The organism is Mammaliicoccus vitulinus, from assembly GCF_029024305.1.
Classification (GTDB): domain Bacteria; phylum Bacillota; class Bacilli; order Staphylococcales; family Staphylococcaceae; genus Mammaliicoccus; species Mammaliicoccus vitulinus.
Genome location: NZ_CP118974.1, coordinates 749728 through 807398, shown reverse-complemented (window position 1 = coordinate 807398; position 57671 = coordinate 749728). Strand labels below are relative to the sequence as shown.

Genomic DNA, 57671 nt, shown 5'->3' with positions numbered 1-57671 from the left:
GATTCCTAAATATTTCCCCTTTTTCACTTCAACATTTGTATTTTGTCCGTTGACAATGATTTGCTCTACTTGATTATTTTTAAAAACTTTCTCATACGTTTCTTGCTTCTCGAATTTATTATTAACTGTGAACCAAAGTATTGTCCCAATTAAGCCAAATATTAAGAAGACGCTTAAACCTGTTAAAAATAACTTTTTCATTATTCAGCACGCCTCCTAATGACTTTTACACACCATTTTAAATATTTCAAAATTCCTTTATAGCATAGTTCTATTAATTTCAATCCGGTTATAAGCAACATTAATCCTAAACCTAAAAATGATATTGAAAATATAATATTCGTTATATCAATCCAATAGAACCCGTGCACAAAGATATTTATAATACTGACTATAGGTCCTAACATCATTAAAGCACCTACAACGACAACAATTAACAGTATAAAAGCAATGATTAAAAACGGTATGATAATAAAGAATATATTAAAAAAGCTTAAACCTAAAGTGGCCATAATCGCTTGAAAAACATTTTTAAAATTAGGCGATAATTCTGCATCTTGAATGGCACTTGTTGCATAAACTTTTTTAGCAATAACTTTAGGTTCACCTAATTCATGAATTAATTCTTTTTCATTGTGAGCTTCAAAAAATTTCGTTTCATATTCATACATTATTTTATCTCGTTCAACTTTAGGCAAACGAGATAATTCATCCTCAAGGTAATTAAGGAAGGTTATTTTATCCATGAAACATGCCCCTTCTATTATGATATTAACCTTACTTTCATTAATATATTACCATTCTTTTTACAAACAACATCATATTATCATCTGAAATATTTGATTTCAAGTTATATCAGTATGCTATACTAATTCCAATATACAAATAAGGGGGTATTTGGAATGGAAAGATTAATCAAACCAAGCAAACTTTCTAAAGGTGACACTGTAGCAATTGTTTCGCCTTCATCAGGTTATGCAGGTGAAGAAGAAGTGCTTTGGAGAACAGAAGTTGGTATTCAGCGATTAAAGGAAGTATTCGGCTTAAAGGTAAAAGTTATGCCTCATGCACTTAAAGGATCAGACTTCACATATAATCATCCAGAAAAACGTGTAGATGATTTACATCAAGCACTTGAAGATCCAGAAGTAAAAGCCATTATTTGTACTTTAGGCGGTGATGATTCTGTAAGGTTATGGCCATACATAGACTTAAATATTATAAGAAATAATCCTAAAATATTTAGTGGTTATTCTGATACTACTGCCCTTCACTTTATGTTTTATCAAGCTGGTATCTCAAGTTTCTATGGCCCGCTACTTTTAACTGATTTTGCTGAAAATGTTTCTATGGATGATTACACGGTTCAATCTATTAATCAAACTTGGTTCCAAAATGGGCCTGTTGGTAATGTGCCTGCTTCACCACAAATCCGAAAATACGGTTTAAAGTGGGACGAGAAAAATAAGCATATTAATCGAGAATCATTTGATAGCAACGGATATGAAATTTTAAATGGTAAAGGTAAAGCAACAGGACATTTAATTGGTGGCTGCATGGAGCTGTTTCATTCATTAAAAGCTACGGATGTATTCCCTGATAAAGATGTCTTCGAAGGTGCAATATTGTTCATCGAAACTGCTGAAGTACATGCATCACCATGGTTAATGGAAGACTATGTCCGAGCATTCGGTTCAATGGGTATCTTTGACAAAATAAATGGCGTAATTATCGGTCGTCCACAAGATGATGTTTATTATGAAGAATACAAAGAAGTTTGGGTTAAAATGTTAAAAGAATGGAACCAAGAAGATATGCCGGTCTTTTATAACGCAAGTTTCGGTCATAACGAACCAAAATGCATTATACCTTATGGCGCACAAGCAGAATTAGATGTTGATCATAAAACATTTAAAATAATTGATAACGCTGTTAATTAAATATTTCTTCAAGTTTAGTTCTTTGCGAATTATTTCAGAATTGTTATAATATTGAGTATATAAAAGGGGGATTTATGACTATGACTAAGTTAGTTACATATTATGAACAGGCGCAACCAATTAAAGAATACGTTAACGAAATGACAACAAATAAAGATCAATTATTAGATATATATCAATCTTTTCAATTACCTAAAAATGATGAACGTTTAGATAAAATTAAAGATAAAAATTACAAAGTACTTGTCATTACTGAAGATTGGTGCGGAGATGCAATGATGAATATACCAGTATTATTAAACATTGCTGACTATGCCAATATTGAAGTGAAAGTGTTTCACCGAGATGAAGATACAAACCTTATCGATCAGTACTTAACAAACGGTACAGCTCGATCAATACCTATTTTTGTTTTTTTAAATGAAAACCACGAACAAGAACACGTTTGGGGACCTAGAGCTATAAGTGTTCAAAAACATGTAGAAATATTACGTAAAGACTTACCTAGTAAAGATGATTCAACATACGCTGAAAAAGAAAAAGAAGTTCATCATCAAATACACGAAGCATACCAAAACAACACACAATTTTGGGACGATGTTTACGAATCAATCGTAAGTTCAATCGCATAAACTATTTGAGGCTGAGACATAAATGTCCAAAACTATAATGATTTTGTAAAGTGCATGCTTGCCTAGGGGTATGGCTCGAGCCTGTAGTCTCTCACTCATACTATTCCCCCGGGCGTCAGCACTTTACAAAATCAGCAATATAAAAACACCCAATCCGAAAATAATTCCAACGGATTGGGTGTTTTATTTTAAGTTAGGATTTATGTCCTAAACTCAAATATTATATTAGCTATATATGTATACTACCCTATTACTCATAGTAACATCTCTCACCATCCCCATGGATCGATGAGTTTATTTTACTTTATTTTTATAAAACTTAAAAATCTATGTTACTAAAGTTAACACGTAAAAATCTGCAAGTGAAAAGCGCTCGTCCGGGAATTAACGAGCGCTTTTCGGGGAAGGGTTATTAATTAAGGAAACATGTATTTTTATAAAGCCGGGAAACCTTATAAAAATAGCTTGAATCATTATATGATCCATTTCAACGTTACAATTACAGATAACTATCTAAACACGTTCTACACAAAGTCATTTACAATCATGAAAAACATATACGAAATAGTTTTGAGGAATTGAATGTATTGTGCTTCGTGATGTGTTATCTATGACTAAAGTATATCAGCACTGTAGGATTTTTTGTGTATTCCTTCTTAACTCAAATGTTTAATTTCTTAAGTGTATTTATAACCAGTTATTTTAACAGTTAGGAATGCCTAACTGTTAAAGACATTGTTGAATTCAACTTTGTATTATTGCTAGAACGGTGTTTTTCAACGAACTAGAAATACTATTTGCTCATACCCCTAGGCAAGCATGTACTTTACTAAATCAGCAATATAAAAATCACCCAATCCAAAAGTGTATCTCACGGATTGGGTGATTTATTTTGAGAAAGAGAATGATATCCCAGATTCTCTTTCATTATTCTTTCCTTTTATACAAACAAACTAATGAATAGTATGAAAATGATACCTGATACTGAAATAACTGTTTCTAATAGTGTCCATGATAAGAATGTTTCTTTCATTGTTAAGCCAAAATATTCTTTAAACATCCAGAAACCAGCATCGTTTACGTGAGATGCAATAACACTACCTGCACCTGTTGCTAAAACAACTAAAGCAAGGTTAACATCTGATGCTTCTAATAGAGGCATTACAATACCTACAGTTGAAATAGCAGCAACAGTTGCAGAACCAAGTGCCAATCTTAATACTGCTGCAACAATCCAAGCAAGTAATATTGGTGACATTGCTGTTCCCGTAAATAATTCTTCTACAGTTTTACCTACACCACCATCTATTAAGATTTGTTTGAAGGCACCGCCACCACCAATGATCAATAACATCATACCAATTGGATAAATAGCGTTTGTTAACGTGTCCATTACCTCTGTAATTTTATGTCCTCTTTTAACACCCATTGAATAGATGGCAAACAAGACTGAAATTAACATTGCCGTACCCGCTTCACCTAAGAAACTAATAAATCCTAAAATGCCTGATGGATTCTCTGGTGAACCTGTTAATAAATCTACAACAGTTGAAATAAGCATGATAAATACTGGTAATAAAGCTGTTAATGCTGAAATTGCAAAACCAGGTGTATCTTCTATTTTAAATGATTTTTGTTTTCCTAGAGAAGCTAAATCTCCTGATTTCGAAAATGCTTCTGGGATAACTTTCCTAGCGAATTTAGTAAAGATTGGACCAGCAATAATTGTAACGGGTATCGCTACAATAAACCCGAATAATAGTACTTGACCAATGTCTGCTCCATATTCTTTAGCAATCATTACCGGACCTGGATGTGGTGGTAAAAAGCCATGTGTGACTGATAATGCTGCTGTCATAGGAATACCTAAGAATAATGTAGATACTTTTGATTCTTTAGCTATTGTAAATACGATTGGAATTAATAAGACTAATCCTACTTCAAAGAATAAAGCGATACCGATAATAAATGATGCCGTGACAACTGCCCATTGAATACGCTTTTGACCAAATTTATCAATAAGTGTGTGAGCAATTCTCGTTGCACCACCACCATCTGCTAATAACTTACCTAACATCGCCCCTAAACCAAATATTAAAGCGATATGACCAAGCGTAGATCCCATACCTGTTTCAATTGTGGCAATAACTTTACTCAATGGCATTCCTAACATAATACCTGTTACGATTGCCGTAATAATTAACGATACAAAAGTGTTAAGTTTTAACCACATAATTAAACCTAATAATAATACAATCGCTACTGCTACTATTAATAATGGTGCAATTTCTGTAAACATATTAACATCTCCTTATGAATGTGTTGCTTGAAATTCTGAAATTAAATCGTATTCTTCAGTTAATTTACGACTTAAATTGATATAAATTGGTATAAGTGATTGATAAATATCAACATTTTCTTGATTTGGTTCGTGTTGATACGTTTTACCTACCATATCATTTAATACTTCAAAATCTTCTATTTCCCCTAATGCTTTTAACCCTAATACACAAGCACCTAAGCAAGAACTTTCATAACTTTCAGGTACTTCAACTGAAGTATCAAAAATATCTGCCATCATCTGTCTCCAGACTTCACTTTTAGCAAATCCCCCAGTCGCCTTAATTTGTTCTGGTGATTTATCCATCACTTCAACTAAAGCAAGGTATACTGTATATAAGTTAAGAAGAACGCCTTCTAATGCTGCACGAATCATATGTTCTTTTTTATGAGATAACGTTAAACCGAAATAACTACCTCTCGCATTTGCATTCCATAATGGTGCACGTTCCCCGGCTAGATAAGGATGGAATATTAAGCCGTTAGCACCAGGTTTAACTCTGCTCGCAATTTTAGTTAATACGTCATAAGAATCCACACCTAAACGTTTAGCCGTTTCTACTTCACTTGCTAACAACTCATCTCTTAACCATCTTAAGACAACTCCGCCGTTATTGACCGGTCCGCCGATACAATAATGATCTTCCGTTAATACGTAACAAAATATTCTACCTTTATCATCTGTCTTTGGTTTGTCGATAATTGTTCTAATCGCACCACTTGTACCGATTGTTACGGCAACTTCACCTTCTCGATAACTATTTACGCCTAGGTTGGAAAGGACACCATCAGAAGCACCTATAACGATTGGTGTATTTTCACTTATGCCCATAAAATCTGCATATTTTTTGTTAATATTTTTCATAATATGCGTAGTAGATACGAGATTAGGTAATTTAGATTCATCAATACCAAGTAAAGACATGACTTCTTTATCCCAACTTAATGATTCTAAATTCATCATACCTGTTGCAGAACCTATAGAATGATCCATCACGTACTCTTCAAATAACTGATAGAATACATAAGATTTAATATCAATCCATTTTTTAGTTTGGTTGTATATATCTTCATGCTCATGTTTTAACCAATAAATTTTTGATAGTGGTGACATCGGATGTATAGGTGTACCGGTTCTTTTATAAATTTCTATACCATTATGTTGCTCATTAATCATATCTGCATATTCTCTTGCTCTATTATCAGCCCATGTTATACATTCCGTTAAAGGTTGATTGTCTTTATCCATAGCGATTAAACTGTGCATTGCGCTACTAAAACTTAACAATTTAATATCTTTTGCCTCTGCACCCGTTTCTCTAATAACTTTTTTTACTGTAAATAGCACTGCATCAAAAATCTCTGCTGGATTCTCTTCAGCAACTCCAATTTCAGGTGTAGACATTGGATATTCTATACTATGTTTATTTAAAAAGTTTCCTGCTTCATCATATATAACAGCTTTAGTACTCGTCGTACCGATATCTATACCAATCATGTATTTCATTATAAAATCCTACTTTCTTTCTATATTTGTTTGTGAATTCCATAGCACATCTATTTGTTCATCTACATCATCAAAGTTTAAGTGGAAAGCTTCTTTCATCTTATTTCTATCTTTCGTTTCTATAGCTTCAATATAGACTTGATGATTATGAATAACTCTTTCGAAATCTTCTGGTTCATTCTGCATTCTTTGTCTCATCGATACTAGAATTAAACATTCCATCACTGGCGTTAAGTTGTACCATATTATTTCAATATATTGATGATTAATTGCTGTAATCATCGATTCATGAAATTGTAAATCTAATCTTGTAAATTCATCCGCATCTTTAAATTCAACTGCTACTGTCATCATTTTCAAGATTTTATTGAGTTGTTTAATAACTTCGATATTATTTTCTAGTTGCAGTCTTTCAAAGACGAATGACTCTAGCATCAATCTTATATCGTATATTTCTGTTTGATTTGTATTTGATAAACCAGTGACGATAGCTCCCATTCTCTCAAGAGAAATGAGTCCATCTTGTTGAAGTAATTTAAGTGCATCTCTAACTGGCGATCGACTGACTTCAAACTGTTGAGCAATTTTGTTTTCGCTTAATTTTTCACCTTCTGCTATTTCTTTACTTATAATAGCTAACCTCAGTTCACTCGCCACTTGCTCTCCTGTTGAACGATGTTTTAACCAGTCACTTGGATAATGATAATGATGCTTCATAAAATACCTCCAAACCTTCCGTATACTTGTATACAAGTTATTGTAAACGTTTTCTGAAGTTTTGTAAACGGTTTCTGTTAAATTTTTTATAAAAAAACACACTAACGCTTTGTTAGTGTGTCATGCTCATACTATTCTATAGATAATCTATTTAGAACTACTTCCCCTAATGCTTTACTTGCTGTTAATAAAGCATCTTCATTAACGATAAATTTAGGGCTATGGTTATAAAAAGCTTCATCAACACCATAGGGTTTGCAACCTATAAAGAAAAATGTTCCTGGAATTTTTTCCAAATAGCTCGCAAAGTCTTCAGAACTCGTAAGTTGCTCATGTTCTTTTAATGATTCAAAATAATCTCCTTGACTTGTTGCTAAAATATCAACTAAATAATCAGTTTGCTTATAGTGATTGATTAAAGGAATGCAATCTAATTCATAGTTAAACTCACATTTAATATTAAATGTTTCTTCTAATCCTTCTATTAACTGCACGATTTCATCATGTATTTGATGACCGATGCGACTTTCCATATATCTTACATCACCAGCTAATTCAACACTCTCTTGAATAACATTTAAAGATCCTAAACCATTAAACGAACTAATTGTAACGACACCCATATCAAACGGATTTAATCTTCTAGAAACGACAGTTTGTACATTCGTTACAAAAGTACTTGCAGCCATGATCGCATCATTCGCTAAATGTGGACTAGAACCATGTCCACCTTTACCTATTACTTTTAAATGGAATAATGAACGTCCTCCCATAGTAGGACCTTTTCTATATGAAATGACGTCTGGCGTGTAGTCTGGAAATAAGTGTATGCCATAAATTTCATCAACATCATTTAAGTATCCCGAATTTAACATATCAATTGCTCCGCCTGGTGCTAATTCTTCAGCGTGCTGATGTATAATCACTACTTTTCCTGGCAAATGATCCTTTAACTCTATTAAACTCTCGGCAAGCACCATTAAATAAGCAGTATGTGCATCGTGACCACATGCATGCATCCATCCATCATGCTTAGAGGAAAATGATAAACCGGTATCTTCACTAATATTTAAAGCATCGAAATCTGCTCTAAGCGCAATTGTTCTACCTGGTAGGCTTCCTTCTATTTCTACAATTAATCCATAATTACCACCAATACGTTTATGTATGACAACATCTTTGTCATTATAAAAAGATTCAATATATTGAGACGTTTTCGCTTCATTAAATGATGGCTCTGGATATTGATGTAAATATTTATAATGATTAATCATATCCTGTTCTTTTTGTTCTAATTTTTTAAATAATAAACTACGTAACATATATTCACCCCAATTTCATAAAAAGTAACTACTACACAACGTAGCAGTTACTTTTTATCTTGTTCGTTTTTAGTTTTGTCTGGATGCTCATCTACTTTATCTTCTTTTTCAAATTTAGCTAAAATTGCTGTAAGGAAAAATCCTAATCCTGCACCAATCATTAATGATTGAGGTGTACCTTCGAAAAAGAAACTCCCGATAATACACAGTATCCCAATTATAATATAATATTTAACAAATTTTTTACCCAAAAAATATCCCTCATTCATATATCTAATATGTTAAATTTAACATAGAAATGAGGGATAAACCATTATATATTCTTATTTCTTATAATGAAATGATTAATAGCTGTAAAAATAGCTATACAAGCAATTGAAATCCAAATTTGAGATGCCTTCATTGATAACAAACCTTGGTTTAAAATTTTCGGTAAGAAATCTAATGGGTTATATTGCATCATTTTCGCTAAATCTTCACCTATTTCTGGAATAAATATAAATGCATCAAATATAGTAGGCAAGAAAATAATACATAGTATCGTTGCCGTATAAACAATTGCTGACTTACCAGTCAATAAATTTAATATATTTAATAACGTCACATAAAATAGCATGATTAAAATGAATTCACCGAACATTTTTAGAAAATCAGAAGCACTTAAATTTCCTGCACCAATTATAGAAGTAGATAACAATATAAGGAGCGTTCCCAAAATAGTAAATATCACTACGATACCAATCGCAGATATCAACTTAGCATATAAATACTTTATTCTATTTGTTCTTGAATTTAAAAACAATTGAATCGTACCGTATTGCATGTCACGTACAATTGTTCTTATAGCGAACATAAGCATTACGAGCCCACCAAATACGAAGAACATTACCATAACAACTTCAGCAGTAAAAGGTCCATCCAATGTTTTAACTGAAAGAATGATACCTAGACCAGGAAGTATTGAAATTAAAAAACCTAAATATCCTAAAGGACTTCTAAATATTCTAGTTAAGTCATATTTCACAAGTTGTCCAATATTCATTATGCTTCAACTCCTTTATTGATATTAAAGTATTGATCTCTAAGCGTTGTTTTATTATTTTTAATAAACTTAGGATAAACTTGTTTTTCGTTAAGATGTTTTAGTACATTCTGATAATCTTGCAATGCCTCTACAGAAATGACGCCTTCTTGCTTATTGCTCGTTACGACTTTATAGTTCATTGTTAACACATTAAGTGCTTCATTATAGTCTTTATGATCAAATGTAAACTTCGTCACATCTGTTGACTCATCTTTCATATTGTAATCTTCAACAATAGAGCCATCTTTCATAAATACTGTTCTATCACATATGAGCTCGATATCTTCTAATTTATGACTCGATATTAAGACTTTAATATTTAATTCTTTACTCACGCGTTCCAAAGTTTTTAAGACGTCAATCGAACCGTCTGGATCCATACCATTCGTTGGTTCATCTAAGATTAAATACTGTGGTTTATTCATTAAAGCAACTGCTATAGATAACTTTTGTTTCATACCCATTGAATACTTTTTAACTTTTTTATGAATATACGGCTTAATGCCAAACGATTCTATTAGTTGATTAATATATTGATCATCTACTTGCGTACCTAAAACATTTCTAAAAAAGTTTAAATTATAATAACCCGTTTTATTCAAATATAGTTTAGGGTTTTCTATTAAATAGCCAACTTTAGCATTACTTTCTTTTTTAAAAGAACCATCATATTTTACGATATTCTCATTCATAATTTTCATTAATGTTGTTTTACCAACTCCATTTTTACCGATTAAACCAACAATTTGGCTTTCACCAAATTCAAAATCGATATTTTTTAATACGTGTTGTTTTCCGTAATGTTTCTGTATTTGATTTAATTCCATAATGCTTCACCTCTTTTTTAAATTGTAATCGTATTTTTTTGAGCTTTTCTAATTGCTATTACATAAGCCACTATAAACAAAATAATAGAGAAACTTAAATAAATCGCCATATCATGTTTTGCAAATACTGTTGTATGAATTGAGAACCAACTCAATACATAATCGATATATTGAACTAAATTTGGAATAATAGCACCTACTATAATCATCCAAAATATAAGTGGAATTCTCAGCAATCTTTTATATTCTCCAAATGGTAATATCAAACTAATCGTTAACAAATTACTTGCGATATTAAAAGACATACCATAAACATCATACGTTAGTTCTATTCCGCTTCCTTTAAATAATAAAGCGATTGCCGATAATAGTCCTAGCGCAATTTGTATTAATAAAATTAATATTAATGCCGTTAAATAATGTGTGTTGATCACCGTTGACTGTTTTACAGGTAAACTTAAAAATGTATACTCTGAATGATTCTTATTAATCCTTATAAAAAGATAATAAGATGAAACTAAGAAAACAATATGAAGGGTCAATACTAACATACTTAAAATAGCGATTTTAAAAAAGTTCTCCATTGGCAGTACAATTAACACCGATGACATTAAAATAATGACTAATAATGTATATAAGTATGGTTTTAATAAAATTAAGTTTCGATATAATATTGCTTTCATGATATACCTCCATAAATCGTGACATTGTCTTGCTTCGCTTTATGGATAGCTTTGTTGAACTGAATAATCCAAGTAATCACAGCAAACGTGAATAATATTGATGGTGTGAAATATAAAAATATTTTCCAACCTAAAACGTCTGAAAATGGATATGAACGATTCGAATAAACACCAAAATATAACATTGTAAACATGCCGTACATAGCTATTAATATCCATGCGCCTAATTGATTATTATTAATATGAGTAACCACTGGATATACAATGCTTAATGTAAACAGATTAGTAGCTACAATAAATATCGCAGCTTGTAAAAATATTGTATCGTGTTTAAATATTGCTATAATAATGATCATTATAAAGGAAATGACCGTCAGCATTAAATTGTATAAATAATGTGCTTTTACGATGTCGATTTTAGAAACTGGCAAACTATTATAAAAAATTTGGCTGCTTTGTTTATTTAATAATATTGCTTGATTAATACAGTGAACTGAAACAATTGCAACAAAATATATAGGAACAAAATTTAAAATTGCAGCACTTTCATATGAAATTGTAAAATTAGCAAAGGTTGTCAATATAAAACACGTTAAATATAATAAGTAGTATCCTTTTTCATACTGAAAATTCCGATAAAAAATTGCTTTCATTTAAACCACTTCCTTGTCGAATTGGTCTTTTTCAATCCTCACCATGATATCTTCAATAGAAGGTGTTTCGACAACAATTTCATTTCCAAATAATTCAACAAATACTGAGCTTTCTTTCGTTAATCCTGAAAAGCCAGTTTTCGTTTCTTTTACACTTATTAACAATTCCCTTAATTCATCATCTAGTATAGATTGGTCACCTTTAACAATTTTATAATTTTCCGTTAGATATTCTACACTTTCATTAATAACGATTGAACCGTTTTTTAAGTAAACAATATAATCAGCAATTTTTTCTAAATCTGAAATAATATGTGTTGAGAAAAAGATTGTTTTTTCTTCATTAATTAATTCTTTTTGTAAAATTTCTAGAACTTCATTTCTAACTACTGGATCTAATCCTGACGTTGGTTCGTCTAATATATACAGTTCTGCATGATGACTTAATGCAATAGCTAAAGAAAGTTTCATCTTCATTCCTGTAGAAAATTGTTTAATCTTTTGTTTATAAGATAATTGAAATTGATGAATGTAATTTTTAAATTTTTCATGATCCCAATTTTTATAATATTTACTTACGACTGATTCTATTGTTTTGATGTTCCAATTTTCATACATATATAGTTCGGAGTAGACAAAACCAATTTTGTTTTTAATTTCAACTGGATTAGCTGCTAAATGTTCTCCGAGTATTTTTAAATCGCCACTTTGTTCTTTAAGTAAGCCCATTAGAATGCGAATTGTCGTAGTCTTACCAGAACCATTAGCACCTATAAAGCCCGTAACATAACCTTTTTTTACTTCGAAACTAACATCTTCTAGGTTTAGATTTTTAGTACGATACTTTAAATTTTTAACGTCTATTGCATTATCCATTTTATTCACCTTCCTCATAAATCAAAGTAATGATTTCATTTATTTCTTTAGCATCCATTCCTATCAATTTAGCTTGTTTAGTTAACTCTTTAGCTAAATCTTCAATAACGATGAACTGCTTTTCTTTCATAATAGATGGATCTTGTGATTTAACAAACGTCCCTTTTCCTCTAATCGTTGTGACGAATTGTTCTTGTTCTAAATCAACATAAGCTCGTTTAGTCGTAATTAAACTTACCCCTAAATCGCTTGCTAGCTCTCTCATGGAAGGCAATGAAGCACCAGGTTCTATCTTACCTTGAAGGATATGAGCTTTAATTTGTTCTTTAATTTGCTCATATATTGGCCGATTGCTATTATTTTGTAAAAGAATCTTCATGTTAAACCTCCCTCTTTCAATGTGTGTATAAACAGTATATACACTATATACACAGTTGTCAATAAACCAATTAAAATACCCATTTAACATTGATATAACAATGTTTGTAAACATAAAAAAATAGAGTGTATATAACGTTATGTTATATACACTCTATTTTAATGATTATTTTAAGTCTTTAATTGCATCTGCAATCGATTCAAATACATGTTCGATATCTCTTTTTTCAATACAACTAAATGCAATACGGATATCTGTTTTGTTTAAAGCAATAATGCCAATACTATATTTATTAATTAAATGTAATCTCAATTCTTCTGGATCTACATCGTTTACTTTTATAGCCATAAAGTAACCTGAATTAAATGCGTAAGGTGTCCATAGTTCTTTATACTCATCACGATATGCAACTTCTTTCGTTACTTCATATCTCTCTTTCAAAATATTAATATTTTGATCTACTTGTGATTGGAATGAAGGATCTTCCATTGCATGAATAATCGCAGTTTGGCTAGGTAATGAACAACTAGATAAATTACTTCTAATTAATCCTTTTAATTTAGCTACTAAGACATCTTTCACTGTCTCGTTCTTGCTTCCAAATGTTAAAAATCCTACGCGGAATCCCCAAGCAAAATACTCTTTAGTCGCGCCATCAATTTTAACTGGCATAACATGGTCATGGTCTAGCTCTGTTAATGCTGTAAACACAGATTGTTTATAAACATCTTCAAAGAACAATCCATAATAAGCATCATCTACTAAAGTGATAACTTGTGTGCCTTTGTCAGCTAAATTTTTAATCGCTTCAACCATTTCCTCTACTTCTTCAACAACTGGTGTATAACCTGTTGGATTATTAGGGAAATTCAATACTAATACGACTTTTTCTTTATTATAATTCTCTAGCGCACGTTTGAAATATTCTAATGTAAAGCTTCCATCTTCTTTAAAAGCTTGATAAGTTTCTATGTTAGCACTGTGTCTTACACCGAATGCTAATTTATAGTTACCCCAATTATGTTCAGGTAACAAAATTGTATCTTGCGCATCCACAAATAAGTCTCCAGCTAATGATAAACCATGTGTCAAAGCATTCGTTACAACTGGTTTAGAAATATTATGAGCACTCAAATCCGGATTATCATTTAAAATTTTCTTTTCCCAAAGCGTACGTAAACGCTCGTCACCTTGAGGCGGAGAGTATGGGAAAATATCACTTGGATCTTGATCTCCAAACTGGTTATATAATGCATCTGTATACATAATACCTTCATCTGTTGTAGCCATACCAATAGTAGCATTATATTTAGTGCCTTTTGCTTCCCCAGATTGTGATAAAATACCTTTTGGATAATAAATTGATTTACCTAAATCAGAAAGCATATCTAATAGTACTGGATATTCTTTTTTCAATTGTTCATTTAATTCTAAAGCTAGTGGGTTCATAGAAAGTCATCCTCTTTCATTGTTATGATACTTCTATACTAGACGAGAATTATGAAAATTAAAAGTGTGTTTACTTAATTTCATCATTTATTTTCATATAGACTCATTATTTTGGATTACAATATAAAATTGATATAATAAAATTTAAGAAAAGGAGTATATATTATGTCTACAATTACAAAAGCACTAGTAGGATTAGCTATAGCCTCTTTAATAATCGGCTTAGGTCTCCAAATTAGTGGTCAACCCGGTATTCAATTTACTTTAGCCTCAATTTTATTTTTAATTGCAGCCTTTATAAATCGTAACAGTGACCGTAAAAAAGCAAATAAAAAGAAATAAGCTGAAATCGAATATATTCGATTTCAGCTTATTTTATTAATATTTCACTTTATTGCGTTTACGTTTTATTGTTTAGGTATTTTCCAATAATCATCTTTATTTTCTTTATCTAATACTTTTTTAAATCTTTCTGATTGATATGCTTCTTTAATATCTTTTACCCATTGCTCATCTTTATTCTCAACATTCACGACTACTTGTAGGTATAAGTCATCTACTAAATCTTCTTTTAATAATCCTTTAGATGGATCTACTTTTGAAGCATAAACAATTGAACCTGGTATTACCGCATAATCTACTTCGTCTAAAATTCTAGGTATATTTGCTAAATCCATTGTTTTTATTTTTAAGTTTTTTGGATTTTCAGAAATATCTTTTTTAGTAATTGTAATATCATCTTTATCCGCATCTAATTTAATCCAACCTGCTTTTTCTAATAATCTATATGCTCTCGCAGTATTAGAAGGATCTTGTGGTATTGCTATTGTATCTCCAGATTTAATGCTTTTAATGTCTTTGTTTTTATTTGAGAAAATTTGAGCTGGTACCGTTGGAATTTTAGTGATGTTCGTTAATTTTGCATCTCTTTCCTTATTAAAAGTATCCATGTATGCCTTATGCTGATCAACATTCACATCTACACTACCTTCTTGTAATGCAACATCAGCTTGTAATAACTCAGTGAAGTCTTTATCTTTTACCGTATATCCTTTATCTTCTAATTCAGGTTTAATCCCTTTTAAGAACAATTCACTATAAGGTCCTGGAGAAGTGGCTACAGTTATTTCTTTTTTATCTTTATCCTCATTCCCACATGCTGCTAACACAATCGATAAGACTAGCGTCAATAATAATAATATATTTTTCTTCATATTAATTTGTCCCTTCTTATTCCCGATTATTCCAATCTATTTTATAATTATAATATCACTTGAAGTTATAAAGTCAATACGGATTTAATATGTTAAAATTTCGATAGGAGTGATAAACATGACCCTATATCAAAAAGTTATACAAACAAAAGCTGGAGATATGTTAGCAATTGCTAACGAAACGCATTTATTAATGCTACATTTTATTAATAAACCTACTATTAAAGATGAGTTACAAATTGTTAAACAACAACTTAACACTGAAATTCTTTTAACTAGCAATGACATTTTAGATAACCTTGAACTAGAATTAAATAAATATTTCAACGGAAAGTTAAACTCTTTTTCAACGCCGATAATGTTCAATTTCGGTACCCCATTCCAACAAAAAGTATGGCGCGCACTATGTGAAATTCCTTATGGAGAAACAATATCTTATAAACAACTTGCTGAAAATATAGGACAACCAACTGCATTTCGTGCAGTAGCAAATGCAAATGGTAGAAACTTTCTAACCATACTTGTGCCTTGTCATAGAGTCATAGCAGCAGATGGTTCAATAGGAGGTTATTCAAGTGGTATAGAAAGAAAAGAATTACTGCTTGAAATAGAAAACAATAAAAACAACACGCAATGTATTTAACATCGCGTGTTGTTTTATTGCCTATATTATACAGCTTTAACCATATATTTATAATCGTGACCACTTAAAACTTTATCATGTGAAGGTTCAAAACCAAGCTTTTGATATAATTTCATCGCCCCTTCATTATCCACTTCACAGTTTAAAGAAACTTGATTAAAGCCTAATGATTTTGCATGATCAAAAGTATAATCTATCAATTTAGATGCAATGCCTCTCCCTCTAAATTTCGAAAATACTGCAATAGATTCAATATACAGATCGCCACTTTCCGCTTCTTGTTCAGATAAAGGTGTACCCTCTAATATGAAAGATTGATCAAATTGAATATCATGCCAATTCTTTTCAAGTTGGAGTTCATCATCACCAGCATAACAATTAATAAATCCAGCCAATTCACCTTCAACTTCAAATATATGAATATGTTTGAAATGATTTCTATAATTACCCTCAACCATACTTTGTTCAATAACTTTTAATACAGTATCTTTATCATTATTAACAACGATAGGTAATTCCATATCATGCCAAATAATATACATTAACTCACTTAACTTTTTTGCATCATGCTTTTGAGCAGGTCTAATCATACTTATTCCCCTTTATTACAAATTATGTCTATTTTATCATAAATTCATCATATATCATGAATATAAAGTGCTTCTATGTTGCTTGTTTAGTTAGTCTTGCAACATTCAGACGTTCTATGTTGCTTGTTTAACCAGTCTTGCAACATTCAGAACTTCTATGTTGCTTGTTTAGTCAGTCTTGCAACATTCAGACGTTCTATGTTGCTTGTTTAACCAGTCTTGCAACATACAACATGTACTTAAAAGAAAAAATATTATAAAAATGAATATTCTCCACGATGTTAAAATATAAAAAAATCTCCTCACTAGGCTTTAGCCTAAGAGGAGATCTTTTATTTTAAGAATGAGTTTTAATATCTCACTCTCTTTTATTTACGAATCTATTACATCATACCTGGCATTCCGCCCATGCCGCCCATATCTGGTGCTGCTGGTTCGTCTTGTGGTATTTCTGCTACTACTGCTTCAGTTGTTAAGAACATTGCTGCTACTGAAGCTGCGTTTTGTAATGCTGAACGTGTAACTTTTGTTGGATCTACAATACCTGCGTCTAACATGTTAACCCATTCGTCTGTTGCTGCATTGAATCCAATACCTTCTTCTGCACTTTTCAGTTTTTCAACGATGATTGATCCTTCTAATCCTGCATTTTCAACGATTTGACGTAATGGTGCTTCTAAAGCTTTCAACACAATATTTACACCTGTTTGTACGTCACCTTTAGCATCTACTTCTGCTACTTTATTATAAATTGATACAAGCGCAGTACCACCGCCTGCTACAATACCTTCTTCAACTGCAGCACGTGTAGAGTTTAATGCATCTTCAATTCTTAATTTACGTTCTTTTAATTCTGTTTCTGTTGCTGCACCGACTTTAATCACTGCAACGCCGCCTGCTAATTTAGCTAAACGTTCTTGTAATTTAGTACGATCGAATTCTGAAGTTGTTTCTTCGATTTGTACTTTAATTTGACCAACACGCGCATCAATATTAACTGAGTCGCCTTGTCCTTCAACAATTGTTGTATCGTCTTTAGTAACTTGAACTTTACCTGCTTCACCAAGCATATCTAATGATGCTTCTTTTAAGTCTAAACCTAAATCATCAGTAATAACTTGTCCGCCTGTTAAAATTGCTAAGTCATCTAACATTGCTTTACGACGATCACCAAATCCTGGTGCTTTAACAGCTACTGCAGTAAATGTTCCGCGTAATCTATTTAATACTAAGTTCGTTAACGCATCGCCATCTACATCGTCAGCAACGATTAAAATTGGTCTGTTTGTTTGTAATATTTTTTCTAAAATAGGTAAAATATCTTGGAATGATGATATTTTTTTATCTGTTATTAAAATGTAAGGATTTTCTAATTCAGCTGTCATTTTATCTGAATCTGTAACCATGTACGGAGAAGTGTATCCTCTATCAAATTGCATACCTTCTACGACTTCTAATTCAGTGCTGAATCCTTTTGATTCTTCAATTGTAATAACACCGTCGTTACCTACTTTTTCCATAGCTTCTGAAATAAATTTACCAATTTCTTCGTCAGCTGCAGAGATAGATCCGACTTGTGCAATTTCTTCTTTTTTCTCGACAGGTTGTGAAATTCGTTGTAATTCTTCTAAAGCTACTTTAACCGCTTTATCGATACCTTCACGAATACCGACTGGGTTAGCACCACTTGTTACGTTTTTTAATCCTTCTTGAATCATAGCTTGAGCTAATACCGTTGCTGTTGTAGTACCATCTCCTGCAACATCATTTGTTTGATTTGCTACTTCTGCTACTAACTTAGCTCCCATATTCTCATATGCATCTTCTAATTCAATTTCTTTAGCAATCGTTACACCATCATTAGTAATTAATGGTGAAGTGAATTTTTTATCTAAAACGACATTACGGCCTTTTGGTCCTAATGTTACTTTAACTGCATTAGCTAATTTATCTACACCTGCAAGCATTGATCTACGTGCATCTTCTGAAAATTTTAATTCTTTAGCCATTTATAAATACCTCCATAATATATCATCAACAAATCTAAATTTATTGTTCAATTACTGCTAAAATATCATCTTCTGAAAGGATAATATATGTCTCTTTATCACGTTTAACTTCTGTTCCTGCATATTGTTGATATACAACTTGATCTCCTACAGCAACATCTACAGAAAGTCTTGTACCGTCTTCTAAACGCTTACCTGGTCCAACAGCTACAACTTTACCTTCGTTTGACTGTTCTTTAGCAGAATCTGTTAACACAATCCCGCTAGCTGTAGTTTGTTCTTTTTCTGTTTTCTCGATAATAATTCTATCTCCCAATGGTTTTAACATTTATAAAATCCTCCTTGGCGCTATTAATATTAGCACTCTTTATACTTAAGTGCTAACCACAATTTTATAATAATCAAATTTGGTCAAAATTACAAGTAATATAACTTAAATTTTTCTCTTTTTATGCTAAATAAGGTACAATATGTACATGTTTATTTTTGGAGGAATTGAAAATGCAATTTAATCGATTAACCGTTAATATTGCTACACTACTACTATTTGGCGTTGTACAAACGATTGCAATTATACCAAATAGTTTATATGCCGATTCTGATTTATCTAAAATCACAAGATTAGAAATCAGTTTAACTTGGATGGCAACAACGGCAATCATTTCTGTTTTATTATTATGGTACATGAACTCAAATATTAAAAATCCAACACGTCTTGAAAAGCAAACTAAAGAACCTTGGGTATATGTCATTTTTTGGTGTATAGCCGGAATTTTTCTAGCAATGTTTGGTCAAGTTATCGCTGCACTTGTGAATACTTATATTCTTAATCAGCCTATGGAAAGTGGTAATACACAAAACCTCATGAAAATAGCACAAGAATCACATATACTCATTATTTATATAGTGTTAGCTGGACCTATTCTTGAGGAATTAATATTCCGTAAATTAATTTTTGGTGAAATATACAATATGGTTAAGGCACCTAAATGGTTAAGTTTCATCATCGCAGTGTTAGTTAGTTCGTTTGTCTTTTCATTAGCACATTCAGATCCTGCACATACTTTAATATATGTCGTTATGGGAACTGTGTTTAGTGGACTATATGTATTAACTAAGAGAATCATCGTACCTATGATCGCACATATGGGTATGAATGGCATTGTAGTTTTAGGACAAATCGTGTTTAAAGATCAATTAAATGAGCAAATAGAAAAGCAGTCTCAAATTTCTCATCTCATTTATCATACAATTATCCACATGTATTCTTAAAATTTATAACAGTATTCAAACAGATTGGGGATGTAAAGACCCATTCTCAAAATTAAAAATCTCTTCATTAGGTTATCGCCTAGTGAAGAGATTTTTTATATTTTTGAATCTATCGATATTTAATATTGTTTAACTCCCCATAGCACTTCTTCGCATTTTTTAATGATATACTTTAACACTTCAATTCTTGCTGATTTTTTATTGTCGGCTGGTACGATTAACCATGGCGCATAATCAGTGTTTGTTTTTTCAATCATATCATGACTTGCTTCTATATATAAATCCCACTTTTCACGATTACGCCAATCTTCATCGGTAATTTTCCATTGTTTTTCAGGTAATTCTTCTCTTTCTTTAAATCTTCTTAATTGTTCATCTTTATCTAAAGTTAAAAAGAACTTTAATATAATTGCCCCTTCGTCCGTCCACATTTTTTCAAACTGATTAATTTCTTGATAAGCACGTTGCCATTCGTCTTTCGTTGCAAATCCTTCTACTCTTTCAACTAACACTCTGCCATACCAACTTCTATCAAAAATTTCGATATGTCCGCTTCTTGGCATATCTTTCGCAAATCTCCATAAATAATGATGATTAAGTTCAACATCTGTTGGTGCACTAATTGCATTTACTTCATAACCCGTCGGATCTAATTTTTCTCTGACTCTTTTTATATTGCCACCTTTACCAGCTGCATCCATACCTTCATAAACTAATATTAAAGGAATCTTTCTTTCATACAATGCAAATTGCAGTTCTTTTAATCTATCTTGTAAGTCACCTACTAATGATTTATAAGTTTTTTTATTTATATTCTCAATAGATTGATGGAGTAATTCAGAATTAAAATGATCAGTAAAAGCACCATCAATGACTTTGTTTTTCTTTTTATGTAATTTAATGGCTTCTTTCAAACGTGTTCTAATATGTTTGTACATTAAATTTATAGCTTCATCTTTCTCAGTATAATCAATAATTTTCCATTCATCTTTAGGTGCTTCTTTTAAGATTTTATGCATTTCTTTATGATACACATCATCTTGAATAGCACTTTCGTATTCTTGTACTTTCCAGCTTGTTAACGGATTATCTTTCATTTCTCTTAAATGTTCTCTTCTTTTTTTATCACTAATTTCAATATAAAACTTAATAATTTCATATCCATCATCTTTAATCATAGATTCAAAATCTTGTATTTGTCGTTTCAAATCATGATATTTGTTATATATAGAATGTTTTATTTTGTTTTCTTGATATTCTATAAAGTAAGCGTACCAACTTCTAAAGTAAATATTGATATCACCTTTTGATGGTAAACTATTCCAATATTTCTGCAAAAATTGATATCTAAGATCATCTTCTGAAGGTGATTTCGTCGGTATAAAATGTGTGTATTTAGCATCAAGCGTTAATAAAAGTTCGTTAGATAGCCTCGTCTTACCTGATGCAGGAACACCTTCAAATACAATCATAATGGGAATTCCTAGTTCTTTCGTTTCTCTTGTTAATGCTGCTACTTCTAAAGATAATTGCTCATTATTTTTAGTCATAAAAATACACCTCTTTTCAAACATTATTATATGCCCACTCCCTATTTTTCGCAATTTTCAAGTAATGATTAAATGAATAATGTTATAATGCTTTTAATAAGGAGGTACTACTATGACAGTAACTTTTAAAGAATATGAATACGAACAAATCAATATTGAAAAGAAAGCGCAACAAACTAAAACATTATTAAAAAAATTCGATCACGCAACGACGCTTGATGAAGCAATAGAAACAATAAACGACATAAACAAAATAAGAAATCACACAGATACTCATTTTAATATTGCCTACATAAGAGCATCTATTGACACTCACAATGAATTTTATAGCAATGAGCGAGATTTTTTTGATGAGAACATGCCTAGAATACAACATTTAGATAATTTATTTTATCAATCATTACTAAATTCGAAATATAAAGAAGCATTAATTGAACACTTCGGTCAGCAATTATTTTCTCTAGCTGAAGTTGCTTTAAATACTTATCAACCTTCCATCAACGACTTGCTCGTTAAAGAAAATAAATTGGTTAGTGAATATGATAAGTTAATTGCATCAGCAGACATTGCATACAAAGGTGAACATTTAAACTTAGCCCAGTTCAGCAAATATTTAATCAACGAAGATAGAAATATACGAAGAGAAGCTTATAATACGAAAGAACAATTTTTTAATACACACTTAAAAGATTTTGATCGTATATATGACGAACTAATTAAAGTTAGACATGAAATTGCTTTGAAATTGGGCTATGACAATTTTGTACAACTTGGGTATGATCGTATGCAAAGAATAGGATATAGCGCACAAGACGTAAAAGTATTCAGAGAACAAGTAAAAGAATATGTCGTTCCAATAACTGAAACGATCAACGCACAACATGCTAAACGTATAGGCGTTGACCAGTTAAAAGTTTACGACCAAAATTTCACTTTTAAAACCGGGTCTCCTAAACCACGCATTTCAACCGATGAAATAATTGAAAATGCTAGAAAAATGTATCACAATCGTTCTGATGAAACGGCTAAGTTTATAGATTTTATGATTGATAAAGAACTATTTGATTTAGAAGCTAAGAAAGGTAAAGAAAGTGGTGGCTATTGCACAATTATTAATGATTTCAAATCACCATTTATCTTTGCAAATTTTAACGGTACACAAGGTGATATTGAAGTTATGACTCATGAAGCTGGTCATGCTTTTCAAGTTTTTGAAAGCTTAAAATATTCGGTGCCAGAGTATTACTTCCCTACATCAGAAGCTTGTGAGATTCACTCAATGAGTATGGAGTACTTAACATATCCTTGGATGGACTTATTTTTCAAAGCAGACACTGATAAATTCAAGCTATCGCATTTAGAGGATAATATTAAATTTTTACCATATGGTGTAGCTGTCGACGAATTTCAGCATTATATGTATGAAAATCCAGAGATGACACCTGAAGAACGTAGACATATTTGGTCTGACTTAGAAAATAAATACTTACCAAATGTAGATTATGACGGTATACAACATTTAGAAAATGGTGCCTTTTGGCATAGACAAGGTCATATATTTGCCTCACCGTTTTATTATATTGATTATACATTAGCAACAATTTGTGCAATGCAATTTTATATCAAACAGGAAAATGATGAACATCAAGCGTGGTCTGACTATTTAAAAATATGTCAAATCGGCCGTTCTCAATCATTTGTAGATATTATTAAATCCGTTAATTTACAGTCTCCATTTAAAAATGGAACAGTAAAATCAATTGTAGAACACTTATATAAAGCTACTAAAAAGATTGATCAATCTAAATTCTAATGACTTATATAGAACTTCAATATTTTTCGGACAATATCTTCTGAGTTTTCGTGCGTTTTATCCAGATTTTATCAAAATCGCACGATATCTTTTGAGTCTTTGTGCGTTTTACCCAGATTTTACCAAAATCGCACGATATCTTTCGAGTCTTCGTGCGTTTTATCCAGTTTTTACCAAAATCGCACGATATCTTGATATGCTCCCTTCAAAGTAGACAGTTAAAAACAAAACTTTGAAGGGAGTTTTTATATATGAAGAGAAAAATAAAGTTATCTGTTGAGACATTTTTAAAATTATTTGAAATAGTTGAGGATGGTTATAGTTTTGAAACTGCTTTAAGAAAACTTGATTTGAACTATAATTCTAAAGAATTAAGATACAAATATCATATGTATCTTGAACACGGGATAGATATTCTAATACCACATGCTTCTAGACCCAAATATTCAAGGAAGTTAAAAGAGAAGGTAGCTCAAGATTATTTAAACAAAGGTATTTCACTAGAAGGTTTAGCTATTAGATATAACATAAGAAGTAAATCAACTGTACGTCAGTGGATAATTCAGTATACTGAGGGTAAGAAAAATAAATCACATGAACCCGAGGTGTATATCGTGAATCCTAAAAAAACGACATTAGAAGAAAGAATTGAGATTGTAAAATACTGCTTAGATCACAATATAACGTACAAAGAAGCTTCTGAAAAATTCAATTTAAAATATAGCCAACTTTACAGTTGGATTCAAAAGTATAAAGAACATGGTAAAGATGGTCTTATTGATGGTCGAGGTAAAGGTAAGCCACAAAGCATCATGACACCAGAAGAAGAGTTGAATGCGCGTATAAAAGCACTTGAAGAAAGAAATAAATATTTAGAAATGGAAAACGAAGTATTAAAAAAAGAGGAAGAGATCGAGAGGCAGTTGATGAAACAAAAATCAGGCAAGAAGCATCGTACAAAACGGTCAAATCGCTAAAAGATACTTATCCAATAGTATGGTTATGCCAAGTACTAGAAATTTCTAGAGCGAGTTATTATAAGTGGATGAGCCGAAAGGCACCACGATTAGAACAGGAAAACAAAGAATTAATCGGCGATATCATAGATATATTTAATAAGTATGAAGGCATTTATGGTTATAGACGTATATACATTTATATTAGATTAAAGCTACAGAAAAAAGTTAATCACAAACGTATATACAGACTAATGAAACAAATAGGTTTAAAAGCTGTTATCAGAAGAAAGCGAAAGAAATATATAAAGAGCACACCTTTCTATGTCGCAGAAAATGTACTTAATCGCGAATTTAATGAAACAGTTCCAAATAAAAAATGGTTAACTGATGTGACTGAATTCAGATTGAAAACCGGGCAGAAAGCTTATTTAAGTGCAATTTATGATCTTGGTAGTAAAAAAATAATCAGTCATGAAATCAATTTATCCAACAATAATGAGTTTGTATTTAAAACCATAAAAAAAGCAATAAGAGGCAAAAATACCAAGGGTATTTTATTGCATAGTGATAGAGGCTATCAATATACAAGTCCATCATTCAAAGAGATTTTAAAAGAAAACGGCATGATTCAAAGTATGTCTCGTGTAAGCAAGTGCATTGATAATGGACCTATGGAGAATGTATGGGGCATAATAAAAAGCGAATTATTTAAAGGAAGTAAGATGCATAGTTTTGAAAATATTGATAAAGCAAAGCATAGTATCAATCAATACATTAAGTTTTTTAATGAAGATCGAATTACATTAAAAATGGCTGCCCTCATAGCTTAAATATGAAGACAGCCCAAATTTCATTTTTTAGTTGTCTACTTGACAGGGTGCAGTTCATCTTCTGAGTCTTCGTGCGATTTTGCCACAGCACTCTTTGAACACCGTAACCCTAATTTCACTTAGATATTCCTCACGATTTTGCAAAGTGCTGACGCCTGAGGGAATCGTATGCGAGAGAGACTACAGGCTCGAACCATACCCCTAGGCAAGCATGCACTTTCAAAATCGTAAGATTTAATATAAAAAAAAATCTCTTCACTAGGAAATAGCCTGATGAAGAGATCTTTTATTTTGAGTTTAGGTATTTATATCCCAGACTCTTTCATTTTCACAAATATAGTTACCTTAATTAAGATTTAATAATTCTTCTCATAAAGAATGCAATAATTGAACCTAACACAATGACTATTGCTATAGAAATGCCAATGATTAAAGGTTTAGAAACATCTTTTTTATCAGAAGCTGTTTCAAAGCTTTCGGATGTCGTTGAAGTTGTTTTTGTATTATTATCATCATTAACAGATGTCGTTTCACTAGTTTTAGATGTCTTTTCAAACTTTGGATGCGCTAAATCAGGTCTGCTTCCTACTTTACTCGTAACCAAGTTCAACACATCTTCATCCAACTTGTTGTAATATGCTTCAGCATGACCAGGGATAAACTTTGGCTCTTCTTCATCAGCATATTGTTGATCGTCATAATAAGTATCTCCAAAGTCATCAGTATTTGGATATGATGGCATCGTTGGTTTATATTGTTCTATATTTTGTTCATTATAATCATATTCACCAGCATTTGATTCACTGGATTTTGGCTCTTCAGATGAAGGAGATCCACCATTTGATTTGTTAGGTGGTGGTGATTGATTGTTGTTGCTTCCCCCACTTGGTTCTTCAGTACTCGGCTTCTCACTTGTGTTTGGCTCTTCCGTACTTGGTTCTTCAGTACTCGGCTTCTCATTTGTGTTTGGCTCTTCCGTACTTGGTTCTTCAGTACTCGGCTTCTCACTTGTGTTTGGCTCTTCTGTACTTGGTTCTCCAGTACTTGGCTTCTCACTTGTGTTTGGCTCTTCCGTACTTGGTTCTTCTGTACTTGGTTCTTCAGTGCTTGGTTCCTCTGTGCTTGGTTCTTCAGTGCTTGGCTTCTCACTTGTGTTTGGCTCTTCCGTACTTGGTTCTTCTGTACTTGGTTCTTCAGTGCTTGGTTCCTCTGTGCTTGGTTCTTCAGTGCTTGGTTCTTCAGTGCTTGGTTCTTCTGTACTCGGTTCCTCTGTAGATGTTTCTTTTTTAGAGTCTTGTTTATTTTCTACTATTTGATCAGATTGTTCTTCAGTTATTTTAGGAGAAGTATCTTCTATTTTAGTATGTGATGTTTCAGACGCAAGAGAATCATTTCCATAAGATACACCTAACACCATAGAAGATAATAATAATGATGAAATGATTGAATTTTTTAATACCTTCATAAAAGTTCTTCTCCTCCTTTACGTTTATTAATATTTCAAGTATAAAGGATAAATTAGCTGTTTTCTATGCTTTAATACCATATGTTACACAGAATTAATATTTTGTAATAACTTATTCATAATTCTTACAACTTAAATTAATTATAAAAAACACTTGTTGAATATTTACAACAAGTGTTTTGATATATTAATGATTTATTTGTAAGTCATATTTTGTAAACTTCAAATATACTTGTCCTGATTCTGTTGATGTTCTGAAGTTCACTGCATTTTCGTCAGGGAATATTCTAGTTGTTAACACACGTTCCCCATCATTTACAAAGATTTCTAAACTTGAAGTATCACTATAGATTCTTAACTGTTTCAAATCTTGATCTAAAGTTGTTGTACGTGTTGTTTTATCAACCGCTTCACTAACGATACCACTTTCGAAACGCTCTAATGTTAGCTGCTTCGTTTTTGTATTATAAATTAGTTGTGTCGAACATTTTTTCGATACTCTTACATCAAAATATATTTCGGTTGCTTCATTTTCGAGAATATCGATCATTAATTCAAATTGTTTACCTTCATATGGATGTAATTTAACAGAGTGCTTATTCGCATAACCTTCTGCTGTTTCTTTATTTGTTCTTAAATTTTCTAAAGCCTTTATAGGTCTTTGCATTAACTTTCCATTTTCAATTGTTAACACTCTCGGAATTGTTAAGCAATGTGCCCAACCTTCTTCGTCTGTAGCATAATCAATTTCTGGAAGTCCCATCCAACCTATTAAAATTCTATTGTCATTTTCGTCTAAGAAAGTTTGAGGTGCATAAAAATCAAAGCCTTGATCTAATTCCACAAAATTCTTATGGTTAAATTTTAAAGTATCAATATTAAAATCGCCCATTATGTAGCCAGACTGGTAAATGTTTTCAAATTGATTGTTTTCTGGTTCGATGCCTTGCGGTGAAAAGATAAACACATCTGTTCCGTTTAATTTGAATAAGTCAGGACATTCCCACATATAACCGAAATTTTGTAAATCTGTTTGAATTTCGCTTTTTAAAGTCCATTCTTTAATATTATCTGATTCATAGACAACTGCAGTACCTGTTTCGTTGTCTCTTTGAATACCAAAAATCGCATAATACTTATCGTTTTCATGCCACACTTTTGGATCTCTAAAATGTTCAGTATAACCATTTGGAGTGTCGTGAATTACAGGATTTTCAAACTTTTTAAAAGTCCCATCCTCTTGTTGGACAGCGACCATTTGGGATGATTTTCTATTCCATTCATCATCTCTAGCATTACCTGTATACATTAAATGTAATTTGCCATCATATTCAAAAGCACTACCTGAATATACACCATGACTATCAAATTCTGTATCTGGAGATAGCGCAATTCCTTCGTCTTTAAAATGAGTTAAGTCTTTACTCGTATAATGATACCAATACTTCAATCCATGTACTGCTCCTAAAGGAAACCACTGATGAAAAATATGGTAATTGCCTTTGTAATAAACTAAACCATTTGGATCATTTAATAATCCGGTCTTTGGTTGAATGTGAAAAGTTTGGCGCCATTTTGATTGATTAACTTTTTCTTGTAACTCATGATATGCTTCTTCAGATATATCTGATAGTTTTGTATATCTTTCTTCACGTGTCCAATTTACCATTATCATTCTCCTTACATCTAGTTTGAACCGGTTCCATAATATATATATTTTATCATAATTTTTGTCGTTTATTTATCCAATCCTTCAAAATAAGTATCAATAACACTTAATTTTTCAACTGGTTGATTGTTGATACATTTATTTAAAACGTCAACAGCAGTTTCTCCTGCTAAATTGTATTTGAATTTAACTGTTTGTATAGTTGGTGCTACAATTTCAGTGATTTTATTACCTCCGAAACCTATAATAGTTGGCATCATACCTTCTGCTTTTAATAATGTATGATAAATGCCCAATGCAATATTATCGGTAGCTGCAACAATTACTTCATCTTCTCTAATCGTAATATTTTCACCTATCTGTTGAGCATCTTTTATACTGAAACTACTTTCAATAAACTTTGGCTGAATGCCATGCTCTTTTAATGGATTAAACAAACCATCTTTTCTCGTCTTTCCTACTGCGATATCATTTTCTGAAACACCAACATATGTAATGTGATGTTTATTGTGTTTAATAAGCCAATTAGCAACCTGCTTACCCGCATTGTAATCATCATGAACGATTGATAATAGATCAGCATGAGACTGGCCTACTATGACAATAGGACAGTCAACAGCTTTGATTGCTTTCATATGTTCTTCCGATATATGAGTAGCCATTAATATAATACCGTCAACTTTTCTTTTTGCGAGCATATATATAGAGTCAATTTCCCTCTCCATGCATAAGTCCGTATTAACGATCATGGTTTGTACATCTTGTTTAAGCAAACTCGTCTCAATTCCCTTTAAGGTTTCTGTAGTTGCATATGAATCTAATCTAGGAACAATTGCACCTATTAACCCTGTCCTTTTGGCTTTTAAACTTTGAGCAAATTGATTAGGTTTATAACCTGTTTCTTCTACTACTTTATGTATTTTTTCTTTCGTATTTTTACTTATAGAGCCACCATTTAAATATCTAGAAACTGTACTTTTTGAAACACCAGCCATTTGGGCTATATCTTTAATCGTCTTCATAGACACACCTCTCAAAAATACATTCTATCATAAAACCGTTTCCATTTCTTATATAAATAAAAGGACTGAGTTCATTTTGCGAACTCAGTCCTTTTACAAAATTATTTATTATTGTTTTTCAACTGTTATCGTCCATGAAGCGTCGCCTAATTGCTCATAATTTGTGACAGGATAACCATTATCTGCTGCCCAGTTAGGTAGCGCTTCTGTCGCTTGCGTACAATCGAAATCAATTTTCAATTGTTCCCCAACTTGCATTTCATCCATTTTATTTTGTGCTTCTATTAATGGAAATGGACATACCATTCCAACAGTACCTAATTCATGTACCATTTTTATACACTCCTTTTATTAAATACTTTGCGTACTAACTTGTGTTTTAGTTTGTCTTGCTTTTCTGGGTTTAACAAAAATAAAGTAACTCATAAACCAAGCACCAAAAATCATTGAAGGTAAGGCAACCCAGCCTTGCCAACTCATAGCTGCTGTAGATACAAGACCATTACCGATAGAACAACCACCTGCTAATGATGCACCAACACCCATACAAGCGCCACCAATCACACTGTTTCTAATTGTCTTCGTATCTGGCATTCTCCATTTAAATTCTTTTGAACCTTTAGCTGCAATATATGAACCTACAAATATACCTAGTACTAAAAATATGCCCCAGTTAATTAACGAAGCATTTCCCGTTACTAAATATTGTACGATGTTCGCTGAAGGTGTTGTTATACCAAGTCCTCCAACTCTACCCGTTGATACACTCATAGGCCAAGCAATTAATGCAATAATACCTACCGCCACTGCTGCAGCGAAAGGATGATATCTTTTTTCAAATAAAATGTGTCGTATTCCCGTATATTTCTGTTTTAACTGAGGAATAGCAACTTTTGGTTTTTTCAAAGTTTTTGTAACAAAATATGCTGTTACAATCACTAATACTGCGATTAATAACCAAACAGGTACATGAAGTGTTTCTGCCATGTTTGAATTCACAACACTATATGAATTAATGTTTTCTTGTAAAGGATTTAATGGGCCAGACTTCATAATTGCTGCCGTTACACCGTACAACACTAATGCAATCCAACTACCTATTAAACCTTCACCAGCTCTATACCATGTACCAGTAGCACAACCTCCCGCAAGTATGATCCCAATACCAAATACAAACGATCCAATTATAGTACCAACTAATGGGAATGTTTCAGCTTCCATTTTAAATACGCCTAATCCTACTAAAGTAAATAACCCGATACTTTGAACAGAAATAGCAATTAATAAAGCATAAAACATTTTGTTGTTCTTCTGTACATACATATCTCTAAATCCGCCTGTTAAGCAAAATCGTGTTCTTTGCATAACAAAACCGAGTAATATCCCGACTATAAGTCCACTTACAACCATCCAAATCACATTTACATCTCCTTATCCCTATTACAATGATAGGAATAATAATATATTATATTCCAGATGTTTTCAAGTTACTATTTCATTACAAATATTTGACAATTCAAAAAATGATTTAGATTTAATATAAATCATATATAAATAAAATGTTTTCCTGAAATACGGCACTGTTTTTGCGCCGACTTCTGTGGGAAGAAGGAAGTTGCTAAGACGAGGCTCAGACCTTCTCCGAGGAAAGCATGCGCAAAAAAAGACTGCCAACAAGTTCACTTTAAGTGACTTTGTCGACAGTCTGAAACAACCGTACTTTCTACGGCTGTTTCTTTTCATCTTCATCCATTCCTAATTCTTCTTCCATTAATCGTTGCTCTGCTTTTAAATATTTCTTATAACCTATTTTAGATATGACAATACTGATTTCATATAACAGTATCATCGGGATTGTAAATAACATATGCGTCATAAAATCAGGTGGCGCGATTAATGCTGCAACTACTAGAAGTATGAAATATGCGTATTTCCTATTTTTCTTTAAGAACATTGGTGTTACTATTCCTAACCTAGTTAAGAACAGCAATAAAATAGGCAATTGAAATACAAATCCAAACGGGATTGTAAATTTAAACAATTCACTAAAGTATTCTTTAATACCGATTGTTTGTTTTATCCCCATATCGTCTGCTAATCCCATTGTAAATGAAATTAAATATGGAAAAATGATGAAATATGAAAATAGCAATCCTCCAACAAATAAAAACAAACTAAATGGAATATAACTAAGTGTAACTTTTTGTTCTTTCGGATGTAATCCTGGAGATATAAATGCCCATAATTCATATAATATAACTGGTGATACAATGATAAATGCAATAATAATTATCATTGCTATGTATATTGTGAGTGGATCTGTAATTCTGAAGGCATTCAATTCTAATGTCTGAGTAAAATCATCATTCGTAATATAATATATCACTGGCTTAGCAAAGAAAAACCCTAAAATAAGCCCCCCTACTAGAAAATATATAATGATCATAATACGTCCACGTAATTCTTCTAAGTGTTCGACAAAAGTTAAATTGTCTTTATTCACCATCTTACCTCCAATCTAAAAAAAGATGTGGCAGGAAACCCGCCACATTCAAGGGAACATCTGTTAAATAAATTTCTATTTAACTTCTTTATCTTTGCTATCTTCAGGACTGCTTTTCTTCTCATCAAAGTTCGTCATACCATCTGTAGCATCTTTAAATTCTTTCAAAGTTGAACCCATCGCTCTACCAAACTGTGGTAATTTCTTAGGACCAAAAATAATTAATGCAACTACCCCTATAAATAATAAACTAACTGGTCCTGAAATACCGACTGTATTAATAAACATTAAAGCTTCCATTTGATACCCTCCTATTGATTCTTCATAAAGAAGATTAAAGATTGTAATTCAATTCCTAAATCTATATGATGAACCTGCACTTTCTCAGGTACATTTATTCTTTGAGGTGTAAAATTCAAAATGCCAGTAATGCCAGCAGATGTTATACGGTCAGCAACTCTTTGTGCCGCTTGTTGTGGTACAGTTAATATTACAACTTGTATACCTACTTCTTCAACTATCTTTTCAAAATTTTCCATACTATCTACTGATAATTTACCAACCATACTTCCAATTATGCTTTCTGATTGATCAAAAGCTGCCACTATTTGCATTCTATCATTAACAGTAAAATTATAATTTACGAGTGCAGTACCTAAATTACCAACACCAACGATTGCAACTTTAGTCAAATCATCTTGCTCAAGGGTTGTTCTAAAAAATTTCAATAAATAACTAATATTGTATCCGTAACCCTTTTTACCTAATTCACCAAAATATGAAAAATCTCGACGAATAGTAGCTGAATCAATTTTAAGACCTTCACTTAATTCTTTAGAAGATACTCTATCAACACCTGAATTATGAAGTGTACTAACAAATCTATAATAAAGAGGCAAACGTTTCAAAGTAGCTTTAGGGATCTTCACATCATTCTTTGCCAAAATCCTCACCTTTTCCACTGTAAAATAATGTGATTGCGTTCACATCTAATGGGTCAATTATATCAAACTTCACGTAAAATAACTATATAAATATTGTATGTCATTTACATACAATTATAAGTCATTTTCATGTAGAATAATAACTAATAGAGAGGTGTAAACATGATACTTTTACAAATAAATAAGTTAGAAAAATCTTTTGACGGTGATGTTATTTTTTCAGATGTCGATTTCGAAGTTAAAACTGGTGAAAGAATTGCAATCGTTGGAAGAAATGGCGCAGGAAAAACAACGCTCATGAAGGTTATTGCCGGTGTCGAAAGTTATGATGCTGGTCACATTTCTAAAGGTAAACAAGTTTCCATGGGATATTTAACACAACAAATGTCTTTAGATTCCGATGATACCGTTATGAATGAAATGAGAAAACCATTTGAACATGTGATAACAATTGAAGAAAAAATGAAATCATTAACAGACTGGTTAAGCCAACATGCTGATGACTATGATAACAATACTTATCAAGAAAAATTATCCCAATATGAATCGTTGTCAAATCAATTTGAAGTAATGGGTGGCTATCATTATGAAAGCAAGATCAAAACAGTATTAACTGGATTGAACTTTGTCGAATCAGACTTCGATAGACAAATCCAATCTTTCAGTGGTGGACAAAAAACTAGATTATCAATGGCACAAATGCTATTAAGTGAACCTGATTTATTATTACTTGATGAACCTACTAACCATTTAGATATGGATACAACAGAATGGTTAGAAAACTACCTAGCACATTTCAAAGGCGCTATCGTAATTATCAGTCATGATAGATACTTTTTAGATAAAATAGTCAATCAAGTTTATGATGTTGCCTTAGGTTCTGTAAAAAAATATGTTGGTAACTACAGTAAGTTTTTAAAAGAACGTGACGCACATTATGAGAAAGTAATGGCTGAATATGAAAGACAACAAAGTGAAATTAAAAAATTAGAAACATTTGTAGAAAAGAATATAACACGTGCTTCTACAAGTGGTATGGCAAAAAGTCGTCGTAAAGTATTAGAGAGAATGGAACGAATCGATAAACCAAGGCTTGATGCAAAGAGTGCTCAAATTTCTTTCGAGATTAATAGAGCAACAGGAGAAGATGTTTTAAAAGTTAATAATTTAGCAATTGGATATTCTAAAAGTATAACGTCAGCCATTAATCTAGAAATTAAACGTCATGACCGTATCGCAATCATCGGACCAAACGGAATCGGTAAATCGACATTAATTAAAACGATTGCTCAAAAAATTCCTGCATTATCCGGTGATATCACTTTCGGTTCTAATATCCAAATTGGTTATTACGATCAAAAACAAGCGGAATTCAAATCAAATATGACAGTATTAGATTATGTGTGGAATCAATATTCACACATGCCTGAAAAAGATATTAGAACTATTTTAGGAAGATTTTTATTTACACAAGAAGAAGTAAAAAAAATTATTAATGACTTATCTGGTGGAGAAAAAGCACGACTTCAATTAGCTTTATTAATGCTTGAGAAAAATAATGTTCTCATATTAGATGAGCCTACAAACCATTTAGATATTGACTCTAAAGAAATGTTAGAACAAGCATTACAAAATTATGAAGGCACTTTACTTTTTGTATCACATGATCGTTATTTTATTAATGAACTTGCGAACAAGGTATTTCATATCACACAAGAAGGTAATGAACTTTTCCAGGGAGATTACCAATACTATTTAGAAAAACTCGAACAACGTGAGGCAATCAGTAATTACGAACAGAATGAAAGCACATCTACTCAAACTGCTAAAGATGATAATTTCTATACCAATCAAAAACAATTAAAAAAAGAAAAACGTAAACTTGAACGACAATTAGAAGAAATTGAAAATAACATTTCTACTTATGAAGAACAAATTTCTAACTATGAGCATCAACTTACGTTGCCAGAAATATTTAATGATATTGAGAAAAGTAATGAAATAAATCATCTCAGAATAGAAGCAGAACGTTTGCTCGAAGAAAGCATGGAAAAATGGGAAGAAATAGAAAGTAAGCTCAATTAACACAAAATCACTAAGGTCATTTTTACACCTTAGTGATTTTTTATGCGAAATATTAACCACATCTTTATTCACACTATAAAGTCTTGTTTTGCAAGTCATCCACAGAGTTATCCTAGTTATCCACAGGTAAAATGTAAAAAGCTATTATTTCTCATCGAAGTTATCCACAAACACATTAAAAGATATACAAAGGTTATCCACAATTTGTGGTTAACTTGTGCACAAGTACAAATGTTCTGTATTGACTTTATGAATATAGCGTGCATTTTATTTAAGGTTCGTAAATATTGTAAATTCACAATGATATTAAGATTAAATTATTAATATCATTGAAATATTCACTAGATTTAATAATGAAATAGTTTTATAATTTATATAGCCAATTTTCTTGTTTTGTACACTTTAGTTATAAGGTTGCACTTGCTAAATTATTTAATTTACTTAAGTGTTTAATTTACTTAAGTGTTTAGAGTTAAATTTCATTGATTAATTGGTCTTGTGTTTAATACAGAAGGGATGATGATTTATGAATAATACTAACATTGAGAGTTACACATCAAAAGCTAAAGAATTGCTCAAACATAAGATTATAACTAAGGAAGAGTACGAACAACGTATTAAAGACTACACGGATTATACGAATAGTGAAGGTAAATATTCTAGGAAATAAGAAAAGCTCGGGACATTAACTTACTAGAATAATATAAAAGAGCGTGAATTCGTTGAGGCAAGCATGCACGAACAAAATCGTATATTTTATAAAAAATAACAACTCATTTCTAGCTGAATAAATCAGTGAGATGAGTTGTTATTTATTTTGAGTTGGGACATAAATGTCCTAAGCTCTTCTTACTATTCTATATATGCATTTGCCATCCAAGTTACGCCATAAGGATCTTGAAAAGAACCAAATAATGGTGACCACTCTACTTCTGCTAGTGGCATATCAATTTTACAGCCCGCTTCCTCTGCTTGTTTAAATAAATCCATAACTGCTTTTTTGTCATTTTCATCATTATAATTAAATTGAAAACAGGCTTGAGCGCCTTCGTTATTAATATCTTTATTTTCCCATGTGTCACTACATAAAAACGTCTTGCCTAATAATTTAAAACTCGCATTCATCGTAAAAGATTCGGGCAATTGCAATTCTTTCGGTGCATCTTTGAACATTTCATGATTACCAGGTACCCTCATAACATCAGTTGCACCTAGCTTATCTTCATAAAACTTTAATGCTTCAATACTATTTTGAAAATTAAAATAAGTATTTACTTCCACAAGTTTCCGCCTCCTTAATCTTTTCATCGTAATTATTATAACGCCTTTAGTGTAATAATACAATTATCGCTTAATTAAAGTCTTCAAGATCTAAAGAATTTTTTCCATTTAATTTCATATCGGAAAATCGTTTTTTTTCATATAAGAAATGCGCTATAGAACCTATCATTGCGGCATTGTCTGTACATAAGTTTAAAGGTGGAATACTTAATTCAATACCAAGCTTGTTAGTTTCTAATTCTAAAGCGTCTCTTAAGCCTTTATTAGCTGCTACTCCTCCAGCCACAATTAAATGATCAACATCATATTCTTTAACTGCAGACATTGTTTTACCAACTAATACTTCAACAACACTATTTTGAAAGCTCGTAGCGACATCTTCTTTAATGATTTCTTCATTCTTTTGTTTTTTATTATGCAATGTATTAATCACTGCACTTTTTAATCCACTAAAACTAAAATCATAGCTACCTTTTTCTAACCATACTCTAGGGAAATTCAATGTATCTTGCCCTATTTGAGCGAGTCTATCAACTTCAGGTCCACCTGGATACGGTAAGCCTATTGTTCTTGCAACTTTATCGTAAGCTTCTCCTACAGCATCATCTCGCGTTTCACCAATAATTTCAAAATCAAGATGATCTTTCATATATATTAGTTCAGTATGTCCTCCAGATACTATAAGCGCGATTAACGGAAACTGTAATGGTTTAACGAGATGATTAGCATAAATATGACCACCAATATGATGAACAGGAATGAGTGGTTTTTGATGGCTAAAAGCTAATGCTTTTGCACTTGCTACACCTACCAATAACGCACCTATTAAGCCTGGTCCTTCAGTTACTGCTATAGCGTCTATATCATCTATTTTCATATTTGCATTTTTTAAAGCTTCGTCTATAACTTGGGTCATGACTTCAACATGTTGTCTACTTGCTACTTCTGGTACAACGCCACCAAACTTTTTGTGAGTCATCATTTGCGTTACCACTTCATTACTTATAATTTCGTTACCATTTTTAATTACGCTAGCAGCTGTTTCATCACAACTTGTTTCTATACTTAATATAATAGATTCAGACATTTTTTAAACTCACCCACATCACTTTTGCATCCTCTCCGTCGCCATAATAATTTCTTCTGACACCACCATAAGTAAAACCTGCTTTTTCATAAATATGTCTAGCGGCTTTATTTTCTACTCTTACTTCTAAACTCATTGTCGTACAAGTCGCGCTTGCAAAATTCATGACATATTCTAAAAGTAATTGCCCTACTCCATTACATCTATATGATTGATCTACCGAAATAGTCGTTATTTGTGCTTGATCAATAACAAGCCATATCCCACAATAAGCAATAATTTCGTCACCTAAAGATACTACAAAATAATGTGCAAATTCATTTTTTTCTAATTCATGATAAAAAGCTTCTAACGACCACGAGCTATTTGTAAAACTTTTATTTTCTATTTTGTATACTTGAGATACATCTTCAATAGTCATTTTTCTAATTTCTAATGCTTCGTTTGATTGTTTTTCCAATTTTGCTCCGCCTCTGATAGTTTTAAATATCGTGGTTTCAATTCATGAACGTTTGTAACTGGTTGTTCTTTGATTTGGTACATAAGTGAAGCATCAGGTAAATTAGATTGGGTTCTACCTTCTAATTTATCTTTTAAAGCAACTGTATCACTGCCCACAAATATATAAGATTGATTCGTATGCTTTAAGTAGTCATTTAATTCTTCAATAGAAATATAACAATCTTCTTTAACTTCTATTAACTTGTCATCATGATATTTATAAACACCTGTAAACACATGATCTCTTCTTGCATTGAATATAGGGACGATTAAATCTGATTTATAATCGCAAGTCTTGGCTAAAGCTTTTAATGAAGAAACTTCATATAGTGGTATATCCAACGAATACGCCAAAGTTTTGGCTGTTGTTATACCGATTCTCAATCCTGTATACGAACCTGGACCATTGGCTACGACAATTTCCGTTAAAGCTTTAGGTGAAATATTCGCTTCTTCCATTAAAGATTCAATAACAGGCATTAATTGTAATGAATGATTTTTCTTTATATTTGATTGATAGTTTAATAAGACATTCCCCTCATTAACAAGTGATACGGCTAACGGTTGATTTGAAGTATCAATTAATAATGTTGTCATCATCTAACACTTCCTTTATTTGTTTATAGTGTTCACCTTTTGGAATGATTTCAAACAATCTTTTGTTTTCTTCTATATATTTAATGTTAATTTCTAAACGCTCTTCGGGTAAGAAGTCTGCAATATATTCACTCCACTCAATGAGTGTTACGGCATCTGAATTAAAATACTCATCAAAGCCTAAATCTTCATCGCTATTTTCTAGTCTGTAGCAATCCATATGATGAAAAGGCAATCTTCCCTTATATGACTTTATAATATTAAAGGTAGGTGAATTAATTGTTCTCTTAACGCCTAAAGCCTTTCCGAAATATTGGCTAAAAGTTGTTTTTCCAGCTCCTAAATCGCCATTTAATAAAATAACATCGTTTTCAGTTACGACTTGAGCTAATTTTTCAGCTAGTTTTTTCGTCATTTCTAATGATTCAACTTGAATAAACATAATTTGGCACCTACCTTTTACTTTACTTAAACTAACTGAATTATTATAACAAATATTTAATTAATTGGGTAATGAATGGTTTAAACACAACTAAAACGCTTTCATTATCTAAATTTTTAGAAAAATCTAAATTCTCTGTTGACATGTAATGATATATGGGTTAAATTTAGAACATAAATTTTTTAACTATTCAAAAATCTTAATACAAAATATCGTTCACATTTGAGAAGAAAGGAAGAGTTGTAATGAATTTTAATATGACAGAAAACAAACCGACAATCGAATACAGCATATTAGTAATTTTATTACGCTCAGAAGGACTCGAACAACAGTAAGCATTAATTTACTGTATGGTTTAAGTCCTATTTCTACTTGAATGGGACTGAAAGCAGCGTCCCAGTTATTTATTGGGGCGTTGCTTTTTTATTTTTCTAGAGGAGTGTAATTATGAGAAGTGACATGATCAAAAAAGGTGACCAACAAGCACCTGCAAGAAGCTTATTACATGCAACAGGACAAATCAAAGACCCTACAGATATGAACAAACCATTCATCGCGATTTGTAATTCTTACATTGATATTGTCCCAGGACATGTTCATTTAAGAGAATTAGCAGATGTAGCTAAAGAAGCGATTAGAGAAGCAGGTGGTATACCTTTCGAATTTAATACGATTGGTGTCGATGATGGAATAGCAATGGGCCATATTGGAATGCGCTACTCATTACCAAGTAGAGAAGTAATTGCTGACGCAGCAGAAACTGTAATCAATGCTCACTGGTTCGACGGCGTGTTCTACATGCCAAACTGTGACAAGATTACACCGGGTATGCTATTAGCTTCGGTAAGAACTAACGTACCTGCAATTTTTTGCTCAGGCGGTCCAATGAAAGCTGGATTATCAGCTACTGGTAAAGCTTTAACATTATCATCAATGTTTGAAGCGGTCGGTTCTTTCAAAGGTGGTTCAATGTCGAAAGAAGAATTTTTAGATATGGAACAGAATGCATGCCCTACTTGTGGTTCATGTGCAGGTATGTTCACAGCTAATTCAATGAACTGTTTAATGGAAGTATTAGGATTAGCATTACCTTTTAATGGTACAGCTATCGCAGTCGGTGAAGAAAGAAGAGAATTAATTCGTGAAGCAGCATTTAAACTAATGGATTTAGTTAAGAAAGACATTAAACCTAAAGATATTATTACTAAAGATGCAATTGACGATGCTTTCGCTCTAGATATGGCAATGGGTGGTTCAACTAATACCGTCCTTCATACATTAGCTTTAGCAAATGAAGCAGGTATTGAATACGACTTAAACCGAGTCAATGAAATTGCTAAACGCACACCTTACCTATCTAAAATTGCACCAAGTTCTTCATACTCAATGCACGATGTCCATGAAGCTGGTGGCGTTCCAGCCATTATCGGAGAACTATTAAAAATGGATAATGTGCTTCATCCAGACCGCATTACTGTTACTGGTCAAACATTACGAGAAAATAACGAAAATAGAGAAATTAAAAATAAAGATGTTATTCATACAAGAGATAATGCTTTCTCTGAAACTGGTGGATTATCAATGCTATTTGGTAACATTGCGCCGGATGGTGCGGCAATCAAAGTTGGTGGCGTTGATCCTTCAATCAAAAAATTCGTCGGCAAAGCAATTTGCTTTAGCTCACATGATGAAGCAGTAGAAGCTATTGATAACCACACTGTTCGAGAAGGACATGTAGTTGTCATTCGATACGAAGGACCTAAAGGCGGACCTGGAATGCCTGAAATGTTAGCCCCTACTTCATCTATCGTTGGTAGAGGATTAGGTAAAGATGTCGCATTAATAACGGACGGTCGTTTCTCAGGAGCTACAAGAGGTGTGGCGGTTGGACATATTTCACCAGAAGCTGCAGCTGGCGGTCCTATTGGATTAATCGAAGACGGTGATGAAATCGTCATTGATTTAATTAACCGTAAATTAGATGTAAGTGTTTCTGACGCTGAATTACATGCTAGAAAACAACATATTGAACCATTTAAAGCTAAAGTTAAGACTGGTTATCTTGCAAGATATACAGCCCTTGTTACAAGTGCAAATACAGGTGGCGTCTTGAAAGTACCAGACGAACTAATTTAAGGAGTGATTTGCATGGCACTAACTACTAAATCATACAAAGAACCAGATGAAGCAACTAAAGAAAAGGCGATAACTTACACGGGTGCTGAACTGCTCGTACAATCATTTATTGACCAAAAAGTCGATTACATCTTTGGGTATCCTGGTGGTGCAGTCTTACCTTTATATGATGCTTTCTATGAAGGTAAAGTGCCTCATATTCTAACGAGACACGAACAAGGTGCTGTTCACGCTGCTGAAGGATATGCAAGAGTTACTGGTAAACCTGGCGTGGTAGTTGTAACAAGTGGACCTGGCGCGACTAATACGATTACTGGTATTGCTGATGCAATGAGTGATTCAATTCCTCTCATTGTAATCACTGGCCAAGTTCATCGCCCTGGCATTGGTAAAGATGCTTTCCAAGAAGCTGATTTACTTTCAATGACAACACCTATTACGAAGCATAACTATCAAGTAACAGATGTAAAAGATATTCCAAAAATTATTGATGAAGCTTTCTATATTGCTTCAACTGGACGTAAAGGACCTGTCGTAATTGATTTCCCTAAAGATATCGGCGTACTTGAAACAGTTGAAGTTTCACCAAGAGAGCTTGATTTACCGGGTTATCATGTTGACTTAAATCCTGAAGATAAAGAAATCGAACAGTTTATTAAAATGATCCGTTTAGCTGAAAAGCCATTGATTCTAGCTGGAGCAGGTGTTAATCACGCTGAAGCTTCAAAAGAGCTTACAGCATTTGCGAATAAGTACAAAATACCTGTAGTGAACACTTTGTTAGGTCTTGGCTCTATCCCCTACTCTGACCCTTTATTTTTAGGTATGGGCGGTATGCACGGATCATACGCTAGTAATATGGCGTTAACAGAATGTGATTTACTAATTAATATTGGTAGCAGATTTGATGACCGTCTAGCAAGCAATCCAGATGATTTTGCTAAAGACGCTAAAGTCATTCATGTTGATATTGATCCATGTGAAATCAACAAGATTATTCCTACTGATTTAGGTATTATTGCCGATGCAAAACAAACTCTAGAATTGCTTTTAGAATATGATGTACACGAAATTACGCATCATGAATGGTATGAACATTGCCTATCTAACAAAGCAACATACCCATTTAAATATGACAAACCAACTGACGACTTTGTTAAACCACAACAAGCAATTGAGTATATTGGCAAAATCACTAACGGTGATGCACTTGTCGCTACAGATGTAGGGCAACACCAAATGTGGGTTGCGCAATACTATCCATTTAAGACACATGGTCAGATTATTACAAGTGGTGGTTTAGGCACAATGGGCTTTGGTATTCCAGCAGCAATGGGTGCAAAGTTTGCATTTCCAGATAAAACTGTTGTTGCAGTTGTTGGTGACGGTGGTTTCCAAATGACAAATCAAGAAATGGCCATTCTCAATGAATTTGATAATGACATTAAGATTGTCTTAATTAACAACGGTGCATTAGGAATGGTTAAACAATGGCAAGATAAGTTTTATAGTCAACGTTTTTCTCACTCTGTATTTTCAGGACAACCTGACTTTATGAAACTTTCAGAAAGCTATGGCGTTCAAAGTTTCATGATTGATTCTAATGAGAAATTAGAATCAACATTAGATGAAGCATTTGCTCATAAAGGTCCTGCCCTAATCGAAATTAGAATTTCCCCTTCTGAGCCAGTACTTCCTATGGTTCCTAGTGGACAACCAAACTATAAGATGGAGGGCGTGGAATAATGAAAAGAACAATTAAGACTCAAGTACTCGACAGAGCGGGTACCCTCAACCGACTTACAAGCATTTTTGTAAGGAGACAATACAACATTGTTTCTCTTTCAGCAACGCCAACTGAAACTGAGGGCATTACGAACATTACATTTATCGTAGATGTTTCAGATGAAAGCAGTACAGAAACAATTATTAAACAATTAGAAAAACAGGTGAATGTAATATCAGCTTTAGATATTACAGAAACGAATCTTTTTAATAGAGAGCTTATTTTAATTAAGTTAGGTCATCCTACAGATTATAAATCTTTCGAAAAATTGATTCAGCCTTATGAGGATCAACTTACTATTTTAAAAGATGTTGAAGATCATATTTATTTACAAGCATTTGGAACCCATCAAACAATAGAAAATCTATTGGATGATTTAAAAATATATCCAGTGACACAAGTATCACGAACAGGTTCTGCAGGATTACTATAAAATAAAACAATTTAATGGAGGCATTTATTATGACTAAAGTATATTATGACAACACGGTAACAGAGGACGCATTACAAGGTAAAAAAATTGCAGTTATTGGTTATGGCTCACAAGGACATGCACATTCACAAAACTTAAAAGATAACGGCTATGATGTTGTGATTGGTATTCGTCCAGGTAAATCATTTGATCAAGCTAAAGAAGATGGTTTTGAAGTTTATCCAGTAGCTGAAGCAGTTAAACAATCTGACGTTGTAATGATTCTATTACCAGATGAAATTCAAGGACAAGTATATAAAGAAGAAATTGAACCTAACTTAGAGGAAGGTAATGCTTTAGTATTTGCTCATGGATTTAACATTCATTTTAAAGTCATTCAACCACCTGAAAATGTTGATGTATTCTTAGTAGCACCTAAAGGACCTGGTCATTTAGTTAGACGTACATTCGCTGAAGGTAGTGCTGTACCAGCACTTTACGCGGTATACCAAGACGCTACTGGTAAAGCAATTCAATTAGCATTAAGTTATGCAAAAGGTATCGGCGCAACTAGAGCTGGTGTAATTGGTACAAGCTTTGAAGAAGAAACTGAAACAGACTTATTCGGTGAACAAGCAGTACTTTGTGGCGGTGTTACAAAACTTATTCAATCTGGCTTTGAAACATTAGTTGAAGCGGGATACCAACCAGAAATCGCTTATTTCGAAGTATTACATGAAATGAAATTAATTGTTGATTTAATGTATGAAGGTGGAATGGAAAACATGCGTTATTCTATTTCAAATACTGCAGAATTTGGTGACTATGTATCAGGCGAACGTGTTATCACACCAGATGTTAAAGATAATATGAAAGCAGTGCTAAAAGATATCCAAACTGGTGCTTTCAGTGATCGTTTCATTAAAGATAATGAAAATGGCTTTGAAGAATTCTTAAAAATGCGCAAAACACAACAAGGACACCAAATTGAGTCAGTTGGTAGAGAATTACGTGACATGATGCCATTCGTTAAAGCTAAGAGTATTCAGTCTAAATAAACGTATTAGAACTTAAGGAGAGGATTATTATGTCAGATCATATTCAAATATTCGATACAACACTTAGAGACGGAGAACAGACACCAGGCGTAAACTTTTCATTTGATGAACGTCTCAAAATTGCAAAACAACTAGAAAAATGGGGAGTCGATGTAATAGAAGCTGGCTTCCCCGCTTCTAGCGAAGGCAGTTTTAAATCAGTAGAAAGTATTGCGAAAGCATTAACGACAACTGCAGTTTGCGGCTTAGCTAGATGTAAAAAGTCAGACATTGATGCTGTTCATGAATCAACAAAAGAAGCACAACATAGACAAATTCATATCTTTTTAGCTACTAGCCCTATTCACTTAGAATACAAATTAAAAATGACAGAAGATGAAGTTATAGCATCTATCACTGAAAATGTTACTTATGCAAAAACAATATTTGAAAAAGTACAATTTTCACCAGAAGATGCAACGAGAACACCTTTACCATTTTTAATTAAAGCTGTTCAAACGGCAGTTGATGCGGGTGCAGATATTATCAATATTCCTGATACTGTTGGTTATTCGTATCCTTCAGAATATGGTCAACTCTTTAAGACTCTAATTGAAACTGTTAAAAGTGATCATGAAGTCATTTATAGCTCTCATTGTCATGATGATTTAGGTCTTGCTGTTGCAAATGGCCTTGCTGCTTTTGAAAATGGCGCTCGTAGAGTTGAAGGTGCTATTAATGGTATTGGTGAACGTGCAGGCAACACTGCATTAGAAGAAATTGCCCTAGCACTTCACGTTAGGCAAGATCATTATAATCTATCAACTAATATCAACTTATCTGAAACTAAAAATACGAGTGATATGGTAAGTAGATATTCAGGCCTTCGAGTCCCAAGAAATAAAGCAATTGTTGGTAAAAATGCTTTCAGTCATGAATCAGGTATACATCAAGATGGTATTCTGAAAAACCCTGAAACATATGAAATTATGACGCCACAACTTGTTGGTGTTGTTAAAAATTCATTACCTCTTGGTAAATTATCTGGAAGACATGCCTTCAGTGAAAAGCTTGTTGAACTAGGCTATGATCTATCTCCTGATGAACAAGTGGAAGTGTTCAAACAATTCAAATCAGTTGCAGATAAGAAAAAACAAGTAACAGATCGTGATATTCACGCCATTTTACAAGGTACTGAACATGAAGAGAATGCTTATTATAAAGTGAAAGCTCTTCAACTACAATTTGTATCTAATGGACTACAAAGTTCTGTAGTCGTTATTGAAGATAAAGAAGGTAATACTTATCAAGATTCTTCTATTGGTTCAGGTTCTATCACATCAATTTATAATGCAATAGATAGAATATTTGATTATTCACCTGAATTACAACAATATCGAATTGAATCTATTACAGAAGGTACAGATGCACAAGCTGAAGTACATGTACAAGTACAATTTGAAGATGAAATATTTACTGGTATAGGTATTGATTATGATATCTTATATGCATCTTGCAAAGCGTATGTAGAAGCGCACGCAAAACACAGTGAAAACACAGTGAAAGAAGGCGTAAAGTCATGACATACAAAATCACTGCCCTACCCGGTGATGGTATCGGCCCAGAGATTTTAAAAGGTAGTATTGAAATATTAGAAACACTTTCAAAAAAGTTTCAGTTTGAATATGACTTAGTTACTAAAGATTTTGGAGGTATCGCCATTGATAAACATGGCGAGCCTTTACCTCCAGATACTTTAGAAGCATGTCGAAATAGTGACGCAATATTGTTAGGTGCTGTAGGTGGTCCGAAATGGACGAATCCTAAAAACAGACCAGAACATGGCTTATTGGGTATTAGAAAAGCTCTAAACCTATTTGCTAATATTAGACCAACAATCGTTACTGAATCAACTGCTCACCTTTCTCCTCTTAAAGAATCAATAGTTAAAGATACTGATTTTATAATCGTTCGAGAATTAACTGGAGGCCTTTATTTTGGAGAACCTAAGTATTTCAACGATGATCAAGCCGTTGACACATTAACGTATACTACAGATGAAATTACAAGAATTGCTCATATAGCTTTCAAATTAGCATCAAAAAGGAATAAAGTTGTAACATCGGTGGATAAAGAAAATGTTTTAAGTTCTTCTAAATTATGGAGACAAACTTTGGAACAAGTTTCAAAAGAATACCCAGATGTAACATTGAATCATCTATTAGTTGATGCTTGCAGTATGCATCTTATAACGAATCCAAAACAATTTGATGTTATCGTAACAGAAAATTTATTCGGAGATATTCTAAGTGATGAAGCTTCTGTCATTCCAGGTTCATTAGGGTTATCACCTTCTGCTAGTTTTGGTGAAAATGGACCAAGTTTATATGAACCGATACATGGTTCTGCACCAGATATTGCAGGTCAAAATAAGGCGAATCCTAGTGGTATGCTCTTATCTTTAGCAATGTGTATTCGTGAAAGTCTACATCAACCTGAATGTGCTCAACATTTAGAAGATATTGTTTTTAATACAATTAAAAATGGTATTGCAACAAAGGATTTAGGTGGCAACAACAGCACATCTGAAGTCTTCGAAGCAATTAAACAATCAATTTAGAAGGAGGAAAACGACATGTCTCAAACATTATTTGATAAAGTATGGAATCGACATATAATAGCTGGTAAAGAAGGTGATCCCCAATTATTATACATCGACTTACACCTTATCCATGAAGTTACATCTCCTCAAGCATTCGAAGGCTTAAGATTGCAAAATAGAAAAGTGAGACGCCCTGATCGAACTTTTGGAACACTTGATCATAACGTTCCTACAATTGATATATTCAATATTAGAGATGAAATTGCTAATAAACAAATTAATGCTTTACAAAAGAACTGTGAAGCATTTGGTGTAAAGTTATTTGATATGGGTTCAGATGAACAAGGTATCGTGCATATGGTTGGTCCAGAAACAGGTTTAACTCAACCAGGTAAAACAATCGTATGTGGTGATTCACATACAGCTACGCACGGCGCATTCGGTGCAATTGCATTTGGTATAGGGACAAGTGAAGTAGAACATGTCTTTGCAACTCAAACACTATGGCAAACTAAACCTAAAAACTTAAAAATACAAGTAGACGGTACCCTACCAACAGGTGTTTATGCTAAAGATATAATTCTATATTTAATTAATCAATATGGAGTTGATTTTGGTTCTGGATACGCACTAGAATTCGCAGGTGAAGCTATTTCCAATATGACAATGGACGAGCGAATGACTATATGTAATATGGCCATTGAGGCTGGTGCTAAATACGGAATAATGAAACCAGATGAAACAACTTTTGAATATGTCAAAGGTCGTGAATATCAACCTGAAAACTTTGATGAAATGGTAGAAGATTGGAAAACGCTATATTCTGATGAAGATGCTACTTACGATAAAGTTATTACAGTTGAGATAAGTAATCTAGAGCCACAAGTTACTTGGGGTACTAGTCCTGAAATGGGCGTAAACTTTAGCACACCTTTCCCAGATGTTAAAGATATAAATGATGAAAGAGCATATAACTATATGGGACTTAAACCTGGTCAAACAGCTCGAGATATCCCATTAGGTTATGTATTCCTAGGTTCTTGTACAAATGCGAGACTTTCAGATTTAATTGAAGCAAGTAAGATAGTTGATGGACATAAAGTTCACCAAGATATTACAGCTATTGTTGTGCCTGGTTCAAGAAGTGTTAAGCTACAAGCTGAAGCGCTTGGATTAGACAAAATTTTCAAAGATGCCGGTTTCGATTGGCGTGAACCTGGATGTTCAATGTGTCTAGGCATGAATCCTGACCAAGTACCTAATGGTGTACATTGCGCATCTACTAGTAACCGTAACTTTGAAGGGCGCCAAGGTAAAGGTGCTAGAACACATCTCGTATCTCCAGCAATGGCTGCTGCCGCTGCTATAAACGGAAGATTTGTAGATACTAGAAAGGTGGTCATTTAAATGGAACCAATTAATATATTTAATGGAAAGACCGTTCCCCTACTAAATGATAATATTGATACTGATCAAATTATTCCTAAAGTCTTTTTAAAACGAATTTCTAAAACTGGATTTGGTCCGTTTTTATTCGACGAATGGCGTTATCTTGAAGACGGTTCTGAGAATCCAGATTTTAATTTAAATAAACCTGAATATAAAGGCGCAAGTATATTAATCTCTGGTGACAATTTTGGTTGTGGTTCATCAAGAGAACATGCCGCATGGGCTCTTAAAGACTTCGGATTCTTTATTATTATTGCAGGTAGCTTTAGTGATATTTTTTATATGAACTGTACAAAAAATGGTATGTTACCTATTGTTATAGAAAATAAAATTGATAGAGAAGCTATTGCTCAGCATAGTGATATAACAATTGATTTACCAAATCAAGAAATTATTACTCCTGAAGCGAAATATCATTTTGATATTGATGCAACATGGAAAAATAAACTTGTTAATGGATTAGACGACATAGCTATTACATTAACTTACGAAGATCAAATAAGCCAATATGAAAAAATGCACAACTAATTTAGGAGTGATAGAATGACCTTAAAAACACGTTTAAGTGCCGAAGATATAGAAGAAGCCTTTTTAAAACTAAAAGACACTGTTAAACAAACACCATTAGAAAAAGATATGTATTTATCACAGAAATTTGATTGCAATGTATATTTAAAAAGAGAAGACTTACAATGGGTCCGTTCTTTTAAATTACGTGGTGCTTATTATGCTATTCATCAATTAACTGATGAAGAAAGAGCAAACGGTGTTAGTTGTGCTAGCGCTGGTAACCATGCGCAAGGTATTGCATTTACTGCTAAACAACTTGAAATTAAAGCTGTTATTTTCATGCCAGTTACAACTCCAGCACAAAAAATTAATCAAGTGAAATTTTTCGGCGGTGAATTTGTTCAAATAGAATTAATTGGCGATACATTTGATGATTGCTTAAAACATGCTTTAGATTACACAAATGAATTTGGCCTAAGCTTTATTGACCCATTTGATAATATTAATACGATTGCTGGGCAAGGCACTATCGCTAAAGAAATGGTAGACTTTGCTAATGAAGAAAGTATCAATTTCGACTATTGTTTTGCAGCAATTGGTGGCGGTGGCCTTATTTCTGGTGTTGGTACATATTTAAAAGAAAACATGCCAACTACAAAAGTCATTGGCGTAGAACCACTAGGCGCAAGTAGTATGGCGCAATCAGTGAAAGCAAACAAAATTGTTACGCTAACTGATATAGATAAATTTGTAGACGGTGCTTCAGTTGGAAAAGTTGGTCAATTAACATTTGAGATTTCAAAAAATGTCGTAGATGATTTTGTTGCTGTTGATGAAGGAGAAGTTTGTAGTACAATTCTAGACATGTATTCAAAACAAGCTATTATAGCTGAACCAGCAGGAGCTTTAAGTGTTACTGCCCTCAATCATTATAAAAATGAGATTAAAGGTAAAAATGTCGTGTGTATCGTAAGTGGTGGTAATAACGATATTAATAGAATGAAAGAAATCGAAGAAAGATCTCTTTTATTTGAAGATATGAAACATTACTTTATTGTTAATTTCCCACAAAGACCAGGGGCATTAAGAGAATTTGTAAATGACGTATTAGGGCCCCATGATGATATTACTAAATTTGAATACTTAAAAAAATCTAGTCAAAATACTGGTTCTGTTATTATCGGCATACAGCTTAAAGATCATAATGACCTTGACCAACTATACAAAAACGTCAGCGAATTTGATCCTAAGTACATTTATATTAATCAAAACAAGATGCTTTATTCTCTACTTATTTAAAGTTAGTTGCTATAAAGTAAATAATCATTCTAAAAAACCATTTCATCAATTAGATTGTTCTCTAATGATGAAATGGTTTTTAATATATCGATTGTTCAATAATCCTGTTCTAGTTCTAAAGTCAGATAAAACGCGATATCCTTTTATGGTTACTATAGACATATATACTTGATAACTATTTAAAGTTCTAGTTTAATCTTTCTTATTTTATGCTTTTGAATTTTTACATAAAAAAAGAGACCTAACAGGTCTCGAGTGCGGCTCATCGCATCCATTTATAAATATTTGCCCGGCAACGTCCTACTCTCGCGGAACGTAAGCCCAACTACCATCGGCGCTAAAGAGCTTAACTTCTGTGTTCGGCATGGGAACAGGTGTGACCTCTTTGCTATCGTCACCAGACAAATAGTAAAAACTATATTAGAATGTATTGCACATTCAAAACTAGATAGTAAGCAGATTTTACGGCTAAAAAACCGATTTAAAAATTTTGATTAAGTCTTCGATCGATTAGTATTCGTCAGCTACACACATTACTGCGCTTACACCCCGAACCTATTAACCTCATCATCTTTGAGGGATCTTATAACCGAAGTTGGGAAATCTCATCTTGAGGGGGGCTTCATGCTTAGATGCTTTCAGCACTTATCCCGTCCATACATAGCTACCCAGCTATGCCGCTGGCGCGACAACTGGTACACCAGAGGTATGTCCATCCCGGTCCTCTCGTACTAAGGACAGCTCCTCTCAAATTTCCTACGCCCACGACGGATAGGGACCGAACTGTCTCACGACGTTCTGAACCCAGCTCGCGTACCGCTTTAATGGGCGAACAGCCCAACCCTTGGGACCGACTACAGCCCCAGGATGCGATGAGCCGACATCGAGGTGCCAAACCTCCCCGTCGATGTGAACTCTTGGGGGAGATAAGCCTGTTATCCCCGGGGTAGCTTTTATCCGTTGAGCGATGGCCCTTCCATGCGGAACCACCGGATCACTAAGTCCGTCTTTCGACCCTGCTCGACTTGTAAGTCTCGCAGTCAAGCTCCCTTGTGCCTTTACACTCTGCGAATGATTTCCAACCATTCTGAGGGAACCTTTGAGCGCCTCCGTTACTCTTTAGGAGGCGACCGCCCCAGTCAAACTGCCCGCCTGACACTGTCTCCCACCATGATCAAATGGTGCGGGTTAGAAAGTCAACACAGCCAGGGTAGTATCCCACAAGCGCCTCCACGTAAGCTAGCGCTCACGCTTCTAAGGCTCCTACCTATCCTGTACAAGCTGTGCCAAATTTCAATATCAGGCTACAGTAAAGCTCCACGGGGTCTTTCCGTCCTGTCGCGGGTAACCTGCATCTTCACAGGTACTATGATTTCACCGAGTCTCTCGTTGAGACAGTGCCCAAATCGTTACGCCTTTCGTGCGGGTCGGAACTTACCCGACAAGGAATTTCGCTACCTTAGGACCGTTATAGTTACGGCCGCCGTTTACTGGGGCTTCGATTCGTAGCTTCGCAGAAGCTAACCACTCCTCTTAACCTTCCAGCACCGGGCAGGCGTCAGCCCCTATACATCACCTTACGGTTTAGCAGAGACCTGTGTTTTTGATAAACAGTCGCTTGGGCCTATTCACTGCGGCTCTTCAAGGCTTGCACCCTAAAAAGCACCCCTTCTCCCGAAGTTACGGGGTCATTTTGCCGAGTTCCTTAACGAGAGTTCGCTCGCTCACCTTAGAATTCTCATCTTGACTACCTGTGTCGGTTTGCGGTACGGGCACCTATTTTCTAACTAGAGGCTTTTCTTGGCAGTGTGAAATCAACGACTCGCCGGATACATGATCCAGCTCCCCATCACAACTCAACCTTACGAGTGCCGGATTTGCCTAACACTCAGTCTTGTTGCTTGGACGTGCACTCCAACAGCACGCTTCGCCTATCCTACTGCGTCCCCCCATCGTTCAAACAATCATAGGTGGTACAGGAATATCTACCTGTTATCCATCGCCTACGCCTATCGGCCTCGGCTTAGGTCCCGACTAACCCAGAGCGGACGAGCCTTCCTCTGGAAACCTTAGTCAATCGGTGGATGGGATTCTCACCCATCTTTCGCTACTCACACCGGCATTCTCACTTCTAAACATTCCACATGTCCTTACGATCATGCTTCGACACGTTTAGAACGCTCTCCTACCACTATCCTTACGGATAATCCACAGCTTCGGTAATATGTTTAGCCCCGGTACATTTTCGGCGCAGTGTCACTCGACTAGTGAGCTATTACGCACTCTTTAAATGATGGCTGCTTCTGAGCCAACATCCTAGTTGTCTGGGCAACGCCACATCCTTTTCCACTTAACATATATTTTGGGACCTTAGCTGGTGGTCTGGGCTGTTTCCCTTTCGACTATGGACCTTATCACCCATAGTCTAACTCCCAAGTTGAATTATTTGGCATTCGGAGTTTGTCTGAATTCGGTAACCCTAGAGGGGCCCCTCGTCCAAACAGTGCTCTACCTCCAATAATCACCACTTGAGGCTAGCCCTAAAGCTATTTCGGAGAGAACCAGCTATCTCCAAGTTCGATTGGAATTTCTCCGCTACCCACACCTCATCCGCTCACTTTTCAACGTAAGTCGGTTCGGTCCTCCATTCAGTGTTACCTGAACTTCAACCTGGACATGGGTAGATCACTTGGTTTCGGGTCTACGACCAGATACTCATTCGCCCTATTCAGACTCGCTTTCGCTACGGCTCCACATTTACTGCTTAACCTTGCATCAAATCGTAACTCGCCGGTTCATTCTACAAAAGGCACGCCATCACCCATTAACGGGCTCTGACTATTTGTAAGCACACGGTTTCAGGTTCTATTTCACTCCCCTTCCGGGGTGCTTTTCACCTTTCCCTCACGGTACTGGTTCACTATCGGTCACTAGAGAGTATTTAGCCTTGGGAGATGGTCCTCCCAGATTCCGACGGAATTTCACGTGTTCCGCCGTACTCAGGATCCACTCAGGAGAGAAATAACTTTCGACTACAGGACTTTTACCTTCTATGGTTGGCTTTTCCAAAGCCATTCGTCTAATTATTTCCTTTGTAACTCCGTGTTGAGTGTCCTACAACCCCAACAGGCAAGCCTGTTGGTTTGGGCTATTCCCGTTTCGCTCGCCGCTACTCAGGGAATCGAGTTTTCTTTCTCTTCCTCCGGGTACTAAGATGTTTCAGTTCTCCGGGTGTGCCTTCTCACATACTATGTATTCATATGTGGATAACATGACATAACTCATGCTGGGTTTCCCCATTCGGAAATCTCTGGATCAAAGCGTACTTACAGCTCCCCAAAGCATATCGTCGTTAGTAACGTCCTTCTTCGGCTTCTAGTGCCAAGGCATCCACCGTGCGCCCTTAATAACTTAATCTAATATTTCCTTATACATAAATGTTTAAGAAAATAACTGTTATTAATCTGTGATGTCGTCTAAAAAGACGACGCGCGATTATTAAGCTTGTTGAATTTCGTTAGAAATTCACTCGGTTTTTTGCTTGGTAAAATCTATTTGCTTACTTATCTAGTTTTCAATGTGCAATGATGAATGTTAAATAAACATTCAAAACTGAATACAATATGTCCACGTTAATTCCATGACCTAATGGTCATTCCGTAATATCCTTAGAAAGGAGGTGATCCAGCCGCACCTTCCGATACGGCTACCTTGTTACGACTTCACCCCAATCATCTGTCCCACCTTCGACGGCTAGCTCCTAATAAAAGGTTACTCCACCGGCTTCGGGTGTTACAAACTCTCGTGGTGTGACGGGCGGTGTGTACAAGACCCGGGAACGTATTCACCGTAGCATGCTGATCTACGATTACTAGCGATTCCAGCTTCATGTAGTCGAGTTGCAGACTACAATCCGAACTGAGAATAATTTTATGGGATTTGCTTGACCTCGCGGTTTCGCTGCCCTTTGTATTATCCATTGTAGCACGTGTGTAGCCCAAATCATAAGGGGCATGATGATTTGACGTCATCCCCACCTTCCTCCGGTTTGTCACCGGCAGTCAACCTAGAGTGCCCAACTTAATGATGGCAACTAAGCTTAAGGGTTGCGCTCGTTGCGGGACTTAACCCAACATCTCACGACACGAGCTGACGACAACCATGCACCACCTGTCACTTTGTCCCCCGAAGGGGAAAACTCTATCTCTAGAGCGATCAAAGGATGTCAAGATTTGGTAAGGTTCTTCGCGTTGCTTCGAATTAAACCACATGCTCCACCGCTTGTGCGGGTCCCCGTCAATTCCTTTGAGTTTCAACCTTGCGGTCGTACTCCCCAGGCGGAGTGCTTAATGCGTTAGCTGCAGCACTAAGGGGCGGAAACCCCCTAACACTTAGCACTCATCGTTTACGGCGTGGACTACCAGGGTATCTAATCCTGTTTGATCCCCACGCTTTCGCACATCAGCGTCAGTTACAGACCAGAGAGCCGCCTTCGCCACTGGTGTTCCTCCATATCTCTGCGCATTTCACCGCTACACATGGAATTCCACTCTCCTCTTCTGCACTCAAGTTCCCCAGTTTCCAATGACCTTCCACGGTTGAGCCGTGGACTTTCACATCAGACTTAAGAAACCGCCTACGCGCGCTTTACGCCCAATAATTCCGGATAACGCTTGCCACCTACGTATTACCGCGGCTGCTGGCACGTAGTTAGCCGTGGCTTTCTGGTTAGGTACCGTCAAGACTTGTTCAGTTACTAACAAATTTGTTCTTCCCTAACAACAGAGTTTTACGATCCTAAGACCTTCATCACTCACGCGGCGTTGCTCCGTCAGGCTTTCGCCCATTGCGGAAGATTCCCTACTGCTGCCTCCCGTAGGAGTCTGGACCGTGTCTCAGTTCCAGTGTGGCCGATCACCCTCTCAGGTCGGCTACGTATCGTCGCCTTGGTAAGCCATTACCTTACCAACTAGCTAATACGGCGCGGGTCCATCTATAAGTGACAGCCGAAGCCGTCTTTCACTATTGAACCATGCGGTTCAAAATATTATCAGGTATTAGCCCCGGTTTCCCGGAGTTATCCCAGTCTTATAGGTAGGTTACCCACGTGTTACTCACCCGTCCGCCGCTAACATCAGAGAAGCAAGCTTCTCATCTGTTCGCTCGACTTGCATGTATTAGGCACGCCGCCAGCGTTCATCCTGAGCCAGGATCAAACTCTCCATAATAGAAGTAAGCTTGATTAGCTCATCTTTGATTGGTTGAGCCAATCACTCTTTGAAGTACTTTCAGTACTCATTTATCGGAATTAAACGTTGACATATTGTCATTCAGTTTTCAATGTTCATGTTAAAAATTTTATGGAGCGGGTGATCGGAATCGAACCGACAACATCAGCTTGGAAGGCTGAGGTTTTACCACTAAACTACACCCGCTTAGCTCTATTATTAATTTGATGAATGGTGCGGCCGAGAGGAGTTGAACCTCCACGGGATTTCTCCCACTAGGCCCTCAACCTAGCGCGTCTGCCATTCCGCCACGACCGCGCATGGTTTGCAGTACTTTAATCAATATGTTGTTCAAGTGACTGTCATTAATTATATTACATCGCATTTACAAAGTCAACACAATCGCTCAACTTTTAAATGTAATTTTACATTGCTTACTAACTCTTAAAGTCTGTTGCGTTTTGTTTAAGCAACGTTTACTATCATACGACGAATCTTACATTTCGTCAATAACTTTCACTCATTTTTTTACAAAAAAAGTACTACACCCCAAATTATCAGTGTAGTACTTTCCTTAATATAATTTATGTTATATTTTTTAACTTTCCACCACAACGTCCGCATCTATATTTAACCGTATTCACCTTTCTAATACGTTTGAATTCTAGATTGCAACTTGAACATTTGTATAAATAGTTCGCTCTTTCATTATAACTTTTAACAGGTTTGCAAAATCTCGGTGCACCAACTTCTTTACTCAACGCCCTAAAATCTTTATCTCTATGCTGGTAACCTTTACCTTCTATATGTAAATGGTAATGGCACAGTTCATGTTTAATAATGTCTTTTAGAGCTTCGATACCATAATATTCAAGTTGCTGAGGATTGATTTCGATATTATGACTACTAAGTATATAACGTCCACCAGTTGTCTTCAGTCTTTTGTTAAAAGTTGCCTTATGTTTAAATGGTTTCTTAAATGATTCTAAAGAGATGTTTGTTACAAGTTCTTGAAGTTCATTATTTTCCATTAGGATCTATCATTGTTAATGAAACTTTTTGCCTTTCATGATTAACATCTAATACCCACACATCTACTATATCTCCGACGCTCACGATATTCATCGGATGTTTAACATACCCTTTAGATAATTTTGAAATATGGACTAACCCATCTTGCTTAACACCAATATCTACGAAAGCACCAAAGTCTACAACATTTCTCACAGTTCCACTTAAAGCCATATTTGGTTTCAAGTCTTCCATAGAGAGTACATCAGATTTTAAAATTGGTGTTTCAAATTCATCTCTAGGATCTCTTAAAGGTGCTATTAAAGAAACAATAATATCCTCTAATGTTGGAACCCCTATATTGAGGGTTGTACTTGTCTCTTGTAAATCTAGTTTATTCAATTTATCTTTAAGCACATCTGTACCGATATCTTCTTTACTTAACCCTACATGTTTTATCAATTGATAAGCAGCGTTATAGCTTTCTGGATGTATAGCAGTTTTATCAAGAGGTTCTGTTCCATCTAATATTCTTAAGAAACCTATACTTTGTTCAAAAGTTTTGTTACCTAACCTTGGTACTTTAGCAATTTCTGAATGATGTGAAATGGCGCCTTTTTCTTCTCTGAATTTTATAATATTATTTGCCACAGTATTACTCAATCCTGATACATAGCTTAACAACGAAGGAGATGCCGTATTAACATCTACGCCTACTTGGTTTACAGCCGTTTCTACAACGAATTTCAATGTCTCACTTAATGCTTTTTGATTCACATCATATTGATATTGACCTACGCCTATAGATTTAGGATCTATTTTCACAAGTTCGCTTAATGGATCTTGCACACGTCTACCTATTGAAACTGCACTTCTTTCTTCTACTTTAAAATCTGGGAATTCAGCTCGCGCGATGTCTGAAGCAGAATATACAGAAGCACCCGCTTCATTTACAATTACAAATTGACAAGCTAGTTGATGTTTTTTAATCATTTCTGCTACAAACTGTTCTGATTCTCTACTTGCTGTTCCGTTACCAATAGCTACCAATTCAATACTATGTTTATTAATCAGGTCTATAAATATCTTCTCGGCTTGATCAGTTTTTGAAACTGGAGGATGAGGATAAATAACATTTTTATCAACGAATGAACCATATTCATTAATAACCGCCAATTTACAGCCTGTTCTATATGCTGGATCGAGACCTAATATTTTCTTGCCCTTCAACGGGGCTTGTAATAGAAGGTTTTTTAAATTCTCTGAGAAAATCTCTATAGCATGCTCTTCAGCTTTTTGTGTAAGCTCACTTCTAA

Annotated in this window: 51 protein-coding genes, 2 tRNA genes, 3 rRNA genes and 1 pseudogene (2 of these 57 only partly in view); 18 read left to right on the top strand and 39 right to left on the bottom strand. The window is 34.0% G+C overall.

The window, feature by feature from the left end:
- On the bottom strand, positions 1–201 hold the start of the coding sequence (locus PYW35_RS03980; protein ID WP_016913175.1) for a DUF4097 family beta strand repeat-containing protein. It extends 639 nt beyond the left edge of the window; only the first 201 of its 840 coding nucleotides appear in the window; its start codon is at positions 199–201; its stop codon lies off the left edge, out of view.
- The gene (locus tag PYW35_RS03975; protein ID WP_016913176.1) at positions 201–746 is read right to left on the bottom strand and encodes an HAAS signaling domain-containing protein; all 546 of its coding nucleotides are present in this window, start codon (positions 744–746) and stop codon (positions 201–203) included. Before PYW35_RS03975 ends, PYW35_RS03980 begins: the two co-directional genes overlap by 1 nt.
- Positions 747–902: 156 nt before the next feature.
- On the opposite strand from PYW35_RS03975, the gene PYW35_RS03970 reads away from it, so the two are divergent.
- Both PYW35_RS03970 and PYW35_RS03965 read left to right on the top strand, forming a co-directional pair.
- Entirely contained in the window at positions 903–1940 is a 1038-nt protein-coding gene (locus PYW35_RS03970) for a S66 family peptidase (RefSeq protein WP_103322739.1), read from the top strand.
- A gap of 80 nt (positions 1941–2020) precedes the next feature.
- The gene (locus PYW35_RS03965; protein WP_103322738.1) at positions 2021–2572 is read left to right on the top strand and encodes a thioredoxin family protein; all 552 of its coding nucleotides are present in this window, start codon (positions 2021–2023) and stop codon (positions 2570–2572) included.
- Positions 2573–3512: 940 nt separating this feature from the next.
- On the opposite strand, the gene PYW35_RS03960 is transcribed toward PYW35_RS03965, so the two are convergent.
- From PYW35_RS03960 to PYW35_RS03905, 12 genes are all read right to left on the bottom strand, one after another.
- Positions 3513–4871, bottom strand: coding sequence for a gluconate:H+ symporter (locus PYW35_RS03960; RefSeq protein ID WP_103323138.1), 1359 nt, complete (start codon positions 4869–4871; stop codon positions 3513–3515).
- A gap of 12 nt (positions 4872–4883) precedes the next feature.
- Positions 4884–6419, bottom strand: coding sequence for a gluconokinase (gntK, locus tag PYW35_RS03955; RefSeq protein ID WP_016912248.1), 1536 nt, complete (start codon positions 6417–6419; stop codon positions 4884–4886).
- 9 nt (positions 6420–6428) lie between these two features.
- Entirely contained in the window at positions 6429–7136 is a 708-nt protein-coding gene (locus PYW35_RS03950) for a GntR family transcriptional regulator (RefSeq protein WP_103323139.1), read from the bottom strand.
- A 131-nt stretch (positions 7137–7267) separates the two neighbouring features.
- Positions 7268–8458: an amidohydrolase gene (locus tag PYW35_RS03945; RefSeq protein WP_103323140.1), complete on the bottom strand. Its 1191-nt coding sequence runs from the start codon at positions 8456–8458 to the stop codon at positions 7268–7270.
- Positions 8459–8505: 47 nt separating this feature from the next.
- Complete coding sequence (locus tag PYW35_RS03940) at positions 8506–8709, bottom strand: hypothetical protein (protein WP_016912251.1); 204 nt, start codon at positions 8707–8709, stop codon at positions 8506–8508.
- 62 nt (positions 8710–8771) lie between these two features.
- Positions 8772–9500, bottom strand: a complete 729-nt coding sequence (locus tag PYW35_RS03935; RefSeq protein ID WP_103323320.1) for an ABC transporter permease subunit — start codon at positions 9498–9500, stop codon at positions 8772–8774.
- Positions 9500–10369, bottom strand: coding sequence for a phenol-soluble modulin export ABC transporter ATP-binding protein PmtC (gene pmtC, locus PYW35_RS03930; RefSeq protein ID WP_103323321.1), 870 nt, complete (start codon positions 10367–10369; stop codon positions 9500–9502). Before pmtC ends, PYW35_RS03935 begins: the two co-directional genes overlap by 1 nt.
- Before the next feature lie 17 nt (positions 10370–10386).
- Positions 10387–11052, bottom strand: coding sequence for a phenol-soluble modulin export ABC transporter permease subunit PmtB (gene pmtB / locus PYW35_RS03925; RefSeq protein WP_103323322.1), 666 nt, complete (start codon positions 11050–11052; stop codon positions 10387–10389).
- Positions 11049–11705 (bottom strand): ABC-2 transporter permease, encoded by a 657-nt coding sequence (locus PYW35_RS03920; RefSeq protein ID WP_103323323.1) that lies wholly within the window; start codon positions 11703–11705, stop codon positions 11049–11051. The genes pmtB and PYW35_RS03920 overlap by 4 nt, the downstream gene beginning before the upstream one ends.
- The gene (gene pmtA, locus PYW35_RS03915) at positions 11706–12581 is read right to left on the bottom strand and encodes a phenol-soluble modulin export ABC transporter ATP-binding protein PmtA (RefSeq protein WP_204107802.1); all 876 of its coding nucleotides are present in this window, start codon (positions 12579–12581) and stop codon (positions 11706–11708) included.
- Position 12582: 1 nt separating this feature from the next.
- Positions 12583–12960 (bottom strand): PSM export ABC transporter transcriptional regulator PmtR, encoded by a 378-nt coding sequence (pmtR, locus tag PYW35_RS03910; RefSeq protein ID WP_016912257.1) that lies wholly within the window; start codon positions 12958–12960, stop codon positions 12583–12585.
- Between the two features lie 165 nt (positions 12961–13125).
- Complete coding sequence (locus PYW35_RS03905) at positions 13126–14409, bottom strand: aminotransferase class I/II-fold pyridoxal phosphate-dependent enzyme (RefSeq protein ID WP_103323454.1); 1284 nt, start codon at positions 14407–14409, stop codon at positions 13126–13128.
- Positions 14410–14574: 165 nt separating this feature from the next.
- Here PYW35_RS03905 and PYW35_RS03900 point away from each other — a divergent pair, with 165 nt between their 5' ends.
- On the top strand, positions 14575–14751 hold the full coding sequence (locus PYW35_RS03900) for a hypothetical protein (protein WP_016912259.1): 177 nt from the start codon (positions 14575–14577) through the stop codon (positions 14749–14751).
- A 65-nt stretch (positions 14752–14816) separates the two neighbouring features.
- On the opposite strand, the gene PYW35_RS03895 is transcribed toward PYW35_RS03900, so the two are convergent.
- Entirely contained in the window at positions 14817–15623 is an 807-nt protein-coding gene (locus PYW35_RS03895; RefSeq protein WP_103323208.1) for a MetQ/NlpA family ABC transporter substrate-binding protein, read from the bottom strand.
- A gap of 118 nt (positions 15624–15741) precedes the next feature.
- Between PYW35_RS03895 and PYW35_RS03890 the strand changes: the two genes are divergently transcribed.
- Positions 15742–16266 carry a methylated-DNA--[protein]-cysteine S-methyltransferase gene (locus tag PYW35_RS03890; RefSeq protein WP_103323207.1) on the top strand — a complete coding sequence of 175 codons (525 nt, stop codon included), beginning with the start codon at positions 15742–15744 and terminating at the stop codon, positions 16264–16266.
- 26 nt (positions 16267–16292) lie between these two features.
- On the opposite strand, the gene PYW35_RS03885 is transcribed toward PYW35_RS03890, so the two are convergent.
- From PYW35_RS03885 to groES, 3 genes are all read right to left on the bottom strand, one after another.
- Complete coding sequence (locus PYW35_RS03885; RefSeq protein WP_103323206.1) at positions 16293–16856, bottom strand: GNAT family N-acetyltransferase; 564 nt, start codon at positions 16854–16856, stop codon at positions 16293–16295.
- Between the two features lie 383 nt (positions 16857–17239).
- Positions 17240–18865 carry a chaperonin GroEL gene (gene groL, locus PYW35_RS03880; RefSeq protein WP_016912899.1) on the bottom strand — a complete coding sequence of 542 codons (1626 nt, stop codon included), beginning with the start codon at positions 18863–18865 and terminating at the stop codon, positions 17240–17242.
- A gap of 40 nt (positions 18866–18905) precedes the next feature.
- Positions 18906–19193 carry a co-chaperone GroES gene (gene groES, locus PYW35_RS03875; protein ID WP_016912898.1) on the bottom strand — a complete coding sequence of 96 codons (288 nt, stop codon included), beginning with the start codon at positions 19191–19193 and terminating at the stop codon, positions 18906–18908.
- A 173-nt stretch (positions 19194–19366) separates the two neighbouring features.
- On the opposite strand from groES, the gene mroQ reads away from it, so the two are divergent.
- Entirely contained in the window at positions 19367–20137 is a 771-nt protein-coding gene (mroQ, locus tag PYW35_RS03870; protein WP_103323205.1) for an intramembrane glutamic endopeptidase MroQ, read from the top strand.
- Positions 20138–20256: 119 nt separating this feature from the next.
- Here the strand turns inward: mroQ and PYW35_RS03865 are convergent, their stop codons facing one another.
- Positions 20257–21687 carry a hypothetical protein gene (locus tag PYW35_RS03865; RefSeq protein WP_016912896.1) on the bottom strand — a complete coding sequence of 477 codons (1431 nt, stop codon included), beginning with the start codon at positions 21685–21687 and terminating at the stop codon, positions 20257–20259.
- Between the two features lie 112 nt (positions 21688–21799).
- On the opposite strand from PYW35_RS03865, the gene PYW35_RS03860 reads away from it, so the two are divergent.
- On the top strand, positions 21800–23500 hold the full coding sequence (locus PYW35_RS03860) for a M3 family oligoendopeptidase (protein ID WP_103323204.1): 1701 nt from the start codon (positions 21800–21802) through the stop codon (positions 23498–23500).
- A 232-nt stretch (positions 23501–23732) separates the two neighbouring features.
- A pseudogene (locus PYW35_RS03855) lies at positions 23733–25289 on the top strand (IS3 family transposase).
- A gap of 349 nt (positions 25290–25638) precedes the next feature.
- On the opposite strand, the gene PYW35_RS03850 reads toward PYW35_RS03855, so the two are convergent.
- The 8 genes from PYW35_RS03850 to PYW35_RS03815 all read right to left on the bottom strand — a co-directional run bounded on the left by PYW35_RS03850 (position 25639) and on the right by PYW35_RS03815 (position 32892).
- On the bottom strand, positions 25639–26754 hold the full coding sequence (locus PYW35_RS03850) for an SdrH family protein (RefSeq protein WP_204107801.1): 1116 nt from the start codon (positions 26752–26754) through the stop codon (positions 25639–25641).
- Between the two features lie 187 nt (positions 26755–26941).
- Positions 26942–28423 (bottom strand): sucrose-6-phosphate hydrolase, encoded by a 1482-nt coding sequence (locus PYW35_RS03845; RefSeq protein ID WP_103323453.1) that lies wholly within the window; start codon positions 28421–28423, stop codon positions 26942–26944.
- A 68-nt stretch (positions 28424–28491) separates the two neighbouring features.
- On the bottom strand, positions 28492–29445 hold the full coding sequence (locus tag PYW35_RS03840) for a LacI family DNA-binding transcriptional regulator (protein WP_103323452.1): 954 nt from the start codon (positions 29443–29445) through the stop codon (positions 28492–28494).
- Positions 29446–29553: 108 nt separating this feature from the next.
- Positions 29554–29778, bottom strand: a complete 225-nt coding sequence (locus PYW35_RS03835) for a sulfurtransferase TusA family protein (RefSeq protein WP_016911752.1) — start codon at positions 29776–29778, stop codon at positions 29554–29556.
- Between the two features lie 18 nt (positions 29779–29796).
- A complete protein-coding gene (locus PYW35_RS03830; RefSeq protein WP_413481924.1) occupies positions 29797–30855 on the bottom strand; it encodes a YeeE/YedE thiosulfate transporter family protein in 1059 nt (352 codons plus the stop codon).
- 313 nt (positions 30856–31168) lie between these two features.
- The gene (tatC, locus tag PYW35_RS03825) at positions 31169–31951 is read right to left on the bottom strand and encodes a twin-arginine translocase subunit TatC (RefSeq protein ID WP_016911754.1); all 783 of its coding nucleotides are present in this window, start codon (positions 31949–31951) and stop codon (positions 31169–31171) included.
- 72 nt (positions 31952–32023) lie between these two features.
- Entirely contained in the window at positions 32024–32248 is a 225-nt protein-coding gene (locus PYW35_RS03820; RefSeq protein WP_016911755.1) for a twin-arginine translocase TatA/TatE family subunit, read from the bottom strand.
- 11 nt (positions 32249–32259) lie between these two features.
- Positions 32260–32892, bottom strand: coding sequence for a redox-sensing transcriptional repressor Rex (locus tag PYW35_RS03815; protein WP_016911756.1), 633 nt, complete (start codon positions 32890–32892; stop codon positions 32260–32262).
- Between the two features lie 162 nt (positions 32893–33054).
- Between PYW35_RS03815 and PYW35_RS03810 the strand changes: the two genes are divergently transcribed.
- A complete protein-coding gene (locus PYW35_RS03810) occupies positions 33055–34977 on the top strand; it encodes an ABC-F family ATP-binding cassette domain-containing protein (protein ID WP_103323450.1) in 1923 nt (640 codons plus the stop codon).
- A gap of 526 nt (positions 34978–35503) precedes the next feature.
- Positions 35504–35647: a hypothetical protein gene (locus PYW35_RS03805; protein ID WP_016911758.1), complete on the top strand. Its 144-nt coding sequence runs from the start codon at positions 35504–35506 to the stop codon at positions 35645–35647.
- Positions 35648–35829: 182 nt separating this feature from the next.
- Here the strand turns inward: PYW35_RS03805 and PYW35_RS03800 are convergent, their stop codons facing one another.
- The 5 genes from PYW35_RS03800 to tsaE form a co-directional block, all read right to left on the bottom strand.
- Positions 35830–36258, bottom strand: a complete 429-nt coding sequence (locus tag PYW35_RS03800; protein WP_103323449.1) for a VOC family protein — start codon at positions 36256–36258, stop codon at positions 35830–35832.
- 70 nt (positions 36259–36328) lie between these two features.
- The gene (tsaD, locus tag PYW35_RS03795) at positions 36329–37345 is read right to left on the bottom strand and encodes a tRNA (adenosine(37)-N6)-threonylcarbamoyltransferase complex transferase subunit TsaD (RefSeq protein WP_016911759.1); all 1017 of its coding nucleotides are present in this window, start codon (positions 37343–37345) and stop codon (positions 36329–36331) included.
- A complete protein-coding gene (rimI, locus tag PYW35_RS03790; protein ID WP_103323448.1) occupies positions 37338–37805 on the bottom strand; it encodes a ribosomal protein S18-alanine N-acetyltransferase in 468 nt (155 codons plus the stop codon). The genes tsaD and rimI overlap by 8 nt, the downstream gene beginning before the upstream one ends.
- Entirely contained in the window at positions 37778–38443 is a 666-nt protein-coding gene (gene tsaB, locus PYW35_RS03785; RefSeq protein ID WP_169925706.1) for a tRNA (adenosine(37)-N6)-threonylcarbamoyltransferase complex dimerization subunit type 1 TsaB, read from the bottom strand. Before tsaB ends, rimI begins: the two co-directional genes overlap by 28 nt.
- On the bottom strand, positions 38424–38858 hold the full coding sequence (tsaE, locus tag PYW35_RS03780) for a tRNA (adenosine(37)-N6)-threonylcarbamoyltransferase complex ATPase subunit type 1 TsaE (protein ID WP_233709619.1): 435 nt from the start codon (positions 38856–38858) through the stop codon (positions 38424–38426). The genes tsaB and tsaE overlap by 20 nt, the downstream gene beginning before the upstream one ends.
- A gap of 474 nt (positions 38859–39332) precedes the next feature.
- Between tsaE and ilvD the strand changes: the two genes are divergently transcribed.
- From ilvD to ilvA, 9 genes are read left to right on the top strand one after another with little or no spacing between them, the layout of a single operon-like run.
- Complete coding sequence (gene ilvD / locus PYW35_RS03775) at positions 39333–41021, top strand: dihydroxy-acid dehydratase (protein ID WP_016911763.1); 1689 nt, start codon at positions 39333–39335, stop codon at positions 41019–41021.
- 12 nt (positions 41022–41033) lie between these two features.
- Positions 41034–42767: a biosynthetic-type acetolactate synthase large subunit gene (gene ilvB / locus PYW35_RS03770; RefSeq protein ID WP_103323181.1), complete on the top strand. Its 1734-nt coding sequence runs from the start codon at positions 41034–41036 to the stop codon at positions 42765–42767.
- A complete protein-coding gene (gene ilvN, locus PYW35_RS03765; RefSeq protein ID WP_016911765.1) occupies positions 42767–43240 on the top strand; it encodes an acetolactate synthase small subunit in 474 nt (157 codons plus the stop codon). Before ilvB ends, ilvN begins: the two co-directional genes overlap by 1 nt.
- Before the next feature lie 29 nt (positions 43241–43269).
- Entirely contained in the window at positions 43270–44277 is a 1008-nt protein-coding gene (gene ilvC, locus PYW35_RS03760) for a ketol-acid reductoisomerase (protein WP_103323180.1), read from the top strand.
- Between the two features lie 29 nt (positions 44278–44306).
- Positions 44307–45839 carry a 2-isopropylmalate synthase gene (locus PYW35_RS03755; RefSeq protein ID WP_103323179.1) on the top strand — a complete coding sequence of 511 codons (1533 nt, stop codon included), beginning with the start codon at positions 44307–44309 and terminating at the stop codon, positions 45837–45839.
- Positions 45836–46876, top strand: a complete 1041-nt coding sequence (gene leuB, locus PYW35_RS03750; RefSeq protein ID WP_103323178.1) for a 3-isopropylmalate dehydrogenase — start codon at positions 45836–45838, stop codon at positions 46874–46876. The genes PYW35_RS03755 and leuB overlap by 4 nt, the downstream gene beginning before the upstream one ends.
- Before the next feature lie 15 nt (positions 46877–46891).
- The gene (gene leuC / locus PYW35_RS03745; RefSeq protein WP_103323177.1) at positions 46892–48265 is read left to right on the top strand and encodes a 3-isopropylmalate dehydratase large subunit; all 1374 of its coding nucleotides are present in this window, start codon (positions 46892–46894) and stop codon (positions 48263–48265) included.
- Entirely contained in the window at positions 48266–48835 is a 570-nt protein-coding gene (gene leuD, locus PYW35_RS03740) for a 3-isopropylmalate dehydratase small subunit (RefSeq protein WP_016911768.1), read from the top strand.
- A 15-nt stretch (positions 48836–48850) separates the two neighbouring features.
- On the top strand, positions 48851–50116 hold the full coding sequence (ilvA, locus tag PYW35_RS03735) for a threonine ammonia-lyase IlvA (RefSeq protein ID WP_103323176.1): 1266 nt from the start codon (positions 48851–48853) through the stop codon (positions 50114–50116).
- Positions 50117–50403: 287 nt separating this feature from the next.
- Here ilvA and rrf read toward each other — a convergent pair.
- The 7 genes from rrf to PYW35_RS03700 all read right to left on the bottom strand — a co-directional run.
- Positions 50404–50518: ribosomal RNA gene (gene rrf / locus PYW35_RS03730) — 5S ribosomal RNA — on the bottom strand.
- An 88-nt stretch (positions 50519–50606) separates the two neighbouring features.
- A 23S ribosomal RNA gene (locus PYW35_RS03725) occupies positions 50607–53533 on the bottom strand.
- A 255-nt stretch (positions 53534–53788) separates the two neighbouring features.
- Positions 53789–55344: ribosomal RNA gene (locus PYW35_RS03720) — 16S ribosomal RNA — on the bottom strand.
- The 16S, 23S and 5S rRNA genes sit together here with 2 tRNA genes alongside, the layout of an rRNA operon.
- A 133-nt stretch (positions 55345–55477) precedes the next feature.
- Positions 55478–55551 (bottom strand) — tRNA-Gly (locus tag PYW35_RS03715).
- 25 nt (positions 55552–55576) lie between these two features.
- Positions 55577–55662, bottom strand: a tRNA-Leu gene (locus PYW35_RS03710).
- A gap of 266 nt (positions 55663–55928) precedes the next feature.
- Positions 55929–56375 (bottom strand): SprT family protein, encoded by a 447-nt coding sequence (locus PYW35_RS03705; protein WP_103322391.1) that lies wholly within the window; start codon positions 56373–56375, stop codon positions 55929–55931.
- Positions 56365–57671: the 3' portion of a Tex family protein gene (locus PYW35_RS03700; protein WP_103322390.1), read on the bottom strand. It continues 847 nt past the right edge of the window; only the last 1307 of its 2154 coding nucleotides appear in the window; its start codon lies beyond the right edge, outside the window — the gene reads right to left on this strand; its stop codon occupies positions 56365–56367. The genes PYW35_RS03705 and PYW35_RS03700 overlap by 11 nt, the downstream gene beginning before the upstream one ends.

Coding starts and splice junctions, on each gene's coding strand:
- PYW35_RS03975 (WP_016913176.1), bottom strand. CDS start 746: ATGGATAAAATAACCTTCCTTAATTACCTTGAGGATGAATTATCTCGT.
- PYW35_RS03970 (WP_103322739.1), top strand. CDS start 903: ATGGAAAGATTAATCAAACCAAGCAAACTTTCTAAAGGTGACACTGTA.
- PYW35_RS03965 (WP_103322738.1), top strand. CDS start 2,021: ATGACTAAGTTAGTTACATATTATGAACAGGCGCAACCAATTAAAGAA.
- PYW35_RS03960 (WP_103323138.1), bottom strand. CDS start 4,871: ATGTTTACAGAAATTGCACCATTATTAATAGTAGCAGTAGCGATTGTA.
- gntK (WP_016912248.1), bottom strand. CDS start 6,419: ATGAAATACATGATTGGTATAGATATCGGTACGACGAGTACTAAAGCT.
- PYW35_RS03950 (WP_103323139.1), bottom strand. CDS start 7,136: ATGAAGCATCATTATCATTATCCAAGTGACTGGTTAAAACATCGTTCA.
- PYW35_RS03945 (WP_103323140.1), bottom strand. CDS start 8,458: ATGTTACGTAGTTTATTATTTAAAAAATTAGAACAAAAAGAACAGGAT.
- PYW35_RS03935 (WP_103323320.1), bottom strand. CDS start 9,500: ATGAATATTGGACAACTTGTGAAATATGACTTAACTAGAATATTTAGA.
- pmtC (WP_103323321.1), bottom strand. CDS start 10,369: ATGGAATTAAATCAAATACAGAAACATTACGGAAAACAACACGTATTA.
- pmtB (WP_103323322.1), bottom strand. CDS start 11,052: ATGAAAGCAATATTATATCGAAACTTAATTTTATTAAAACCATACTTA.
- PYW35_RS03920 (WP_103323323.1), bottom strand. CDS start 11,705: ATGAAAGCAATTTTTTATCGGAATTTTCAGTATGAAAAAGGATACTAC.
- pmtA (WP_204107802.1), bottom strand. CDS start 12,581: ATGGATAATGCAATAGACGTTAAAAATTTAAAGTATCGTACTAAAAAT.
- pmtR (WP_016912257.1), bottom strand. CDS start 12,960: ATGAAGATTCTTTTACAAAATAATAGCAATCGGCCAATATATGAGCAA.
- PYW35_RS03905 (WP_103323454.1), bottom strand. CDS start 14,409: ATGAACCCACTAGCTTTAGAATTAAATGAACAATTGAAAAAAGAATAT.
- PYW35_RS03900 (WP_016912259.1), top strand. CDS start 14,575: ATGTCTACAATTACAAAAGCACTAGTAGGATTAGCTATAGCCTCTTTA.
- PYW35_RS03895 (WP_103323208.1), bottom strand. CDS start 15,623: ATGAAGAAAAATATATTATTATTATTGACGCTAGTCTTATCGATTGTG.
- PYW35_RS03890 (WP_103323207.1), top strand. CDS start 15,742: ATGACCCTATATCAAAAAGTTATACAAACAAAAGCTGGAGATATGTTA.
- PYW35_RS03885 (WP_103323206.1), bottom strand. CDS start 16,856: ATGATTAGACCTGCTCAAAAGCATGATGCAAAAAAGTTAAGTGAGTTA.
- groL (WP_016912899.1), bottom strand. CDS start 18,865: ATGGCTAAAGAATTAAAATTTTCAGAAGATGCACGTAGATCAATGCTT.
- groES (WP_016912898.1), bottom strand. CDS start 19,193: ATGTTAAAACCATTGGGAGATAGAATTATTATCGAGAAAACAGAAAAA.
- mroQ (WP_103323205.1), top strand. CDS start 19,367: ATGCAATTTAATCGATTAACCGTTAATATTGCTACACTACTACTATTT.
- PYW35_RS03865 (WP_016912896.1), bottom strand. CDS start 21,687: ATGACTAAAAATAATGAGCAATTATCTTTAGAAGTAGCAGCATTAACA.
- PYW35_RS03860 (WP_103323204.1), top strand. CDS start 21,800: ATGACAGTAACTTTTAAAGAATATGAATACGAACAAATCAATATTGAA.
- PYW35_RS03850 (WP_204107801.1), bottom strand. CDS start 26,754: ATGAAGGTATTAAAAAATTCAATCATTTCATCATTATTATTATCTTCT.
- PYW35_RS03845 (WP_103323453.1), bottom strand. CDS start 28,423: ATGGTAAATTGGACACGTGAAGAAAGATATACAAAACTATCAGATATA.
- PYW35_RS03840 (WP_103323452.1), bottom strand. CDS start 29,445: ATGAAGACGATTAAAGATATAGCCCAAATGGCTGGTGTTTCAAAAAGT.
- PYW35_RS03835 (WP_016911752.1), bottom strand. CDS start 29,778: ATGGTACATGAATTAGGTACTGTTGGAATGGTATGTCCATTTCCATTA.
- PYW35_RS03830 (WP_413481924.1), bottom strand. CDS start 30,855: ATGGTTGTAAGTGGACTTATAGTCGGGATATTACTCGGTTTTGTTATG.
- tatC (WP_016911754.1), bottom strand. CDS start 31,951: ATGGTGAATAAAGACAATTTAACTTTTGTCGAACACTTAGAAGAATTA.
- PYW35_RS03820 (WP_016911755.1), bottom strand. CDS start 32,248: ATGGAAGCTTTAATGTTTATTAATACAGTCGGTATTTCAGGACCAGTT.
- PYW35_RS03810 (WP_103323450.1), top strand. CDS start 33,055: ATGATACTTTTACAAATAAATAAGTTAGAAAAATCTTTTGACGGTGAT.
- PYW35_RS03805 (WP_016911758.1), top strand. CDS start 35,504: ATGAATAATACTAACATTGAGAGTTACACATCAAAAGCTAAAGAATTG.
- tsaD (WP_016911759.1), bottom strand. CDS start 37,345: ATGTCTGAATCTATTATATTAAGTATAGAAACAAGTTGTGATGAAACA.
- tsaB (WP_169925706.1), bottom strand. CDS start 38,443: ATGACAACATTATTAATTGATACTTCAAATCAACCGTTAGCCGTATCA.
- tsaE (WP_233709619.1), bottom strand. CDS start 38,858: ATGACGAAAAAACTAGCTGAAAAATTAGCTCAAGTCGTAACTGAAAAC.
- ilvD (WP_016911763.1), top strand. CDS start 39,333: ATGAGAAGTGACATGATCAAAAAAGGTGACCAACAAGCACCTGCAAGA.
- ilvB (WP_103323181.1), top strand. CDS start 41,034: ATGGCACTAACTACTAAATCATACAAAGAACCAGATGAAGCAACTAAA.
- ilvN (WP_016911765.1), top strand. CDS start 42,767: ATGAAAAGAACAATTAAGACTCAAGTACTCGACAGAGCGGGTACCCTC.
- ilvC (WP_103323180.1), top strand. CDS start 43,270: ATGACTAAAGTATATTATGACAACACGGTAACAGAGGACGCATTACAA.
- PYW35_RS03755 (WP_103323179.1), top strand. CDS start 44,307: ATGTCAGATCATATTCAAATATTCGATACAACACTTAGAGACGGAGAA.
- leuB (WP_103323178.1), top strand. CDS start 45,836: ATGACATACAAAATCACTGCCCTACCCGGTGATGGTATCGGCCCAGAG.
- leuC (WP_103323177.1), top strand. CDS start 46,892: ATGTCTCAAACATTATTTGATAAAGTATGGAATCGACATATAATAGCT.
- leuD (WP_016911768.1), top strand. CDS start 48,266: ATGGAACCAATTAATATATTTAATGGAAAGACCGTTCCCCTACTAAAT.
- ilvA (WP_103323176.1), top strand. CDS start 48,851: ATGACCTTAAAAACACGTTTAAGTGCCGAAGATATAGAAGAAGCCTTT.
- PYW35_RS03705 (WP_103322391.1), bottom strand. CDS start 56,375: ATGGAAAATAATGAACTTCAAGAACTTGTAACAAACATCTCTTTAGAA.